At 43.7% G+C, this 53,127-nt stretch carries 33 protein-coding genes, 4 tRNA genes and 1 riboswitch; of the genes, 9 read left to right on the top strand and 28 right to left on the bottom strand.

The genetic code is table 11. The features are described from left to right. Together COW20_19190 and COW20_19185 are read left to right on the top strand one after the other, a co-directional pair. Positions 1-676: SAM-dependent methyltransferase (locus COW20_19190; GenBank protein ID PIW45761.1), on the top strand; the 676-nt coding region annotated here is incomplete at its 5' end. Positions 677-686: 10 nt separating this feature from the next. Beyond that, a complete protein-coding gene (locus COW20_19185; protein ID PIW45760.1) occupies positions 687-1,064 on the top strand; it encodes a DUF3291 domain-containing protein in 378 nt (125 codons plus the stop codon). A 354-nt stretch (positions 1,065-1,418) separates the two neighbouring features. Here COW20_19185 and COW20_19180 read toward each other — a convergent pair. The 4 genes from COW20_19180 to COW20_19165 all read right to left on the bottom strand — a co-directional run bounded on the left by COW20_19180 (position 1,419) and on the right by COW20_19165 (position 1,745). After that, a tRNA-Tyr gene (locus tag COW20_19180) sits at positions 1,419-1,502 on the bottom strand. Positions 1,503-1,507: 5 nt separating this feature from the next. Continuing rightward, positions 1,508-1,579 (bottom strand) — tRNA-Met (locus COW20_19175). Between the two features lie 2 nt (positions 1,580-1,581). Beyond that, a tRNA-Asn gene (locus COW20_19170) sits at positions 1,582-1,656 on the bottom strand. A gap of 4 nt (positions 1,657-1,660) precedes the next feature. Continuing rightward, a tRNA-Ser gene (locus tag COW20_19165) sits at positions 1,661-1,745 on the bottom strand. Between the two features lie 204 nt (positions 1,746-1,949). Between COW20_19165 and COW20_19160 the strand changes: the two genes are divergently transcribed. Further along, the gene (locus COW20_19160) at positions 1,950-2,207 is read left to right on the top strand and encodes a hypothetical protein (protein ID PIW45759.1); all 258 of its coding nucleotides are present in this window, start codon (positions 1,950-1,952) and stop codon (positions 2,205-2,207) included. Between the two features lie 87 nt (positions 2,208-2,294). Here the strand turns inward: COW20_19160 and COW20_19155 are convergent, their stop codons facing one another. The 14 genes from COW20_19155 to COW20_19090 form a co-directional block, all read right to left on the bottom strand. After that, positions 2,295-6,254 carry a hypothetical protein gene (locus COW20_19155; protein PIW45758.1) on the bottom strand — a complete coding sequence of 1,320 codons (3,960 nt, stop codon included), beginning with the start codon at positions 6,252-6,254 and terminating at the stop codon, positions 2,295-2,297. 12 nt (positions 6,255-6,266) lie between these two features. Next, positions 6,267-7,784 (bottom strand): hypothetical protein, encoded by a 1,518-nt coding sequence (locus tag COW20_19150; GenBank protein ID PIW45757.1) that lies wholly within the window; start codon positions 7,782-7,784, stop codon positions 6,267-6,269. Next, on the bottom strand, positions 7,781-9,604 hold the full coding sequence (locus COW20_19145; GenBank protein ID PIW45756.1) for a hypothetical protein: 1,824 nt from the start codon (positions 9,602-9,604) through the stop codon (positions 7,781-7,783). Before COW20_19145 ends, COW20_19150 begins: the two co-directional genes overlap by 4 nt. A gap of 150 nt (positions 9,605-9,754) precedes the next feature. Then, positions 9,755-11,194 (bottom strand): DNA phosphorothioation-associated methyltransferase, encoded by a 1,440-nt coding sequence (locus COW20_19140; GenBank protein ID PIW45755.1) that lies wholly within the window; start codon positions 11,192-11,194, stop codon positions 9,755-9,757. 4 nt (positions 11,195-11,198) lie between these two features. After that, complete coding sequence (locus COW20_19135; protein ID PIW45754.1) at positions 11,199-12,380, bottom strand: aminotransferase; 1,182 nt, start codon at positions 12,378-12,380, stop codon at positions 11,199-11,201. Then, positions 12,367-17,688, bottom strand: coding sequence for a DNA translocase FtsK (locus tag COW20_19130; protein PIW45753.1), 5,322 nt, complete (start codon positions 17,686-17,688; stop codon positions 12,367-12,369). Before COW20_19130 ends, COW20_19135 begins: the two co-directional genes overlap by 14 nt. Further along, positions 17,685-19,385: a hypothetical protein gene (locus COW20_19125; GenBank protein PIW45752.1), complete on the bottom strand. Its 1,701-nt coding sequence runs from the start codon at positions 19,383-19,385 to the stop codon at positions 17,685-17,687. Before COW20_19125 ends, COW20_19130 begins: the two co-directional genes overlap by 4 nt. Beyond that, the gene (locus tag COW20_19120) at positions 19,382-23,674 is read right to left on the bottom strand and encodes a hypothetical protein (protein ID PIW45751.1); all 4,293 of its coding nucleotides are present in this window, start codon (positions 23,672-23,674) and stop codon (positions 19,382-19,384) included. The genes COW20_19125 and COW20_19120 overlap by 4 nt, the downstream gene beginning before the upstream one ends. Then, positions 23,674-24,291: a hypothetical protein gene (locus COW20_19115; protein ID PIW45750.1), complete on the bottom strand. Its 618-nt coding sequence runs from the start codon at positions 24,289-24,291 to the stop codon at positions 23,674-23,676. Before COW20_19115 ends, COW20_19120 begins: the two co-directional genes overlap by 1 nt. A 12-nt stretch (positions 24,292-24,303) precedes the next feature. After that, positions 24,304-25,482 carry a hypothetical protein gene (locus COW20_19110; GenBank protein PIW45749.1) on the bottom strand — a complete coding sequence of 393 codons (1,179 nt, stop codon included), beginning with the start codon at positions 25,480-25,482 and terminating at the stop codon, positions 24,304-24,306. Between the two features lie 61 nt (positions 25,483-25,543). Further along, complete coding sequence (locus tag COW20_19105) at positions 25,544-26,359, bottom strand: phosphoadenosine phosphosulfate reductase (protein PIW45748.1); 816 nt, start codon at positions 26,357-26,359, stop codon at positions 25,544-25,546. Positions 26,360-26,433: 74 nt separating this feature from the next. Next, the gene (locus COW20_19100; protein PIW45747.1) at positions 26,434-29,880 is read right to left on the bottom strand and encodes a hypothetical protein; all 3,447 of its coding nucleotides are present in this window, start codon (positions 29,878-29,880) and stop codon (positions 26,434-26,436) included. Further along, complete coding sequence (locus COW20_19095) at positions 29,877-30,830, bottom strand: DUF4007 domain-containing protein (protein ID PIW45746.1); 954 nt, start codon at positions 30,828-30,830, stop codon at positions 29,877-29,879. Before COW20_19095 ends, COW20_19100 begins: the two co-directional genes overlap by 4 nt. A 271-nt stretch (positions 30,831-31,101) precedes the next feature. Continuing rightward, positions 31,102-31,749 (bottom strand): class I SAM-dependent methyltransferase, encoded by a 648-nt coding sequence (locus COW20_19090; GenBank protein ID PIW45745.1) that lies wholly within the window; start codon positions 31,747-31,749, stop codon positions 31,102-31,104. 198 nt (positions 31,750-31,947) lie between these two features. Here COW20_19090 and COW20_19085 point away from each other — a divergent pair, with 198 nt between their 5' ends. Beyond that, on the top strand, positions 31,948-32,397 hold the full coding sequence (locus tag COW20_19085) for a transcriptional regulator (GenBank protein ID PIW45744.1): 450 nt from the start codon (positions 31,948-31,950) through the stop codon (positions 32,395-32,397). A 36-nt stretch (positions 32,398-32,433) separates the two neighbouring features. Beyond that, a complete protein-coding gene (locus COW20_19080) occupies positions 32,434-33,735 on the top strand; it encodes a hypothetical protein (protein PIW45743.1) in 1,302 nt (433 codons plus the stop codon). A 37-nt stretch (positions 33,736-33,772) separates the two neighbouring features. Here the strand turns inward: COW20_19080 and COW20_19075 are convergent, their stop codons facing one another. Beyond that, positions 33,773-34,654, bottom strand: a complete 882-nt coding sequence (locus tag COW20_19075) for a formylglycine-generating enzyme family protein (GenBank protein PIW45742.1) — start codon at positions 34,652-34,654, stop codon at positions 33,773-33,775. 454 nt (positions 34,655-35,108) lie between these two features. Further along, a riboswitch (cyclic di-GMP riboswitch) is annotated at positions 35,109-35,183 on the top strand. 23 nt (positions 35,184-35,206) lie between these two features. Here COW20_19075 and COW20_19070 point away from each other — a divergent pair. The 3 genes from COW20_19070 (at position 35,207) to COW20_19060 (ending at position 38,829) form a co-directional block, all read left to right on the top strand. Continuing rightward, complete coding sequence (locus COW20_19070; GenBank protein ID PIW45741.1) at positions 35,207-36,580, top strand: peptidase S8; 1,374 nt, start codon at positions 35,207-35,209, stop codon at positions 36,578-36,580. Between the two features lie 183 nt (positions 36,581-36,763). After that, positions 36,764-37,369, top strand: a complete 606-nt coding sequence (locus tag COW20_19065) for a hypothetical protein (GenBank protein PIW45740.1) — start codon at positions 36,764-36,766, stop codon at positions 37,367-37,369. A 440-nt stretch (positions 37,370-37,809) separates the two neighbouring features. Beyond that, complete coding sequence (locus tag COW20_19060) at positions 37,810-38,829, top strand: hypothetical protein (protein ID PIW45739.1); 1,020 nt, start codon at positions 37,810-37,812, stop codon at positions 38,827-38,829. A gap of 34 nt (positions 38,830-38,863) precedes the next feature. On the opposite strand, the gene COW20_19055 is transcribed toward COW20_19060, so the two are convergent. Genes COW20_19055 through COW20_19040 form a run of 4 tightly spaced genes read right to left on the bottom strand, consistent with a single transcriptional unit; the run spans position 38,864 to position 43,529 of the window. Beyond that, complete coding sequence (locus tag COW20_19055; GenBank protein ID PIW45738.1) at positions 38,864-39,433, bottom strand: hypothetical protein; 570 nt, start codon at positions 39,431-39,433, stop codon at positions 38,864-38,866. Next, the gene (locus COW20_19050; protein PIW45737.1) at positions 39,430-39,960 is read right to left on the bottom strand and encodes a hypothetical protein; all 531 of its coding nucleotides are present in this window, start codon (positions 39,958-39,960) and stop codon (positions 39,430-39,432) included. The genes COW20_19055 and COW20_19050 overlap by 4 nt, the downstream gene beginning before the upstream one ends. Positions 39,961-39,972: 12 nt before the next feature. Further along, positions 39,973-42,510, bottom strand: a complete 2,538-nt coding sequence (locus tag COW20_19045; GenBank protein ID PIW45736.1) for a hypothetical protein — start codon at positions 42,508-42,510, stop codon at positions 39,973-39,975. A 41-nt stretch (positions 42,511-42,551) separates the two neighbouring features. Further along, the gene (locus COW20_19040) at positions 42,552-43,529 is read right to left on the bottom strand and encodes a hypothetical protein (protein PIW45735.1); all 978 of its coding nucleotides are present in this window, start codon (positions 43,527-43,529) and stop codon (positions 42,552-42,554) included. A gap of 11 nt (positions 43,530-43,540) precedes the next feature. Between COW20_19040 and COW20_19035 the strand changes: the two genes are divergently transcribed. After that, positions 43,541-46,021 carry a hypothetical protein gene (locus COW20_19035; protein ID PIW45734.1) on the top strand — a complete coding sequence of 827 codons (2,481 nt, stop codon included), beginning with the start codon at positions 43,541-43,543 and terminating at the stop codon, positions 46,019-46,021. Positions 46,022-46,049: 28 nt separating this feature from the next. Here COW20_19035 and COW20_19030 read toward each other — a convergent pair whose 3' ends face one another. From COW20_19030 to COW20_19010, 5 genes are all read right to left on the bottom strand, one after another. Then, positions 46,050-47,492 carry a hypothetical protein gene (locus COW20_19030; protein PIW45733.1) on the bottom strand — a complete coding sequence of 481 codons (1,443 nt, stop codon included), beginning with the start codon at positions 47,490-47,492 and terminating at the stop codon, positions 46,050-46,052. 119 nt (positions 47,493-47,611) lie between these two features. Continuing rightward, positions 47,612-49,309, bottom strand: a complete 1,698-nt coding sequence (locus COW20_19025) for a hypothetical protein (GenBank protein ID PIW45732.1) — start codon at positions 49,307-49,309, stop codon at positions 47,612-47,614. Then, positions 49,306-50,541, bottom strand: coding sequence for a ResB protein required for cytochrome C biosynthesis (locus tag COW20_19020; protein PIW45731.1), 1,236 nt, complete (start codon positions 50,539-50,541; stop codon positions 49,306-49,308). Before COW20_19020 ends, COW20_19025 begins: the two co-directional genes overlap by 4 nt. After that, positions 50,541-51,590: a hypothetical protein gene (locus COW20_19015; protein PIW45730.1), complete on the bottom strand. Its 1,050-nt coding sequence runs from the start codon at positions 51,588-51,590 to the stop codon at positions 50,541-50,543. Before COW20_19015 ends, COW20_19020 begins: the two co-directional genes overlap by 1 nt. Before the next feature lie 204 nt (positions 51,591-51,794). Then, the gene (locus tag COW20_19010) at positions 51,795-53,126 is read right to left on the bottom strand and encodes a hypothetical protein (GenBank protein ID PIW45729.1); all 1,332 of its coding nucleotides are present in this window, start codon (positions 53,124-53,126) and stop codon (positions 51,795-51,797) included. Position 53,127 lies beyond the last annotated feature (1 nt).

Here is a 53,127-nt window from a genome sequence, read left to right as displayed (position 1 = left end):
TGATTTTATCCAACAGGCTGTCGCCGAGGGAGTGGATATGGTGGTGAATCTGGGAGCAGGTTTAGATACTCGCCCATACCGACTGGATTTACCTGAAATTTTAACCTGGATTGAAATCGACAAAGCCCATCTCTTGGACTATAAGATCAAAAAACTGGCTGACTATTCACCCCGTTGCAAGCTTCTACATCACCCGCTCGATCTCGCCAATCTGCAAGCGAGACGCTCCTGTTTTCAAGGTTGGAACCAAAGAGCAAAAAAAATTCTGATTCTCACTGAAGGCCTGATGCCCTATCTCAGTTTTGAAGAAGCCAGCCTGTTGGCCCAAGACCTCAGAGCCATGACCCAGGTCAAACAGTGGATTGTCGAATACCATTCCCCTGAAACACTTAAATTTCGAAATCGGGGGGGCATGAAAAAAAATATGCAAAACGCCCCCTTTAAATTTATTCCCACTGACTGGTTCGGTTTTTTTAAAGCACAGGGTTGGCAAGCGACAGAAATGCGCTATTATGCAGAAGTCTGTGAAGATTACCAAAGACCCGCCCCATATCCCTGGTATTTGAAAACCTTTTTTCACATGATGCGTCCGTTCACCCCACTTGAAACCCAGAAAAAACTGAGAAGATATGCAGGTTATGGCTTGGTCATCCCCATTACAGAAATGAAAGAATAATCGCAGCACGATGTATATCACGGTTACTTCCTTAAAGTTGAAAGCTTTGTGGTTTTATTTTGAACTCTCATTGCATGGATTAAAAATTACCCAGCAGACCCAAAAACAATCGGGCTTTATTAAAATGAAAAACACAGGCTTTGGTTGGATGCATTACACGGTATCTGCCTGGCAAAGCAAAGAGGCACTTGAACGCTTCTCGCACTCAGGTGCGCACCTTGAAGCCATCAAATCGGGTCAGAAATTGGCCCAAGAGGTGAGAATTTATACCTACGAAGGTGATCAATTGCCCACTTGGAAAGAAGCCAAAAAATTGCTCGCTGAAAAGGGCCGGGTAATTCAATATCTTAAGAGAAATAAACCGCCAGTAGGTCAAACGAAGCCATAAATAATTTGATCTGAAGAAGCAAATAAAAAGTGCAAAACTCTGGATACATATCCTCAAAAATAACCCTTTATTTGCATATATCTTCTATTTATTTAAACCAATGACTCCAATCACGACAGACAATGACTTGAAATAAGAGTACTCATTCCTGCTCTGCTTTGGAATAAAAACAATCTGCGCATCAACAAGGATATTTTTTTCAATACAATTCCAGTTTGGCACTGGATTGAAAAGCCAAGGCTGCTCTATAATTCAAAACCATCCCCTTGCACAGGTTTCATTTTTCTGCAGATTGGATAAATTAATTAAAATACTTCATTTTCGACCTCATTTCTTCTCATCAATCTCATGCTATGGACATGGCTGGAATCGAACCAGCGAAGGCAATAAGCCGTCGGTTTTACAGACCGATGCATTTCCACTCTGCGTCACATGTCCCAAGATCCCGGTAGTTGGATTTGAACCAACAACCTGTCGATTATGAGCCGACCACTCTTCCCTTGAGCTATACCGGGCAAGGCTCCGAGAGTGAGAGTCGAACTCACGCACTTCCGCTTAACAGGCGGACGCTCTACCACTGAGCTACCTCGGATCAACGGATACGCTGGGACTCGAACCCAGATGCCCTTTTCAAGGCCCCCGCTTAGCAGGCGGGTGCAATTGCCTTTCTGCCACGTATCCAATACAAAAACATTCCAAAAATTGGAATTTCTCAACAGAAACTGTTTAGAATAAAATAGAGGGTAAAAAATTTAGCCCTGCCAGGGATGACGGGGGGATCCCGTGCATTCGCCTGTCAGGGCTGGGGTGAAGGTTAAATACCAGTTGCACTTGATCTCCGTGTCATCCGTTTTGTCAGGATGACCGGAGAAACTTATCTCACAGTTGCTGCCGGTATCCTGGCAATGGAAGGGCGTTGCCCATATAATTGGAGCAACTCATTTCATAATTTATACTTATCTGTATCATTTCCATTACCTTGTCAATCAAGAAAAAAATTGTTGTAAGCGAGATTCAAATGAAAATCCAGATTGGAAAATCTGGTTTAGAATCAGCTTGATATTTATCATAAGCAAAAGCTCACAAAAATTGCAAGTGGAGTTTGCCAGTTTTTTAAATTTTTTTCTAATTATTTTCAAATGAGAATCTGCTCAGAGCATCTTTAGTTGAAACGAATGCCTTTTCATTTATGTCGAATAGGGTAACCCTGAAAGTTGAATAGTTTGAAAATTAGGAAAAAATAGATTGTACTGCTCCAGGAGCCCCTTGTTGAATATAGAGCTGCAATTTATCTACTTTGTTCTGTAAAAGCATCCTTTTGACTGGATTTCGCTCTGATTGAACAGCTTGTTTTAATTGATTCAAAGAAGTTTCAATCTGGGTGCGCGTCAAGAAAACACCCCGAAAACTGGGAATACTTGTTTGCCTCAGGGTGCCATCTTGACTCAGTGGAACCTCCAAGGTGGGGGCACTTTTCGGATTTTGAATAGAAATTTGGGGTTCTTGAACGGGAGAGGGTGGGGGAGGAGACAGTGGCACTTGAATTTGAAAGTTTTTATCTTGGCCCGATGGCGTATCAATCTGAATCTTACCAGGTGCATTTGGCAAAATAGGCTCAGAAAGATCGGGTGTCTGGGCTGGCTGGCCCGACACGGTAAGTTCAATCGGGGAATTTGTTTTTTCAGATTTTACAGGTTCTTCAGAAATATCGATCCGAATCACCTCCTCTGGACGCGCTGAGGCAGATGAGGGTTCAATGCTGAAGGTGGTCTTCTTGAGTTCTTGATTCTTCCTGTTCTGAGGAACCCCAGCCAAAGTGGTGGGAGGCTCTTGTTCCAATGCCAATTTAAACACAAAGGCTTCTGCTTGCGTAATTTTTCCAGTATCTAAATCTTGATTCAACTGAGACGCGATCTTCTGACGATAACTGGCATTATCAAGAATTTCCCCATCCAGATCCGGCAAGTTGGCGTTTCTGCGCAACAAAAGTGCTTCGGTTTTGCTAATACGTCCCGCTTTTAAATCCCCGTCAATAGAGAGTGCCAGCATATTTTTCAGATCTGCCTCACTGCTTGCACGCACAATCGCTCTGCCAACCCCCTTTTGAGCTGTTCTCAGCAGGGCTTCACCATTGCCAATTACGCCCTCCTTATTCAGCGCATTGAAGAGCGTTTCCTGGGCAATTTGTTGATCACTGATCCCGTTTTGAAATTTGACTTGGTTTTGAATGGCTTCTTTTAAACCTGTCCCTTCATTGATCAAGGTTCCCACACCCACCCCGATGCTATAGGAATCCAGCACCAGAGAAAGTGATTGGCCCGCAGGAAAGAAGGAGGCCACGTCACTGACCACACCCACCAGATTATTGAAATTGGTAAAATCATCCTTGCCCGCTCGATAATCCCCAATCAAGGTGCCCAAATCCTTTGAAAGAAAACCCACATTCGCTAAAAAACCCAAAACAGGGATCCGGCTTTCTGCCTTCGCGCTTAAAGCACCCGGCCCACTGGCCGTAGAGGCTGCTTCTGCAATTTTTTCTGGCCCCAGATCAATAATTTTGGGAATGACAGCTTTTAACCCCTCGGTCAGCTTATCCAACCCCACATAGCTGTTAATATTTCCTGCCAAACTCGTAAATTTTTTCAATAACTCAGGTTTCTGACTCAGGGCGGCAATGAATTGGTCTCCTACCCCAGGCGAGATTGCGTTGAAGGTTTTTTGCAGGGAGCTTGTGAATTCACTCACCCTCTCAGCCAATTGAGCATCTTTGACAAGGCCCGTAATTGCAGATTTAAGAAACTGGGCTTCATTGCGCAGCAAATTTCCGCCCTTTTTAAGCGCTTCTGCGACAAAGGGAGAAGCCTTTGCTAAATTATGTGCCGATTCAACAATGTCTGAAGTTTTAGTAACAATTTCCAAACCTTTTAAGCCCTTTTCTGTCAAGGAAAAATTGGCGCGTAACTGGCCGTTCGCGACCGTCGGAGAGGGTTCTAATTCAATCTGGTGATTCGCAGTATTTACCGCTTTCACCTGATAATTTTTCCCATCGAGGGTGACAGAATCTCCCTCATTGAAAATCGCGGCTTTACCCTCAGGCAATTGCAGGGCATTGCTACCAGGCACCGCTTGAAAGCGAATCGGATCGCTCCCCTGATATAGTGAATTCAGATTATTGGCAATAGCCCTCAAATTGGAAAAAGTCCCCAATGCCCCCCCAATCCCATCCAGGCCCTTGATAAATTCTTCAGGTGACTTGCCTGGCCCCAAAAAATTCCGCAGTAATTTTTGCTGATCCTGTTGGTCTGAAAGCGTATTAAATCTTTCAAGAAAGCCTTTATAGGCTTGAACCAAGGTTCCCGCAGCCGCCAGTTTATCCACAGCCCCCGCATTGGCGTCCTGCAAAGTTTTTAAACTTTCAGTAATATTTTGTGGCCGGGCATCTTCCCGCTCAAGGGTGTCACCTGAAAAGAATTCCTTGTCCAGAATTTTTTGAGGGGCTTCAAGGCCCTCTTTTAAATTGCTGAATAAATCAGCACCCTTCGCCAGATAATCTTCAAATTTTGCTCCTGGTGCCTGAGCAGCTTGGTCTGCAGCGCTTTTAAAAGCCTTTTGTTTTTCAGGGGTATCCACAAGAAAACGTTTTTGATCAGGATTCTCTAGCACCTGATTGCGAACATATTCTGCAAAGACACGGGGTTCGACTCCCAGCTCAGCAGCGGCCCGCGCCAAAGTTTCCACGTAATTGTTCCGGTTCAGATCTTTACCTGATATTTTCAAATCTTTGCCTTGTGAATCTTTGCCAAAATCCAATTCAATCTGACGACCGGCCAAAAGACCCGCCGCGTCTTGAAACGGTTTGATCTGTTTTTCGAGTTCTGCACGTCGGGCCAGATCTGCGACCCCACTCTGATTGACAAGATATTGTCCCAATTGAGGGGTTGAAGGGGAGCCTGAAGCCACCAAAGAGAGGGCTTGCGCATCCTGGGTTTCAAGAAAACGAACAAAGGCTTGATTCAATTGACGTGAAAAGGAAGAAACCCCACTGCGTCCGGCAGTCTGCAAACCTTCCACCAGTTCGTTGGAGACTTGACTGAAATTTTTCAATAGTTCTGGATTCTGATTCAAGCGTTCTCTCGCCTGGGGAGAAAGTGTCTGTAAGCGATTTTTTAAATCGGTAGAAATCTCCCCACCCGCAATGATTTTATTCACAGGCTCGGAAAGAGAAGGTGTTCCTGCCGTTTGCTGAGTTGGCGCAGTGTCCGAAGGTTTAATTTGAGCAAGACGTGCATCCAGTTCCAACAATTTTTGATTGTTTTCCACTTGTTTCAGAACTGTTGCCTGCAAGCGATCAATTTCTGAGGAAGGAAGTAGCCCTTCACGCTTCGCCTCGGACACCAATTCTGGGCTGAGTTTGGCTGGCGATTGCGGGTCGCGTAAAACTTGGGTCAGGATTTGAATCAACTGACCCGTTGGGTTGACCGAGACCGTCGGAGGGCCTGATTGACCTGGAGACAGAGGCAATTCACGAGATTTTACAAAGGCCGCACCCACCTTTTCATAGCTATCCGCCAGCGTTTGATTCTCTTGCCTGATTTGCACAATGGCGGCCTGAGCTTTTGAAGGGTCTTGGGGTTTCTGATTTTGTTCTAAAACCTGGGCTTGGTTGATATTCGTTTGCTTGATTTTTTTTAACGCAAGGGTTTGCCCCAGAACAGAGATGTCTTTTTCTAATCGGGAGTATAAAGCAGACTCTTGTTTTGCCACCTTAAGCTCTAAAGCAAGTACCTCTCGATTCGAGCCAGATAAAGCAGGATCATTTAAAGCCCGCTCGAAGCCCTGAACAGTCTGATTCAAAGCTCCCTGCCTGATTTTCAGCTCGCCTGCAAGGGTCGAAATCTCACTCCCAGACAGGTTTTCGCCAGATTGCAGGGTCTGCTGCAGACGGGAAAGAAAGCTCAAATTGGCCTGCGCCTGATTCACAGCTTGATCTGTTTGCGCCACTTGATTGCGATTGAGGGAGCTGCGAGCGGCAGATGAAATCCGCAACTGATCTAAAACACGAATCTCTTTCTGCTCCACTTTGCCATCGGCCAGAATTTTCTGACGTGCTTCTGCCAAGGGCAGACGTTTTGGGGCCGGGGCAGGTGATAAAGGTGTAAAACTGGGACTTTGTGATGAGATAGAAGGCATCTGAAATTCTCCTTAGACCCTGGCCGGAATCGTTCGGCGCAAGGTTTGTAATTCCACCAGACGATCCACAGGGGTTTGTATCAATTCAAGCTGAAGTGCAGAAAGCTGCTCCTGGTCTGCCTGCCAGTAGGTCTCGATCTGGGCCAGGCGGAGGGAATCCGTCTTATCCCACGCAGATTCAAGCGCAGTCAGTGCCTCAAGTTGAGCCTGAGCACGGGTCCGCCTCAAGGCTGTTTGAATCTGAATCTTGAGTTCTAAATAGGCTTCGCTGAGTTTTAAAAGGCTGTTCAATAAAGTCTGAAGTGCATCACGTTCAGCATTTCCAGCTTGAAAGTCTGCACTTAATTGAAAAACGGCACGATCACGCTCACTCAAGGCAGGAACCTCTTGCTGTACTTGAAAATAACCCAAGCGCTTCTCAAAACCCAAGCGGCCAGCTTGTAAAGGGTAAGCAAGGGCTAAGTCTTGGCTGCCCCGTTTCAGTTCACTTAAACAACGATTTTTCATCATCAAGGCGTCACGGTGCAATTGGCGACAATGGCTTTCATGCGGAACCTGCTTGAGAGCAGTTTGAATTTCAAGCAACTGTGCCCATTGTTGATCCAAACTGCGTTGCAGACGGCAGAGAAAGCCAAGCCGAGTCTCTGCTTCGAGGTTTTGCAAAAGCGAATTTAAATGGTCTATCTCGGCCTGAATTTTCGTTTTTTGGTTTTCATCCGCTTCTTTCAACTGACTCCTCAGCGCAAAGAGACGCGTTTCAATCTGATCGGGTTCAAGCACTTCCGGCAAATCAGAAGGAGCTATTTCGCTGGAATGAGACTCTGTCGGAGCCCATGAATTTTTCTCTGCCAAGAGCACCTTCAAACTTTTGCTGATCACTTCAGCCAAAGTCAACAAGGCACTTCGTTCCAATGGCGGCAAGGGATTGGCGGCTTTCAAACGGCTCAGAATTTTTTCTTCAGCCTGAAAGACAGCCCCCAGCATGTCGGGATTTTGCAAACGCAGACATTCAATTTTTTGACTCTGTCGTTGTAAAAAAGGACGAACCAACGCCATGCCCTCTTGCTCTGAAATCGCCAATTTGCCTGTATAGGCCTGACTGAGACGGGTCTGCGTATGCAGTAAAAACGCTTGCAGCGCATGCAATCCCGATTCATGCACAGCTTGCTCCAGGCTTCTTACAATCGCATGCTCTAAATCTTTCAGTTTTTCACAGCGCAGGTTCGACTTTTGAAGTTTGACCTGGCGGGCCAAGGCCTGTAAATCTTCACGTGACTCTGCTTTTTCAAGAGCGGCCTGGGTTGGAGAGTCCAGTACACCCCCAGTTGCCAGTTCAGTCAAGGCCTCGGTTTGTGCCAGGGCCACCTCCTGTCGATTCAGTTCAGGTGGCAAAAAAAGGGCTTCCTGATCTTGATCAGCCTTGAGTTCACGCAAGCGTGCCACCGGTTTGCGATTAAAGTTTGAAGCGGCTTTTAAAGCCTCAAAATCTACGGCTGCAGGTTTTCCTTTGCTGAAGAGAAAGGGGCTCATGCCTGACCTCCCTGAAAACGAATCGTAAATACGGTCAAAGATTCCTGGTTCTCAAGCGGCAGAAGACACGCTTTGACCTGCGCTCTGACCCTGTACAAAAACCACTGTAGATCGGCATCGTTAAACAGCGCCGCATCAATGACCACCTCCCCAGACTGGGCCAGGTCGCGCTGAAATCCAGCCCACTCAACGGCCTCACCTTGATAATCAAGATGCCCCTCATGCGTCCATGTTTCACAGACACCCTCTGCAATTCCCGCTTTAAAGCCCAGAGCTTCAGAATCCTGCAAGCCATGATTCAAGGTCTGAAGACGCTGTTGTAAAGACCAAATCGCGCGAATCGCATCTAATGGGTCTTGAAAAACAGCACGCGCTTTCAATTCACAGGTATTCACCAAGGCGCCATCTCGCTCCTGGATAACCAGCCCGAGTATCTCTTGAAGTTCTTCAGGCGCCAAAGTTAGGTCTGGAGAGAGCCATTCGCATTCCAAAACAGTCAAGCGGGAAAGGGGCAAAGAAGCAACGGGTGCCTCTAAGGCAAACAAGTCGCGAAAATCCTGCAAAGAGCTGACCAAAGCTGCGCTGCAGACCTGTGCATCCCAATCCGTTTTTTCAATTTGTAAATTGCGAAAATAGGGTTTGCCATTTTTCAGTCGCAATGAAGCTCGCGGAGACAGCTCAATCAGGGCTTCAGACCATTCCTCATCAAGATTCAAAACTGAACTTGAAAGCCCCTGTTCAGAAACCCTCAGAATCAATTCTCCGCGCGCAGAGAGAGAATTTACCAGATACTCACCGGGCATGAGATCTAATTTCACTTCACGTTCCTGCAAAGGCCACAGATTCAATTGCCCCGCCAGATGCGGAGTATTGGCAGGGCTACCGGCACAGAAATGCTCTTCTTCAAGTTGACGCAGACGGGAATCAGGAAAAAAACTCAATTCCAAATTCTGATCAAAACCGATCTGATAACCTGCCGCACAACTGGGACAATAGGCCTGGTGAACCACATTTTCAAGATGCAGGCTGTTTTCTTTGGGGCCCTTGCAGCCTGGGCAGCGCAAATCCCAGCGCAAATGCAGATCACCTGCCCAAGTGGCTTTGAGGCAAAAGCGAAGGGTTTCAAGCGAATCCAAGCAGTAGAACTGGGCCAATTCAAAGGGGCGAATCCGACCCGCATAGCGTTCAGGGGCGAATAGCAAAAAGCGGGCCAGCGGCTCAGGCACAGGAGATTCAGGGGCAAGTTTCTGCCAACGCGAAACCAAAGTTTGGTATTCTTTCTGCTTGGGTTGTTGGGAATCAAAAAAGACTTCGACCCCCCGCGCTCCGTTTTCTAGAGCGCTTCCGATCTGCTCCCAGAAATGCACCATCTTTGAAAGATTCTCTTTAACAGCAGGTGCCAACAAGAGATCGGGCGCAGCGGGCAAATAGTCAATCCGACAGGTGAGGCGGGTCGCTTCGGCCTGTGCTTCAAGCAAAATTGTAAACCTGAGATATTTAAACAGCCCCTGTTGATAAACACGTTCTACGGTGAGGAAATGCGGTTCAAGCCATTCAAAGGGCAGTTCCTGATAAATCTGCTTTAATCCGGCCGCTTTGGTTTCGACCGCCATCAGACTTCCTCCCTGCTCCAGTGGCGCAAAACTGTTTTGAGTGGCCTGCAAGCCAATTTTTTGATTGAGCAGATCGGTATTCGAAACAAGCGGCCAAAGGGTTTCAGGAGAGAAATTCAAAATCAGGGACTTTTCCTGTGTTTTGGCTTGGGAACGCATACGCTCAAGGGCTTCACCTTGATCAAGAATATTCAAGCTGGCATTCACTGAAAGAAGGGCTCCACATATTTTTGCTTATTTACGCATTATAAATGAGATATTTTTGTAACACAAGCTTGATATTCAAAATGTTTGAATGAGGAGGACTCTGATGAATTCTGAAGCAAATTTCAATATCTTTACTTCATCTGTACCAATTTAAATTTTAATAAGACGATGTCCTTTAAATAGAATTTTCTTTTCTTTTAAGACTTCTTCCCATCCTTGTTTCATCCCGATTTTCAAAGGCTGTTCATATAAACCGGCTTTTACTTCTGCATGGGTTAATTTTGCAAATCTCTCTCGCAATGGATAATGTTCTGAAACAAACTCTTCTTTTCGATGAAGGATAGGTGGATTTGTATATAGAGAGTAATCTCTATAGGATTCATAATATTTACCCAAATGAACCAACAGAGATGATTCTAGCCTTGGATGGGGATCCTTATCAAAATCTGGATAATAGAGGTAAGAAACCTTGGGTTTAAACCGACTAATTTTTATGATATTTGCGTTATCAATATTTCCAATAAAGGCTCTGGCACAACCTTCTAAAACCCGCAATTCAGGAGGTAAATGTGGCAAGGCGCTGATATGTATATACAATTCTTGAGGCAACATTTTTCCTACTTTGCAATTTTTGAAAGCACCTTTAAGCACATCAAGGTTACCCACAGAGAAAAGCAAATCATCAGCAAACTCACAAGCATTTTTATAACTTGAGTAATGTGCTTTGATATCGTATTGCAGAGCTAAGGGCAAGTGGGTAAATTTTGAACGCCCTTCGAAGCGTGATAGAGCCAAATAAACAATCAGGTCTAAGGCTCTGTCTACTCGAATTTTTTCCCAGTGTTGGGGATCCGTTTTGCGTTTGAGAATCCCAAAAGCTTTTGTCATGCTGCCAATTTCAGCTACAATATCTGGCCCTTCTGGAATTTCTGTTGGCTCAGGTAAACGGCCCCGATCTGTATAAAAATCCATAATAGTTTGAAAAAGAACTTGATGTTGGGTAAAGAGAAGATCGCTGACCAGTTCACGTGGCCGAGCAGTTTGGCGACGGTAGCGTTGAGAGAGATAGTTTTCTCTTTGCGATTCATCTCTAAAAACATAAAAAATTCCGGGTGCTACAGGTACAGATTTTACCTGTAAATGCTGTTCAATAAAAGCTTTTAATTCCTGTTGCTCAAAATATTTTTGAAAGGTGCTGCGTTGGGTGAGATAGCCATCTTTATAAGGTTTGGCATCTTTGAGATTTGCACTCATGACATGCTGAGCTGAAACAATCAGCATATTTTGAGCCAAGCTCCAGGCTTGCTGAAGTGTGTGGACTCGCTCTTGGGGATTTTCGATGACATTCAGAACATAGCCAAAATTAACAATTTCTGAGGATTTTTTTTCGGCATCGGGGCAGTATTTGGGATCCCACCCCTCACATTGAAAACCCTTGCGCTTCAATCGTTGCAAATCGCCTCCACGTCCACAACCATAATCAAAGAAGGTATTCTCTTGAGTGAGAAGGCCATCTTCCAAAGCCAAACGCACAGGTTTGGAGAGTTCTCCTCGATGAATGGCTGTTTTATGACGGTGAATTTCTGGCATGATTTTAAGATATCAAGGATTTAATTTTATGATAAGCATCAATGATTAACTGTGCCGATTTTTGAACTTCTTCTTCTGTTGTGAATTTACCTAAACTGATTCTCAAAGCCCCTTCCATTTGCTCATAGGATAAGCCCATAGCTTGAAGCACAAAAGAAGGTTCTACCAAGCCTGACGTACAAGCTGAACCTGTTGAGATAGCCAAATGAGACCTTAAGTGCGAGATCATCATTTGATTTTCAATGCCAGGTATAGAGATATGCAAGTTACCTGATAAACGTTGATTTAAATCGCCATTTATTTTTAAGTTAGGTATTGAGTCTGAAAGAAGTGATTGTAACTGATTTCTCATTTTAGAAATGGCTCGCTCATCTTCAAACATTTCAAGTTGTCGGATAAAACAAGCTTCACCTAAACCAACTATTCCAGGAACATTTAATGTGCCTGGGCGAATGCCATTTTGATGACCTCCGCCATAAAAAAGGGGTTCAATTTCAATGCCGTGCTCCATTATCAGAGCCCCACAGCCTTTTGGGCCATACATTTTATGTCCTGTGAGAGCCAAAAACTGGAGTCCCCATTCATCAAATTCTAATGGTATTTTACCTGCTGCTTGAGAAGCATCACAGAAAAAAGGAATCTGATAACTATTAGCTATTTCAGCAATCGTTTTTACAGGATAAATCGTTCCCACTTCATTATTTGCTGCCATAACGGCCAAAAAATCCAACCCTTTTTGAGCATGAAAAGCTAAATCATTTATATCAACTTGGCCTTCACTATTTATTTTAAGAAAAACCAGTTCAATTAATTTTTTAGATTCTAGAAATTTACAAGTATCCAAAACTGCTTTGTGTTCGATAGGTAGGGTTGCCAGACGAAAAGGCTTTTTAGGTTGTTTGTGCTTGTGTACATACCCTTGAATTGCCAAGTTGATACTTTCTGTTGTTCCAGAAGTAAAATAGACATCTCTTGGATTGGCTCCAACTAGAGCTGCAACTTGTTTTTTTGCTGCTTTTACTGCCTTACTAGCGACAGACCCGAATTCATGATCCGCACTGCTGGCATTACCAAAATCAGCATCCATATAGGTAAGCATTTTCTCTTTAACTCGGGGGTCAAGAGGAGTCGTGGCCTGATAATCAAGGTAGATATATTTTGGATTTAACAGTTCATTGGTTAGCATAATGTTTCTTAATAATTTGTGTCAGTTCCTCAATTTGTTCGCTACTTAAAAAAGGTACTTGGGCGTATATCAGATTGGATTCATTTGCTAAACGAGCCAACAGATGTCCCTTGCCCAATAACTGTTCAGCCCCATTTTCACCTAAGGCAATTTTTGATGTACCACTACTCTCAACGCGTAGTATGAGGCGATTACCCAAATTTTCTCTTAACTGTAAAGGTAAGACATTTGCATCAGGCCGTTGAGCCGCAAAGACAAGATGAATCCCGGCAGCCCTCGCTTTTACCCCCAAACGGCTCACCGAGGTTGTCACGGCTTCTTTATATTCATCTACCATCATCCAGTCAGCAAATTCATCATGAACTAACCACACCACTGGTAACCGCTGATTTGATTCGACTTTCTGATTATAAGCATCCAAACTGGCGGCTTTTTTCTCTCGGAACAAAAGATAGCGAGAATCCATTTCCTCTACTAATTTTTCTAAAACAGTTGTAGCCGATTCACGATCGTAAATAATACCTTGATGAATATGTGGTAAGTCATCAAGGTGCATATAATCTATCCCTTTAGGATCAATTAAATAGATATGAGCTAAATCAGGCGTGTTGGTCATAGCAATATCTAAAATCAAATTTTGTAATAATACAGATTTACCACTGCCTGTTGCACCTGCAATAAGAGTATGAGGCGCATGCTGCTGTAAGCCACTAAAAGCACTACCTACATTTAAGTAAAGTAGTTCCCCATCTATTTCTTTAACCCCAACCAAAAGGCTCATATTCATATTTGAAGCCGTAGGATTGTTTAAACGAGTCAACCAACTATCAGCCATAGAAATAACCTGACGTTGAGGCCGTTCAATCGAGATAATAATCTCTCCAGGCTGTGCTGTAACGCTTAATAGATTTAGAGCATGCGTTGTTAAAAGTTGAGAACGCTTCTTATCAACAGCATCAACCGTTAATTGATCTGAACCTTTTAAGCGTACCAAAATGGCATTTGGTGTTAAACGTGAACCTAAAATCTTAACGGGCAAATCATAACTGTAAAGAGCTGTTTTAAGCCTACTTACGATATCTTCTTGTAATTGAGACTCACTGTCTCCATTGACTTGAGATAAAGAGTTTGTATTCAACCAAGTTTTTAGATACTTTGGTGGCCAAGGAAGCTCTTGTTCTTTCCCATTGCATTCTTCAGGCTCAGACAAGTCAGGAGATATAGTTCCTGATTCTTGAGTAACAGGTTCTGGCTTTTCTTCTTGGGTTGCAGGGGGATCTGTAGGGTTATTAATTACAGTGGTTATAGTTGAGGCTGCTTTTTCTCTTTGCGGATTTTGGGGCTGACGAATAGTTTCGAATGTAATAGAATCACCTAAATCCTGCCGAATAGCTTGGATTTTTTCATATGATTTCTCGGCATAAGCTTCAACCAGTTTTTTGACAGATTCACGGTTGAAAATTTCTTGAATACAATTGGATACGTTTGACACAATTAGCTGTTGGCTATTTACTGTAGACTCATGTGAGCCAAAGACAAAAACATGAGAATAGCCGCGAATCAGGATCGGAATACTCCGATTCATTAATCCATTTCGCCAAAACTCCAGTTCACCACTGAAGTCTGTCCCTTGAGGATGATGAGTGATGCCTTCAAGCAGCATGTCGCAAATTTTAGCAAGCCACATTTCTGCATCTTCACGTTTTTTTGTGGGATCTAATGCATTTTGTAATCTTAGAACCGTATCTCGAAGTTGATTTTGAGAAGATTTTTGAGAAGTACTTAAACTTACTAAATCAATATATTTTGCTTCGGAAATTAAAATATTTAACTGTGCAGCATTATTGTCTCTAACCGGATTCAGTACCATAATATCTGCAATACGTTGTTCTTTTTGACCAAACCAACTGGCATAATCATCCAGTGAAAACACACCCATGGGCGTTTTTTGTCCTATTTCAGCTTGTAATAGAACCAAACTTAAAACTATTCCCATTAATTCTTTTGCAAAAACACCACGTTTAGCAGCCCGTAAGACAAGATCACCAGATACTTTCTTTCCATCGTCTACAATCTGAGCGACTAATCTACTTTGGGCACTGTCTTCCAATTGTAAACCTAAGTCTTGCAAACGACGTTGGATTAATACGTTTAGCATTTGGGTTGGTGACGACGAAGAAATCAGTAATTTACGCTTATCGTTTCTTTTTTGTTGATACCGAATCACTTCAACATCATAATTATTCAACTGTCTGCGATCTAACAAATCATCATAATTGACAACCCACTCTCCAATTCGATGAACTTCATCAAGAATAGTATCAATTTCATCATCTTTCAATGAAATCTGTCTAACTGGAAGAGCATAATTATGATCTGATTTTTTTTGCTCCACCATGCATTCTATTGATTTTATATAGGTTAAGCCTTCTTGCGGTTGGATTGGTGAAACAAGATAATTCGTAGCTTTTTGCTCTCCTTTTTGTGAAGGTCGTCTTTTAGACCAACGAATAGGAACATGATCAAGAATATTTGGACGCTCAATTTCTCCCGAATTGCTTTGTGGAGAGACAACCCATTCTTCTTTCGCTTTATTTGAAATAACATCTTGAAGAAAGACAATATCAGCTGGCTTGCCTTGGTGTATTTGAATGTTTGGTGACTCTTGCAATATACCTATGCGAAAACGAGACATAAAATCAGAGGTATATTCACCAGAGATCAGACTCTGATCTTCTTGAGAAGTATTTTCAATTAAGTTTTTATAGAGAGCAGTTAATTTCGATGAGTTCCGATGACGAAGCATAACCTGACAAATCACATCTGTACCAGAGTATAAATCAGATAATTCCTTAATTACTTTCTGGGGAAGTTTATCATTATCACAATTAAACAAAACCAAATCCAAGCTGGCACGTTCATGAGGTAATAATTCCAGATAACGCTGTACAACATCTTTTATTTTTTTACTGGCACGTGTGGGGTCTTCATTTGTTTCCCACTTCCCATCAGGGCTTAATACAGGCCTTTCCATTAAACTGTAATCACAAAAGGAATCAGTCATATTTAAAAGCTTGGGTTCTTTTCCTTTGCCTAAATTACCCACTGTAATTTCTGGATAATAGGGTTGTTCGAGTTCTTGAAGGCGTTCTTTAAAAAAAAGTCTGGTGTCGCTAAACTTTACTGACTCAGTTAATAATTTTGTAATTAAGCTGGTAGTCTGACGAGTTTGGATAGCTAATGAAGCCAAACGAAATGGATGCCAGGGAGCAAGTATGCTCATTGAGTAACCTGCGATTTGATAGTTTCCTATTTTCAAAAGCGGTTCCCAAAGTTTCTCTCTTGCGATATCTTCCGAAGCATACTTTTGAAGCACTCGAAGCAATCCATCGTAAGATTTCATTTGTTCTATAATTTTTTCAGAATGCACACCTTCTGTCAGCCAAGAGACAAGAGCCTCTTTATAAAAATTTGAAAAATTTTGCCAAGCAAGCTTAATTTCAGTAGCTTGTTCAGAATTTAAATGTCCCTCTGCCAATAATGACTTGAGGTGAGAGGAAAATATAACACCCATATCCCATGTTTTATCATAGGCTGAAACCAACGTTCCACGTTCCTGTCTGAACTGAGCTTGTAAAGTTCCCGTATCAGTCAAAGAAATATGTTGTAAATCCCCCTTTTTACTGACAGCTTCTAGAAAAACCGGGGGACTCAAAAATGTACTTTTGGATTCAGATAAACGTTTTAAATCCCCATATAATTTACAAGCAATCGCATTGGGATTAAATTTCCAATTTAACTGAACTTCACTTTGCCTTTTACTTTTACCGACTTGATACTCCAAGGTCATTATAAATTTGATTTCATTGGCTTTCTTTGATGCCGAATAATTACTCAGTTTTTTAGCTTGTTTTTTAGATTCAACCTCAATAAATTCTGGGTATGAAAATAAATAATGAACATCCCATTGAACGGAAGCCCCCATAAGTGCCGTTAAACCTTTGTAACGTGTTGCAAAATACGTTGCAGCATCGCTATTTATAGAAAGCCATTTTGAACGACTTTTATCAAATTGAGTGCGAATACTTAAAGTTTTCTGACCTTCTGTATTTTCGATTTGGTCATATAAACGCGCTACAGCCAAAAGAAGTCCCGATATGAAGTCTTGGCATTCGATTGCTGCACCATAAATAAATTTATCCCATTGGGATTTTAAACTCGGTTTTTCTGCTAATTCTTGGCGATGATTTTCATAAAATTCACGATCTTGTTCTAAAGGCTCTTTGCTTTTTCGTTTTTTTAATGCAAGTAAGTAATTAACATCATCATCCGTTAAAACATCTGGCCAAGTTTGACTATAATAGTCCAAAGTAAGTGTTGGTAAATCTGTTTTACTGCGTTTAATCTCAAAAAGAGTCGATATACCTTGACCTTCCCATTCAAATTCAGCCAAAACTTCAGATGCTGGTGACCAACCTGGCTCAGTGTCTAAAAAATCTATAATCGCAGGATGAATATCAGACGGGATTTGATCTTTTTGCTGTTCAAATTTGTTGCGAAGTTCCTCTTCATCCAAGATCTCTCGCTTTGGATTCTGCTTTTCAAGGAAACAGCTGCGATTTTGACGGGCTTGTTGAAAACGTTTAAGCCATTCCGCTTTATGACCAAGTTTAAGCGGTGGAATACTGCGAAAAAATCCTGAGTCTTTGGGAATATGTAAAGCGGGTAGAGCCCAACCCATTGCTTCAGTCAAGGAAATACCTTCGTTCTCAATTTGTTGACGGGTGCGAAGCAGATAAGATGCAAATTGCACCAAGCTACAAGAAATTCCTTCTTGTAATCCTTGAAGCGATTTCACCCAATGCATTAATTGTTTTTCACTTAAAGGCAAACCTTCACTGGCCACTTGACACCAAAGATCTACTTCTTGTTTTATCTCAGCAGCCCCTAAAGAAGTTAAGTCTCTTAATGACTGACCTTGATCATCGTTGGTATTTGCTAAGACTATTGCCCTTTGCTCACAAGGAGCATTTCTCCAGTAGGTTGTTTTATGATCTGTCAAAATATCTTCGGGTAATTTAAATTCTTTTGCTAAATCCGAGCTTATAAGGGTTTTAGGTATTCGAATTTTAATATTTTGAGCCAATGTGGGATCATCTAAGATTTCTACACAGATTTGTGCTACTTGTTTTTCGGTTAGTCGATCTAGAAGAAAACGTGCAACACCTTCATCCCGATTTTCTTCTGTAGCAATGCTTCGACGAAGTACAGCTGTAGTAACTTTGGCAATCAACTCCAATTCGTTCATAGTTTACCTTTTCCTGTATAAGGGTTGATTACATAGGCACAGGCATCGGATAAACGTTGCAATAATCCTATGCTTAATAAACGTTCTTCTAAGCGTTCAGCATTGCTACTAAAGTCGGCTTTATCGGCTTGGTTTTTTTGAATAAATTGTTCAGCTTGTTTATCCCCAATAATCAAGCCATATTTTTGATAAAGGTGCGCCAGAAAACTCTGAAACTCCATGCGTTCGGGTACTGTAGCCAAGACCAACGTTTCTAGGAGTTCATCTGTAGGTGTATAACGCGTACGGAGACTCCCTCTTGTAGAAGCCAGTCCAATTTCTTTACAATAAATCGAATGTACTTTTTGTAAATGCTGCTTGTGGCGTTTTAGAACATCTTCTTGAAAAGTTTGCAAAATAGCTTCAGGCGTACTACCACAATCCTTATCAATTTTCCATCGAAAAGTTTCAACTAAAAAGTCTATAGCCTGTGTTTCATTTTGGTTATTTACAGCTTCTTTCCAATCACTGCTTTCTAGTTGAGTTGCAATATAAGATTTAACTGCTTGTTGGGATAAACCATTATTTTTGTAATAGCTTTGAGAAGCCAAGTCACGAATTATCGTCTTTCGAGGAGCCAAAATTTCAACAACCATCTGGCTAGATTCATAACCCAATGTAGAACAGGCACGGTTAAGAAAATAAATAACTAAATGTAGTCCTGTAATACGTGCAAGATGTGGCAAGACATCATAGTTTGGCATACTACAATTAAACAAATTTACCCAATCATCGCCCAATTCAATATACTCTTTTAAATTTGATTGAGGCAAATAGGGTGGAGATACTTTACTTGTAACTGAATGTTTGTTTTTGAACACTAAACTATCTGATTTTAGAGAGTCTTTAGTAAATGGTTGAAGGATTTGAATAAGTTGATTCCATTGATTATCTTTGCGCTCAAAAATAAGCTGGTTTAATCCCTTTCGAATCTGTTCTGCCTTACCACTCCGACATAGCATCAAATAAAGTAATTCACCGGTTCTTCCAAAAAAACGCCGATCAGATGAAGAAGATACAATGGTTATCTCTTTTTGTTTTTGATCTTTTGTTGATTCAACCTTAAGATCATCAAAAAAACAATCTTTGCCAAAAGGAAATATGTATTTAGAACTCCAGCGCTTGTTAGTATCTGTCTCTAAGGCTGTTGATCGAAAATAATCAACCAGTATTGCAAAATCTTTAAAATTATCAAAGCGAGATTTTAAATAATAAAATTCACAAATTTCCTTTGCTTTTTCAGGTTCATCTTCAAAAGCATTTTCTTGAAGACTTTCAAATTCTTTGACTTCTTGACCATTTAGGCAATATTGAACTGCTGCATGATTATGCATTTTTACCAGCCAATAATGCCATTTTTGCTCATCACTCAAGTTAGCCTGTTCTAAAGTGATCTTCAAATAAGGGTTATTGAAAAGAATATTACGAATATGCAAACGGCGATGAGCTTGATACACCAATTGGCTCATACCCGTTTCGTCTAATGGCTCAGCTAAACATTGCTTTGGCTCTTGTGCATAAAAATAGTCATATATCCCCAAAAACTCTAGCAAACTTAGCCATGGAAGCTGTTCATCATAAAGTCTATGCCCCCAAATAGTTTCGTCGACCCAAAAACTTACATCTTCTATACGGGGTGAAGGCATCATATTTGTCATGCCAACACCTCATGAGGCATAGAAATGTCTACTGGAACCATTTTTAACGCGCCATCTTCATTTAGATCAATAAATCGCAAGGTAATGGAACTTGTGCTTTTGGGAGGAGGTTGAGTAAAAATAGAATGAGGAAGTATTCCTACCAGTGAAGATATCACACGCAACTTTCTATCGTCTTGTTTTCTTCTTAAGGCTTTTAATAAACGAGACTTAAAAGCCAGAATATCTTCATAACATTCATTTGAAAAACTACCAGGCAATAAACCATGAGCCACCCGCATCAAAAATTCAAAGCGAAAAAGTTGTAGATTTAATTCTTCAAAGACAGGCTCTTCTCCTCCCTTGAAAATGATAAATAGCCTTGGACTTCCTTTTGATAAAACCAAAGCAATCATTTCTCCTTCATCTCCAGGCCGAACTGGGACAAATCCTTCCCAAATTGAGCTGACCTTGGCCTGAGAATAACAACCTGAACTACTCAAATACAGTTCATGTTGTGTTTTTGTCGGTAAACCAGTAATAACACGGTTGAGCCCTTTAACCATTTGAAATATTATTTGCTCTGAAGCAGCTTGATCTCGTTGAAGTTGATGATACAGTTCAAGATACTCACCTGCATAATGAAAAACAGTTAAATGCCAAAGCATCATTTCTTTTTCTTGGTTTTGTGGTATTACAAAAAACAAACGTTGTCGTTGGGCTTCTAAAAAAGCCAAGAATGTATCTTTATCATCGGTTTCACCCTCAATATACAATCGGCGCTGGGCTTCATATTCTTGATGGCCGCCATAGTAACTATCTTGTGTAACAAGCATTTCATAATCTTTTGCAAAATCTTCTGTTTCAGCCCCAAAGATTAATGTATTATCTATTCGATTATTGGTTTCTTTGCCCAAGCCAAAATAATTGAGAGCTATAAAAACATCTGTCTTTTCACGTTTTTGCACAGACAGATTAGCTCCGAAAAGATTGCGATAAATACTGGAGAGATAAAGTTGTCGATTCTCAATAATTTTAGGTATGTCTTTACAAGTCAGTAGACGCTCTTTTGCTTCTGGATGCCCCAATAAACTGTTGGCAAGTAGTAATAATAATTGACGAGTTGTCAAATGGCGACCATTTAGCTGGGATAACTCAAAAAGAGAAATTAAGCGTTCTTGCAAAATTTGTTTATCATTCTCGCCTAAAAAGCGTTGCCTATTTTCCCAAATAGGACAAGCCTGACGTGGATCTTTATGGGCTTTATAACAACACGTTTCACATGATGACCAACCAGAATGCTTGAGAACAGTTTCAAAAATTTGCTTATATTCATCTGCACTGCGAACCAAACGGCTCAGATTAAGCAAATGGAGTTGATACCCCTCTAACTCTTGTGTATTGCTTAAAAGTAAGTCCTCAATAACTTCCCTTACTTTCTGAACATCAGCGCTCTCACCTGTTTTTTTCCAGCTCTCAAGTAACTGCCCATCATTGGCTGCAATCAAAAATACTTCCTGAAAATTATTTCCAAGAATACTTTGAGCCATACGTTCTAATATTGAATTATCTTCTTCATCTAACTCGCTGAAATCTTTGATAATGAGAAGTTTTGAACCATTAGGTAAATCAAGTTGAAGTATTTTTTCCCCACCATCCCATAATGTTTTGTTTCCGCCTAAATTTTCCCAAATTTCTCGGCAACTAAATGTTTTCCCATCACCTGCTGTTCCTGTCAAAATAACAGATTTAGGATTTTTCTCTTTAAAATTAGCTATTAATGACTGTAAATAGCTAACCTTAAAATGCAATGATTCAATTTTATTTCGTTTTAAAGCTCTTTGAATATGCTCATCAAACATATTGTCATTACTTGGTACAGGGCCAAATTGGCGCAAAAACCGAATCCAAGCAGATTCTTTAAATGCCTGCTGTATACGTTTTTGTTCTTGTACTTCGATAGTTGGTAATTCTCCCAAAACCTTCTGTAGTGCGAATTGCATATCTAAAGCACTTTGGAATCGCTCAGAGGTCTGTAACTGCACTGCTTTGAGGAGAAATTGTCGCCAATCTTCACTGATTTCCTGACAGCCTGAAATATCTTTGGGATCTATTGGAGTGGCATTCGGTTGCGGCTTGTAATTATAAGGATGCTGTCCACAAATTACTTCATAGAGAGTGCAACCCAAAGCAAAGGTATCAGCCGATGCATTCCAGTTGATTTCAAATCGAACCGGGTCAATTAAATCTGGAGCAATATAAGAGCGTGTTCCTGTAAAGGTTTGCTGCGATTCGAGAGTATTCTCATTAGCCACATTAAAATCTATCAGAATATAACCACGATCTGATACATGAACAATATTCTCAGGTTTAATATCCCGATGCAACAAAGTCTTGCCTTGCATTTCTCCCGTCTTGAGATCGGGCTCATGAAGATAACGAAGCGCTGAAAGAATATGTTGAGCAACCACAGCGCCTTCTTGTATACGGGTCTTTAATTCACGATCTGGATCCTGCAATCGTTCTCGAAGAGATTGGCCATCTAAGAGTTCCATCGCTAAATAATAGCGACCATCGGGGAGTTGTCCGCTCCAATCCACTTTAACAATATGGGGATGGTTAAGTTCTTTCAAAATCCCAAACTCGTCAATTAAAGCGTTCACATCAACTGCACGCCGATTAATCTTTAAAGCATATGTTTTACTTTGTAAGATATGTCTGGCCCGATAAACATCTGAAAATCCTCCTGAATGACCAATTTGCTCAATAATTTGGTAATCACCAATCCGGTCATTAGATTGTGGTGGAACAGATTTATTTAGGTTCATTACAATTACCTCAGGAGCTTCAAATGCCAGCTCATAAGCGTCTAAAAATTCTTGTGCACTCCCAAAACGGCCCTCTAGATCTGTAGTATAAAGACGGGAAATCAACGAATCAATTGCCATGTTTCGTTTTTCCCAATTGAATGTGGGCAATTGTTCTTCTTTTAGCTTACCCCCAGCATGTTCAAAGGCAAGGGGGGTTGGGAAAGGCAATGATCCGCAGAGAATTTCATAAAAGATGGCCCCCAAGCTATAGAGGTCAGAAGATTGATAAAAATCATATTCTCCCATAGGCAAAGCCAGTTCCGGCGGAAGATAACGGAGTTCTTCTGGTTGAGTTATGGTTTGCCAAACAGTTTGGCCTTGGGGAGTAAAAAGATAAGAGCGATCAAAATTCATGATCTGGGGGCCAGATTTTGTCATGAGGATATTTTCAGGTCTTAAATTGCGGTGAATAATGCCCTTGTTGTGAATCGCATTTAGCCCTAAGGCAATCCCTTTCACAATTTCAAGGGTTTCTTTAAGCTCTAATTTGCGATGAGACATAACTGTATGAAGTGTGCCCTCTTCAGACCAGTCTAAAATTTCTACAAATTGATCTGACTCATGATCAATTAAACCTTTGAGTCCAATAATATTGGGATGTGAACCCAAAGTTTCTAAAGCCTCGTAATCTCTGAGTAATTTTGCCCGAATAGTATCTTGCTCTGATTTCGATACCAATGGAGGAATTTTTAATACACGCAATCGCTTGGCTGTACCTGATCGTTTTCCTTGAATCAGTTTAAAGCCCACATATTCTGAAATATGGTCATCTACAAAGAGTTCTTCTTCGATTTCATAGCCTTGAATTATTTTGGGTTGATTAGAGCGAGCACGGGCTTTGCCAATCAAAGCTTCACAAATTTCTTTTTGCAGATGGGTAATACTATTCTCTCGCACGCGTTTATCAGGGGGAGTCTTTAAAAGGCGTGGGTTTTTAATAAACTGTAGACAATATTGATCTAATTTAAAAGTTAAATCTTTACAATGTCCCGTTAAATTAAGTGTGGTTTGATCACGGGCAATAATGACCATGCACTGAATCCATATTTTGCGGAATTCAGGATTGTATTTATTGAGTAAAGAACTAATTACTCTGCATTTATTATTCAAACCCAAATGGGGATTTTTAAATTCACGGTGCCCATTGAGATACCAAAACTGGTCATCTCCGTCAATAGAATTACCCCAGTCTTTGACTTCGATTAAGTAAAGAGCATGGGGAGCAATTAATATTGCATCAAACTCCAAATACCGTCCAGCACTGCGATCTGGTATTTCTAAGTTCGGGATGAGTATATATTCCGGTCCCAAGTCACCAATTTGTTTGCCTTGTATATTACTTGAAGCTGGAACAAGGTATCTATCCAGAAAAGTGAGTACTCTCTGCTCGCCTTCGTTGACAATGGTATTTGAAGAGTGCAGGAATATTATTCTGGACATTAAGATACTTTTCTTAAATTTTCATCAAGCAATTTGATTTCTGCTAATATATTTCTAATATTATTAATTTCGCTAACGGGATCAATCGGAATCATTGCTTTAAAACTTTTATGAGCAACATCGCCTCTGTTCTGACCATAAGAATTCATTGTGCTTAACCACGTTTGGCTGATGAGAGATTTATCTAATCCAAGAGGCAATAAAATTTTCAACACATTATCTTCTTTAATTCCATTATTTTTAGAAATCAAATTAAAATACTCCGTAACAGCTTTTTCAACGCGATCATTTAAACTCGTAGCATTTTTATCGAGCTTATAATCCATAAAAGCCAATAATGCAAGTAATGTTTTAGTGCTTTTGGTATTCGATATCCAAATTTGGTTAGCTTTTCTAACTACACCCACACCTAACTCTTCAATAAAATGTTCTATCTCTGCATGAATTAGCAATCTAAAACTTCTAAACAAAAGCAATTGTCTAGAAGTATAAATTTTCAGTGGATTTGTATTACGTACATTTAAATTTTTATCCACCTTAATATTAGAAGGCATAAAACATTTTATTAATTTTATTATTCTATTTTGGAATTGAATAAAAGCTAAGGTATTTGACATAAGTTAGAAATGTTAGTCCCAAATTTTATGTAATTCTTCACCTAGTAATCCACTTAATCCTTCACGCCAAAAATCAAATCTAGTACGAACCTGTTCTAGACCTTTAACAGAGTATTCAATGGTTCTTAAAAATTTTGGTTTTTCACAAAGTTGAATAAAAAGAGCTTTAACATCATTTTTCTTATTTTCCAACTTAATTCTAATATCATTTTGAGAAAAGTAATAAACCATTATGTCAAAAACTCCCCTATTTAAAGAATTTTTGAACTCTCCATTTAAATACTTACTAAATGCACTTTTTTCTCCAAAAATTTCAAAAACAAAATCTATAGCATTATTCAATTCTTCTGCTTCTTTTTTAATATTTTCTTTATCTGATTCCCAATTATCGTTCAAATTTTTCCATGTTTTATCTAAAATATCCTTTAAGTTACCATCATAAGAGGCAATGAATTTCTTAAATGCAAAATATCTTAGTAATAACTCTATATCTCTCATTCTTTTGTCGGGTTGTTTATTTTTAAGTATTGATTGTAATTGTGTACTTTGAATAGAAAAATCATCAGCATAATACACAAAATCCCCTGGATATAAAGCTTGCCTCAACTCTTGGGAATTTAATTTCATGCTACCTGTATTTAATCTATGAAAAATTGTATATAGGTAATCTTCATTCTGCCAATTTCTAATAACTACAGTTCGAATTGTTTGATTATCAAACTGTGTTTGATAATCATATAAATCAGATTTTTTTTCAATATCAGAGTAACTTAGTCCATTTAATTCTTTTAAAATTTTTAATTTTGATAGTTTTAATTGTTCAAAGTCACTGTCATCATTTGCTGAAAATTGAATCAAACTTAAAAGCCGTTGTTTCCCATCGATAACAATAAAGGAATTTTTTTGTTCTTTTTTTTCTGCCAAAATGATAGGAGGAACAGGAATCCCTAAAATAAGAGACTCAATAAATAAACTTTTTTGATTAGCATTCCAGGCGTCTCTTCTTTGAAAATTTGGATCTATCTTTATGTTTTTTTTATTCAACTGATTAATTATTGTTTCTGCAGTCCAATCAGTACCCCATATTACAGCTTTACTAAACATTTCAGTGTTAGAAAAATTCAGGTCATCATCTTCTTCAATCCCAATTTCATCTTCATCTAATAGCATTTCATCATTAAATGAATTCACATATCACTCCAAATATGAAAGTTGTAATAAATCACACTAAAAATTGAATATCAAAATAAGATTAAATATGACAAGCTAAACAAGGAAGCTCGTCATCCTCCTCATCCAATACATCTTCTAGCGCATGAACCAAAGCCTGATTTGGCTTTTTCTTTTTCTGACGTTCCAAAGCTTTATCATGGCTTGCAATAATCTCATCTTTTCGAGCAAGAAGTTCATCCAAGGTTTCTCCATCGCTCCAAGAGTACATACGCCCGTCTGAATGTTCTTTTTCAAACTGTTTGGCTTTTTCAAATAAATCAGGGTGCCGTTCAGCCAGTTTGACCCATTCATACTTGCGCTGATAGAAGCAAAAATAGCAACCCGAACGAGAACGCCATTCATAATATTTGGGCATACCAATGCCACTGTCTTCTAATATTTGAATTACGCCTTCCTTGGTAATGCCATCATCACGAAATGGGAACACAGGAATAATATTCGGTTTTTTAGAGAGATAGCCTTCTCGGTTTTCATCGGCACGTATTCCGATATAGCTATAAACTGTATCCTCGCCAAACTTATCTTGAATAAATCGTTCGAGGGGAATAATTTTCATTTGTTTGGTACACCAACGGGCTTGGGGAGAGGGCAAATAACCATTATACACGTCTAACCAGTGCTGGAAACCGCGCTCTGCTGCCAAATAATGGATTTCAACCCCGAGTCTGGCTTTGATCTTGTTCAAATACTCATAGGTTTCAGGAAGTTCTTCTCCGGTATCGCAGAAGAAATAGGTCATGTTGGGGATTTTTTTATGCAATTGCAAATAAACAGCCAGGGCGGTGCTGTCTTTTCCACCAGATAATCCCAATACATGATGCTCAGTTTTTGTCATTGTCCCAGCCTTAGTAAAATTGATTCTAACATTTAAAATGACCTCAACAAAGGAAAATTTCTGTTAATAATGAGCTAAGATTGAAAGATATGCTCCGAAAGACCTGCAACTAAAGCTGTTTGCAAACGGTGATTATCTTTAAGCTCTGGGGATCTTAAAAGCTGTTCTACCAGTAGTGTAATTTTCTCTTCATCTTCTTTATCAATCCATACAACCTGATTAAACTCATTGCCAGAGGAGTCAGCCACAACAACCCGTTTGGCTTTTTTGCCATTAACAGGCAAATTTTTCAGTTCATGTTGAATCGCTTCCAAATTAGTAAAGCGCCGATATATCTCAGCTAATTGGGTCTCAAAAGCATCAATATCCTGATCACGCCACTCAGTGGCAGGTTTATCTGCAACCACCATAGCGACAGCCTCAAGCCAGCTTTTCTCATTTTTCTCATTATCCAAAATCGCATTTACAAAAGATGTAACTTTGCGTTCAACGGTTTTGTCTTTGAGAAAACTAGCCCTACGGGTGAGTTCTTTACGCAGAGGATCTTTGTCCTTAACCCCAAAAGCAGACTGTAAATACTGCTGGCACTGATTCAGTAATTTAGGATAGGCCATGTTCAACTCAGTGAGGGAATGGATCAAAACCTTTTGCAATGCTTTAAAGTCTTGCGCTTCATCATCGGACTTAATTGTGTGAAAACCCAATGAAGAAGGTAATGCTTCAAAGATAAGAATTTCAGGATCTTTGGTTTCTAAAAGGGCTGTTCGCAAAGCCCGACTTTGCTCACTCAGATCGTTGGTTTTGCACGTAAATGTGGGTAATTTTTGCACAAAACCAATCAAAGGTTTTACCAAGCTTAATAGTGTTCGATTGCGAGAACCTGTTCTTTGTAAAAAATCTTTGGTTTTTTCTGTTGCTAACATTTCTTCTAATAAAGCAAAGAAGTCAGCGCGTAATCCTTCAATAGCAAAAGATTTAACCGAAAAGCGCTGTGGATGCCGGAAAAGCAATTCAAAATGAGACATATGTAAAAGCGGAATAAAGACCCCATCTTGAAACAAACTGATTTCATCACTGAACTGCATGAGTATAGCGGTCAACAAAACGGGGAGAGCTGATTCTTTTACTCCATAAGGAGGGCGTTTGAGTTGTTCAAACAAACCCTGAACCGATTGCGGCTCAGATATGGCTGAGAAACAATAATCTTTCACTGCTTGCCAAACGGGTTCAATGCCACTTCCTATATTTGGATCAGTAAAACCGTAGCCAGTATCCAACTGACGATAAAGACCTGTTTGTTTCAACAGAGATTCAAACATACTGCGCTCAGGGCCATAGCCCTCTATTCCGAGATTTTCTTCTCCAGTATGTTCAAGCATAGCTGAGACCAGTTCTTTCCTGGCCTTGGATCCTTGAGCTGTTAATTCTTCTCGATTCAATAATTCATTCCAAAGTACCAAAGATTTTGGGTAGGTTTCATCGCACACTTCAGACAACACACGACTTAAATGAGAATCACCTTTAAGCGTTGATTCTTTATTTAAGTACAACAGCTGAACCAAGCCTTCCCCAGAAGAATAAATTTGATGAAGAGTTTCTTTGGCTTGTCTTTGGGCAATCGCCAAACGCTGTAATACTTCTTGCCGAGCCACGACATCGGTACGCAATTCAGGGGCTTTCTGTGAAATTTCATAAAAGGCTGCATAGTCCAGCCCTAAACTTTTAAGATGTTCTGTATTTTCTGCAACCAAATAGAGATTGGGTCGCCCATCACTTGTTTTTTCAGGAAGGGTTGCGGTTTTTTCTAAAACATAATACAAAAAGCCATCAGCTTTGCTTTGAGGGAATAGCAAGTCTTGTTCACGTGTCTTTTCTCCGATAAAAGCCCGTTGAAAATAGCGAAGTGTCCCCGTTTGGTAGCTGTGACGTTGTGCAACCAAAGGTTGGAGTTCAAAATGGGTATTTAAAACATCTTCTACATTGAGAGACAAATATTCCTGAGAAGTTTGCAAGGCCTCTTCAATGTCAAAATCTGTTCCCTGCCAAAGTCTTAATTCATCAAGTTTTTTACGATAAGTCAAAAACCCTTTCTCAATGAGGGCTTGAATCACTTTTTTCCATGATTTGTAAAGCTTGCTTTGTTGCCCAACAGGCTGATGATTCAATGCTGCAATAGTCATATCCATTCGAGCCTTGATGGTTCCCCCCAACGAAACCAAATTAAGTAAACCCACGGTTTTTAAAACCTGTTGTTCTTCTGTGCTCAATTGACGCGCATCCATAATACGGTTATGGATTTCATTCCAACGTTGCGCTTGCACGCGATTAGAGGCCGTCATATTGGCCGATTCTACAAAATAATCATAAACCTGATGCAATTGTAAAGTTGGCGGAGAAGAAGCATCCCAAGCTATAGCTTGCAAAAAAGGCTGCAAAGCATGGGGCTCGGCACTGGCCAAAAACGTAAAAATGGAGCGTTCATTTTGCGCATAACGCTGGCAGAGTTGGGGCAAGGCTAAGGCAGCTAAAGGGTGAAGCGGGTAGACTTCGCTGATTAATTCTTTTGAGATGCCCGCTATTTGTCCAAAAGCGTTGTTGATTTCTTCTGACCACTGGGCAGCCCAAGTAAGAATGTCGGGTTTATAATCTGCGTTTAAACGAATTGACTTTCCCATTAAACGAAACATTTGCTCTTGAGATTCAGAGAAGGGAACATCTTCAAAGCGACCCTGAATTTTAGACCACTCATTGGTCTGTAGACCGGTCATATTGCGAGCATATTCTGAGAATGCCTGATGCAAAAGACCAAATACAAAAAGGCCCTGGTGAGCCGGTGCAGAAGGATACTCAGTTAATTCTTGAAGTAAATACAAATCTCCGTGGTTCGCATGTTGAGCGGCGTATTCAAAGTTTTTACCCAACTCATCAATAATGAGCAAAATCCCCATTTTTGTAGACTGGGTAATTTTGGCAATAAACGACTTAATGACTTTCCCATCAAAATCTTTGCCGGATTCAATTAAATCAATATAGTCCTGAAGTTCTTCAAAGACAGAAGATTTTTTACCCCTTTTACCGTCAAAGTAATGAACCAGTCCTTCGTAAAGTCCACGCATGATCGTATGGTGAATGGGTTCTCTACGGGCAGTAACCACAGCAGGAATAAGGCCAGAATCTGATATTTGGTTAACAAGCTGTGTTTGTATCAGCAGGGCCTCTTGGGTTGTTTCAGCCAAAACTTGCAAGGCATTTTCATATATTAGACTGTCTTTGGGTGAACAGAGAGCAGTTAAAAAATGGGCAATAGAGGATTTACCTGTGCCATATACACCTGTTATCGTCCAGGCCCGAGTAGAGCCCACAGGAAAAGAATGAATAAAACGCTCGATCAAGTCTTGAGCACAGGGTGTAATAATATAACCTTTGACGCTATCAGGATTTTTCAAATCCCGTTCCAGATTAACAGAACGACTGTAGCGCCGTTCTAACTGAATCATGTCAGAAAGGAGTTGGATACTCATGCCTGCTCCTTATAATAACGATTTAATAATTTATGTCCGAGTGTTTTAGGATCACCTTGAAAACTCAATTGTAAAAGCCCTGCTGCTTCAGAATATTGCACTTGTTTAAACTTTCGAGCAACTTTTTCGATGGCCTCACATAAGCTGGCTTCATTGAGCCGAAAGACAAATCCCGGACTGCCTGGTTTAAACAATAAGCTATCTAGTTTTAATGTTTGCCCAGTACTATACATAGCAGCGAAATCAAGACAGGCAAAAACGATAATTTCTGGGGGCAATGTGGGTTTATAACCTATATTAAACTGATAATGATGAGAACGATGAGATTGCATTAAACCCAATTGAATAAAAGGTGAATCAATGGATTCTTCTCTAACACCTTTTTTATTTGAAGCTCCTTCTGCATACATTCGCAAAAAACAATTGGCATCTTTCTTGAGAGAGGCTTCAACAGCATTAGCCCGAGGGAAATAAAGGGTGCGAAAATCGCTCAGTTCTTTTAAAAATTCGTCGCTGTTGAATTCAATATGAGAAAAAGCATTGAAAGCAAAATACCAAGTTGCAGCAATAGACACAGGTTTGACTAAATACCAGTGTAAAAGCCAGAGTGAGCCCAGGTTTTCTAGGTAAGGATCCCATCCATTATCGTCCAATAGATTTAAGCCAAAATCTGAAGGTAAGTATTCTGTACCTTTACTTTCTGATTCACCCGCTTCTTCAATTAACTTAAATGCCTGTGTCCAATAGCGAATCGCATTAACCATGTTCTTGCCAACGCCCAAGGTGACAGGAGCATCTTGTTGGAGAAAAATAGCTGGATCTTGTTTGGTGCGATCATAACCTTTTTTTAGCCAACCAAAGCGTGGGTGAAAAGTTTCATGTCTTGCAAAGACGGGTAAAGCCTGACGGAGAAAGTCTTCGGATTGTTTATTTAAGACGGCATCACTCACTGAAGTTACCTAAAATTGAAAAGATTGTTGTATTGTATGGTCTTGTATGAATTGTGAGTACATCATAACATAGCATAGAATCGGTTAACGACTAAACATAATCTAAAACTTCTAACACGGAAAACCTAATATTCTTTGAATGTGATTTCAAAATTTCTTAAACAGAAAATCTTTCAAAATTTGTTTCCAGACATTAAAATAATCTTATTTTTTTAAGATTTCAGAATTGATGCTTCGTAGAACTTTTATTCACAACACAAGTTATGGATATTTATAGCCGCCGGGCAAAGATCAAATTGTCCTTTAGCTCTGCTTCCTGCCCTTGAGGCCCTTGGGCCAGACGTGTCTCCACACTGAGCTTCAACAGTTGCCATTGCGATTCAGGCAAGTCCAGATTTTGCCAATCCTCTTCAGCCTTTGGAAATTCATGTTTTGGCTCTGTATGAGCAGCCCAAGGGGGTGCCGAGGCGTGGGTAACGATCAACAGATGCCCCCCTTTGACAATCCGTGAAGCTGCTGTCTTTAAAATTTGTATTCTGGGAAAATCAAAGGGCGATTGAAAATAGGTCGCACTGACCAACTCAAACTGACCCGCTGGAAATTCTTGGGTCAAATCGCAGTTTAGAAAAGCAATCCGTTCTGACAGACCTGCTTCCTGCGCCAAACGCTGGGCCGTTTGCACGGCATGTTCCGAAATATCCACGGCGGTAACCTGCCACCCTTTTTCAGCCAACCAAAGACTGTCATCCCCTGTGCTACAGCCCAGTTCCAGCACCCGTTGGGGTTCTAAACCTGAAACCCAGTCCTGCAAAAACCTACCGGCTTTACCACGGCTGCGGGACACACTTTCAAGATAGCGTTTTTCCCAAAACGCTTTGGGTTCCTGAGCTGAAGAGGCGTGTCGGTGAGAGGAAGTCATATAGGCTCCTTTTTGGTATTCAGATAGAAAGTTAGCTTCCGATAGCGATCTTGCCAAGAACTATCATGTAACTTTTTATGTTACATGATAGCAAATCATAAAAACGCCTGCAAGCTCTCCCCCAGTAATTGAGGGCATCTGGCACAGCATGTTATTCTGTAAGAAGATTTCAACTGAATTGGGCATATTAAACTGGCGATGAAAACCGATCAAAGGCTTTGGCGAACCCTGCATGTTTTGATTCACATGAGCCACCATCCAGCCCCGCTTACCTCCCAAACGCTCGCCAAAATGCTCAATACCAATGCCGTTGTCGTACGACGTACCTTGGCCTGCCTGCGTGAAAAACAACTGATTCAAGCCGAAAAAGGACATGGGGGCGGATGGATTCTGATCAAACCTTTGCATCAAATCAGCCTGCGTGAGATCTATGATGCCCTGGGAGAGCCCACCATACTCCACTTCACCCCAGAAAGCAACCTGCCCGGCTGTCTTGTTGAAAAGGCTGTCAATCAGGCCCTGGATAAAGTTCTTCAGGAAGCTCACAATCTGGTTCTAGAGCGATTTGAGTCACTTACTTTGGCCCATATCGAACAGGATTTTCAAACTTTGTTGCAAAGCACTGCGGCTGGGGTCATTGCGGGATGACCGCACGAGAATTTTCGCTCACGCAAAGGAGCAAAAATGAAACCCTGCCCTGAATGCAATGCTCCCCTCTACGATCACCCAGATTTTACCCAGTGGTGCCCAGCCTGCGACTGGAATCTACAACCTGATGCAGAGCAAAATTCAGCACAGAATATATTTGAGTTATATTATTTGAAACTCAGCGAAAGACTCGGTTTGGAGCTTTTTCAAGCTCTAAAAACTCAAAATCTGGCAAATACAATGCATTTGAAAAAACTCTCCACAGGTGTCAAATTGTTTTCAATCGGGGTAATAATTGCCTATCTCAGCCTAATTTTTACAGGAATTTACTTGTTGTGGCATTTCAGGGGACAGGTTGTGGGCAGCCTGTTTGGACTGATGTTTCTGGGTTTTGCTTTTTTAGCCACCCCAAAGCGCCAAGCCCCCCCTTATGCAGGCCAAACAGTATTGGACGCAAACACCCTGCCTGCATTTTTTTCACTGCTCAAGCTCTGCGCAAATGTTTTAAATACCCCCCAACCGGACGGGGTAATATTTACACCTGAATTCAATGCAAGTGTCACTGTCTATCAAAAAAAACGCTATCTCTCGATCGGTTTGCCGCTGTGGAACGTTTTAAATTCAGAGGAAAAACTCGCTCTTTTGGGACATGAAATTGGGCATTTGGCGCACAATGACCCCATGCAACAGCGCTTGCCAGAGTTTGCCATGAACGTCCTCTTTCAAACCGGTGATGCCCTTTGCCCACATAGCCTAGCTCCCCATTACGAAGGCAAGCTTTTCTACGAGGACAGAATAGCGCTCAACTTTACTGAAATTTTGCTCATTCCCTTCAATTGGTTACTCGCCTTGATTGCCCACGGTTTTTGGGGACTGGGACACCTGCTTTTACGCTGGCTCTGGGCAGACAGTCAGCGTGCGGAATACAGAACCGATCTGAACAGTCTGCGCTTGGCTTCCCTAAGAGCTTGTCTGACTGGGTTTGAAAAATTCTCACTGGAGCCAGAAATCTATGCGGTAGCCAGACAGCGAATCCGCAAAAAACAAACTGAAAATCCTGGTTCACTCTTTGAAGAAACCCTGACCCATTGGCAAAAAATGCCCTTTTCTGAACATGAACGAAGAAGACGTATTCTTGAAAAAGAAAAACACCGAGTAGATTCAACGCATCCAACCACAGCACTCAGAATGGAAATGCTTAAATTTCAGGCAGAATATATTCAGCGCCATGACTTACCTGAGATCAACTGGAAGGCGATTGAAAATGAATTGGAACCTCATCTCGCGCAACAAGCCCTTGCTTTGCTCGAAGCAGAACGTTCTGCACTTTACAGATAAAACCCAGATCTTAATTTTACGAAGGCCAGGTTAAGATTTAGGGTAAAGACCGGGCCAAACGGAAACCCAAATTGCGATCGCTTCCTCCGGGATCGCCATATTGGCGGCTGGCAGAACGGCAGCGATCAGCATAGGTCCCCCAATGTCCTCCGCGTTGGATGCGATAATCTCCTTTTTCTGGGCCCATCGGTTGGGTTTGAGCACCTTCAGTATAGGGCGCGTAACGATCCTGAACCCATTCGCTGATATTGCCGTGCATATCATACAAGCCCCAGGCATTGGGTTTGAGTTGCCCCACTGGGTGCGACATCTCTTTGGCATTGGGAATATACCACGCCATTTCGGCCAAACAGCTTTCATCCTCTCCACAGGCATAGGCCGTCGTGCTGCCTGCACGGGACGCGTATTCCCATTCGGCTTCCGTAGGCAAGCGGTATCCGCCTTGGGTTTTGGCATTCAACTGAGTCAAAAAGCTTTGAATATCATTCCAACTGACACTCTCTACAGGCAGGTTATCCCCTTTTGAAAAGGAGGGGTTCGTTCCCATCACGGCCTGCCATTGGGCCTGGGTGAGTTCTGTATTTTGCAGCTGAAACCCCTGCGATAAAGTCACCTGATGAACGGGGCCGTCTTTGCTGTCCCCCATGGCAAAACTCCCCGCAGGCACCGAGACAAATTTAAAGCCCAATTGCGCTTCAAGTTTTTCGCTGGATTCAACTGGCTCTGCTGCGGAAGGAGAAGCAGAAGGAAGCGAAGAGGGCCTAGATACGGGTTCTTGAGAGGCCCTCACAGCGGGAGAAGCCGAAGCGTTTACGGGCACAGATGAAGATGGGTTGGCCGCCGTTTGACAGGCAAGTAGACTCAAACTGAGTAAAGCTCCCAGACCCACCCTTAAGGAAAATTGCTTTTTTTGCGACATACCCCTGCCCCTCTACCTTCTGTGCTATTCGCTTTGCGAAAGAAAGCCTTATAAGTTTAGCGTATTTTTTTTCCTCACAAAAATATTCTTGTACATCAACAGCTTGCACTTATTTATTTTACGCAAACCAATGCAAATTTACTTATATTTCACGTGTAAATAATTATAAAAAATTTTAAATCTATTCATTTTTAGGCAAATAAAAAGACAAATCAAAACTCACCCACAGCCCACCCACATCTAAAATTCAGAGCCTCAAAAAATCTTTACCCCCATAAAACTAAATTTTAAAAGGATTTCAGCTGTGATCTAACTGACAGAAACACCGTTATCCGCCGCACAGAAATAGGGTATCCAAACTCCTATTTTCTTTTCATTTCTTTGATTATCATAAACCATGCTGAGAGACAATCCTGCCGCTCGGCAAACTCCTTGATTGAACCCTCGGGTTCAAAAAGGAAAAAGGCAAACCCGTCGCGAGGCGGGGACGCAAAGCCACGGAACTCATGCAGTCAGCCGGGTTGCCCATTTTAAAATAATAAGGAGTCTCTCATGACTAAAACTTTTCGTGCCGTTCATCTTTTCTGTGCTGCCACTTTGCTGTTGATGACAGGTTGCCAAGGCTTTCATACAGCCCAAACGCCCAGTCAAATTGCCACGCCACAAAACAAAACGGTCGGTTCGGCGATGGTAAATCCAGACTCAGAAACAGATCTTCAAATGTCATCTCTGATGCCCTCAGATTTTGGCATCAAAGATCAAGTTCCCCTTGAAGCTGGGGCTAAAATTCCAGGGCGCTTTATCGTGAAATTCAAAGCCGATGTCAGTGAAGCAGAAGCGGAAGAGATACGAGATGAAGTCAATGCCGTACATCTGGGCTATATTCAGCGCAGCCAGAATCTGGAAGTGCTGGAAAGTGAAAACCTGTCGGAATCCGACCAAACCTATGCAGAGCTTAAAAACAACCCCAATATTGAATTGGTAGAACAAGATGCCTTGGTCGCCATCACGCAGATTCCGGCTCCCACAGCAAGCTACCCCATCAACGACTTTTTATTCAAATACCAATATGGTCAGATCAAAACCCAAGCCCAACAAGGATGGGCTCTGGCAAAAGATGGCAAAGGCCTGGGGGAAAATACCATTATCGCAGTGGCGGATACAGGGGTAGATGGTTCTCATCCTGATTTAAAAGACAAGATTGTGCAGGGCTACAGCGCTTTCGCCAGCTTGCCCTACAATGGCGACACCCACGGTCATGGCTCGCACTGCGCAGGTATCGCCGCCGCCAGCACCAACAATAATATCGGCATTGCAGGGTATGCCCCCAACGCCAAAATCATGCCCATACGGATATTAGACAATTCAGGCTATGGCACCTTGGCAGGCGTTTCTGCAGGGATTACCTATGCAGCAGATCATGGCGCGACCGTCCTCAGTATGAGTTTTGCAGGCCCAGTCTATTCTCAGGTGATTGAAAACGCGATTAACTATGCGTTATCAAAAAATACAATAGCCGTGGCAGGCATGGCCAATACGGGAAGCAATGCCGTGATGTATCCTGCGGCTTATGCTGGCGTGATCGCTGTCGGGGCCACCGATTCCTCGGATAAACGCACCAGTTTCTCAACCTACGGCAACCATATCCATGTTATGGCTCCAGGAGTGAATATTATGTCAACGATTCCTGGTACAAACTATATTCAATGGAATGGGACCTCCATGGCAACACCAGCCGTTTCCGGCCTGGTAGCGCTGATCAAAAGTGTCTTGCAAGATCTCACCCCTGTACAGGTGAAGTACCTGATCAAACTGGGAGCTGACGATATGGAAGCCCCAGGCTTCGATATCTATACGGGCTACGGCCGTATGAATGTCTACAAAACGCTCTACTATGCCTTTTTAAAACTGAGTCTGATGAAATAGTTTCCGTTGATTCAAAGAAGTCGCCTGAAGCGGCTTCTTTTTTTTTGATGTGTTATTTTTTGGCATATCTATTTGAGAAACAGAACGGCCCAGCCCCCTCTTTTTTTTGTCTGCTTTATTCAACTGCTCATTTTTGCTATGCTTGAGGAAGAGCTAAGAACTTAAGCGTGGGCGTTCAAAGCCATGAAAAATTCTGGCAGACATAAAAATAAGCAAGAGCGAACCATCACGTTCAAACTCAGCAAAGCGGAATATGCTGAGTACCTGAAAGTGAAACCGTTCATCAAGGAAAGTGACAAAGAGCTGTTTCTGCAAGCCTTGAAATCGAATCAAAGCCCACTCCCCCTGGAACAAAACCTCGAAAATGAAGCTCCTCCCCCACTAGAAACCCGCTCCAACTCAAATGATCCCCGCATTCGCTCGGCACTTGAACGAGGTGAAATTTTTTATCTTGAGAACAAATTGGAGTTTGTCCTCTTGGGAATTGAATTGGATCCTGAACAGCTTCCAGAATGGCAACCCGTGCGCCTGAATCTTCTCAAAGACTTCAAGACCGCTGAAAAAGCACTTGATTACTATTGTAAAAACAGCAGTAAAATCGCGAAAACCCAACAAATTGTTTTATTGCGCAAAGCAGAAGCCCAAGAATTGGGTTTTGAAACCCAAAGTCGGCACTGGTATACACCCGCCCATATCATCTTTGAAATTTATCCCCGCATCATGAATGCCTTCGGCGATTTTGAATACTATGATGAACTGCTTAGCCGTTTCTATCTCAAAACGGTTTGATTGCTCAGGGAACAATCCTGACCAGGGTGCCAGCTGTGCCCCAAGGATACACTTCTTCAATATCCAGATTAGTGAAACACAGCCTGCAGTCCAGCTCTTGCGTCGATCTATCCAGACATTTTGATCCAAAGGAACGCCTTGAATCCCCACCTCAGAACCAATGCCAGACAGGGCAGAAATTTTCCCTGACGACTTGGCCTCGCGATATTTCCGCCAGGGGTCGGCGGTAGGATAATCTAACCAGAGAAAATACTTCCATTCAAGATGCGGATATTTTTTTGAATCTGTAATACCCCTTCAGGGCTTGCGCCATCTCCTTCGCGCAAATTATCCTGTGACCCGCGACAAGCCCAACTTAAAAAATTAATACACTGACTTGGAATTATTGCCTTTTCAGAGGATAATTAAGAAATCCCGGCCGAAAGTGAATTCACCCGATAATGCGAAAATCCCCCTCTCGCCTGTGGCTTGCAGGACTGGCCCTTTTAACTGCCTGTATCAGCCATTTGCCTGTGTCTCAAAATACAAGTTTAGTGCAAATCAATGCCCGTTCCCGGGCTCCTGAAGCCATTGAAAAAAGTGTAGACCCCGCACGCATGATGGGCCATCTGGCCATTTTATCTGGAAAATCGCCCTTCGCAACGGCGGGATTGATCCCTGAAAGAGGATCTGCACAGGGCCGGGATCTGACCCGTGCCTATCTCAGCAAAGCCCTAGAAAATCTGGGCTATCAACCTGAACTGCACAATTACCGACCCAATGGCACCAATGTCATGGCGCGCCTGATGGCCGATACCCCCAGTGATGAGTATATCGTGCTCGGCGCACATTTGGATTCTGTTCGCAATGCAGGTGCAGATGATAATGCGAGCGGTACCGTGGCCGTCCTTGAAGCAGCCACAATTCTGCGCAATTTAGCAGGGCGCAAAGTCAATTTTATTTTCGCGTGGTTCGATGAAGAGGAAATTGGTCTGGTGGGGAGTCGCTATTTGGCCCGGGATCTCAAAAAACAGGGATTAAAAATCACCAGCATGCACAATATCGACATGCTGGCCTGGGATGGAGACAAGGACAAAACCGTCGAAATAGCCCAACCCGATGGTTTTCTTTGGGATTATTACAATATGGTCAATAAAACCCATGGTCTCAATCTGCCTTTTGATCGCACCAATACAGGCCAAACAGACCATGAGTCCTTTCACCGTGAAGGGTTTAATGTGATTTGTATTTCCGAACAGTACACCAACGGGGATATGACGCCCTATTACCACAAACGCGGTGATACTTACGAAACTGTCAATGCTGACTATTTAGCAGGCAGTACGCGTCTGGTGGTCGCCGTGCTTGCGGATTTAAGCCGAAAAATACCGCCTCCGGCCAATATCCAAGTTATACCGAATGATCGTTTCCCTTCACGGCCGCGTGAATTTCACGCCAGTTACGACGAACACTTGGAATAACATCGTTTCCTAAGGGTGAGCTGGCTTAGAAACTTTAGGTTTCAGGCTGAAACAAAGGCCCTCTTCCTGCTGGGGGCTTTGCCAACGCCTGTTCAAGATTTTTAATCGCGGCTTCGGCAGTCTGTTTGTTTTCGGCAACAGCCAGAAGTTCATGGCTCAGTACAGGTGCAAGGTCCTTGAAATACGCCAGACTCTCTAGCAAGAGGCCCGGCCAAAGCTCGTCTTCTTCCGTTTGAATAAAGGACTGCTTCAGGTAAACACCATCCTGCGCATTAAAAAGCAAAACCGGGCCAGGCAAAATCCGGTTCAAAATCCCCAAAACATAGGCCAATTTCTGTTCCCTTGCTGTGGAAACAGAAATTCCCAGGGGTTGAACCAAATCCAAGATCTGAAAACTCTCTGGTGCTTCCTGGCCCAAGGCCTGCAAAACCGAATTGACACAATACAGGCGGGCCGGACGTTCCGCCATTTCAGCGGCCATGACAATTAAGAGATGTTCAAAGGCAGATTCAGAGCTGACAGCCCTGTAAAGCGCAGAGATTCCTGCTGAATGTAAAAAAGTTTCAAGAAACTGAATCTGGCTTGCTTCGCTGAGAGAAATCATAGCGACTCCTTTGCACTTCTCAAAAATTCCGGCAAGGGATGATCCAGAAGCAAGTCATCCAAAACTTCAGAAAAACGGTGTACATATTCGGTAATAGCAGTCAGCAGATCGGCAACCCTCTCGGCGTCAATTTCACGTTTTAATAGCGATAAACAATAACGAAAGTAAACCCCTTCACGGGGCATATAGCCGATACATCCAAAAAGTAACCCTTGACTGAATTTCTGACAAAGCAAAGCGACTTCCCCTCGTTTTTCTGAGGGAATCTGAATCTGGATGGGCAGATGAAATTCGAGGGTATAGCTGTCATGCAACCCGACAGAACCATTCAGGCGCTCCAAACCTAAATCCACAATATCTTCCAGCCAACTCAGGCGCAAACCCAAGGGTCTGTCTTTCTCATCCGATTCGAGCAGCACCATCATTTGCTCTAATTCAGCTTCTGGGTGAGGAGGAATCAGCTGAGCAGGAATCGCCAGCATCTCCAGCAATTCCAAGAGTTGATCAAATACAGGGGTCTTTATCATATTGATTGCCTTTTACGAAGGGTTCAAGGATTTTAACAGGGTTTCAACGGCTTGACCTTTTTCATCATCAGTGCCCACTGCCTTTTTGGTTAAGTCATCCAAGTTCAACCCCAATGACTGAACAATGGATTGGGCTTCCATTTTCTTATTGGGATCAGTACTGCCCAAATTTTTGAGTATTCTTTTAGCCGCAAAATCGGGGTCTTTGCGACAGCGTAAAACTGTCAAATCCTTATCCAAGGTCATTAATTCCTGCTTACTGGGATAGGCCTGTTTAAAATCGTTTTTCTGAGTCGCCAGATTAGAGGTGGCTGTATCAAGCGCAGTCTTGGCACTGCTTTCTTCTTGTCTGGCGGACATTAATTCCCGAACGGTAGATGTGCTTTCGATTCTCAGCTGGCGAATTTCAGTTTCAAGTTGAGTTTTGGATTTGCCGCCTGAAACAGAAGAACCTGTGAGCGTGGGAGCATTTAAAATCCCGCCGGATTGAGGGCCAGCGTCTAAGGCTAATAATTGAGAATTTAAATCATTAATCTGGCTTGTCAATTCCCGATCTTTCGTTTTGAGGGCTTCGACTTTCTGCGTGCAGGTATCAAGCTTTTGCTGCAATGCTGGCATCCCAGATTCAAGAGTGACAATCGCTTCCATTTTTGAGATTTGGGTGTCCATGTCTGAAACCGCTTGGGTCAGCTTGCCCTTTTTTGTCGTTAAATCTGCAAAATCTGGATCGGTGGGTGAGCTTAAAACCAATTGACGATTTACATCATCCAGGGAGTTCGACAAGTCGGTGCGAACCGCTTTCAGCTCAGTGATACGGCTGGAAGAAGGAGCTCCCCCCTGATCCGGCAAACTACTGGTTAATTTCGCTTTTACCGCGAGATGGGCCTGCTGCAATTGGGTGTTTTGTTCAAAGCGATCGTAGGACTTTTTCATCTTATAACAGCCCAAGGCAATTCCCCCGACCAAGGCAGCTCCAGCCAAGGCCCAACCCACAGGTGTTGCAGCCAAAGCAGCGGCCCCCGCAAAAACAGCGACGGTGGCGGCAATCCCTGCCGCAACTTTCAAGCTTGCAATACACACACTGAGAATCTTAGCGCCCAATCCCTGTCGTTTTTGAACCTGCTTGGCAGCCGCATTCATATCCAAGCTCTGCATTTTGGCAGCTTCAATCTTGTTCGGGTCATTGCTGGCCGCTCTCAGCTCACCTGCTGTCTGGTCTAATTCCTTGGCCCTTTCAAGCAAACCCGCTTTTTTACCCGGATCAGTCGTTTTTGCTGCCTTGGTTTTCAAATCATTTGACTTTTTCTCTAAAGAACCCGCAGCCTCGAGAAAACTTTCTTTGCTGGGATAACGCAAAGCCTTCATGGCATTTTTAACGCCACTGGCCTTCACTGCGGCATGAATATTCACGCCCATCTCCACGGTAGCCCCTACCGTGGCCGCTATACCGGTGACAGATGCGGCCTGGGCCAAATGGGTAACAGCGGTTTTATCTGCGACCTCAATAATTTTTGAAGAGATCGCCGTCGCCTTTTCAATCACCCCGCCACTGGCTTTGCCAAGTTCCAAAGCGGCTTCTCGCCGAGCCACCTTGCCTTGGGTATTCAACACCTTGGCTTGATTGACCCTTTCCAGCGAAGTACGATGCAAGTCTGTGCTGAGACCGCCCAGCATCGCTCTTTGATCGGGGCTTAATGCTTGACCGTTCGCCATCGATTTAAAGGCATCTTTCAATTTTGAAGTATCAGCACCTGGGCTGAAAGCACTGATCTGGGTAACAAGTCCATCTATTTTAGAGGCATCAGCAACTTTGGTATTGCCTGGCCCAGGTTTTTGCAGTGCAGCCAAGCCTCTTCCCCCCAGCAGGTCTCCAATTTGGGCATGCAAACCCATGGCCTGATAGGCCTGTTCTTTCAATTCACCCGACTCCTTGATCATGCCGCTGGCTTCTGAGAGGTCTTGAATGGCATGGTAGCCATCGGATAAGCCCTTTACAAAGGCCAGACCTGCGGTGCCAATCCCAACCGTACTCGAAATCTCATCTGGGGTTTGTACCTGGGCATCTTCGCCAGTGGGTACTTCACCTCTGCCATGCAAGGCATCGGTCGTCTTTTGCAGATCTCCCTGTTTTGATCCCACCTTCAAAACATCTTCATGGCCTTTGATCGCCAAATCTGCAGTATGTCCAATCGAATCATTGACGGCTTCGGCAACTTCCATCCCTTTGGTGTCAGTGGCTTTTGACGAATCTCCTGCGAAAAATTTATACAGCGAACTCGATTTAAGCCAGGCTTTGACACCACTTGCATTTTGATCAATCTGAAAACCGCCCAGTTCTTGGGCCTTTTCTATTTTGGCCTTGATTAAATCTGCCCCTTTAATTTTAGGGCCCGCATCAGAGCCTCTCTGCTGAATATATTTCGTGACTTCTGCAGAAGGTGCCTTGCTTAAAGAAACCGCACCTGAAGTCTGGGGTGTCGTTGTCGTGGGTGCAGGTGCACGTTTTATCATTTGGGTTTGAACGGTATAGGTATTGCGATTGACTTGCATGCTTTATTTTCCTATCGTTCCTGCTGAAAATTTTACAAAATTCATGTTGACCACCTGGAGGCAAGCTCATCGATTCCATCCTGAAGTTTTTCAATTTCTGATACCAATTTGGCATAGACCCCCTCCACTTCAGGCGCTGGATATCCTTTTTGATCCAGGCCCTCAATCTCATCTGCCAATTGATCTGTGGTGTCTAAGAGGCTTTCAAGATTTTCTTCCATAATTTGAAAATCGTCACGGTTTTCAATTTCGCCCAAAGACAAAACCTGTTGCTGCGCAATTTCAAATTCGGATTCTATCCTTTGCAAAATCACTTTGATTTGTTCTGAAATTTGAAGCAGCAAAGCAAAACGTTTTTCCAAAACCTCCAATGGTTGAAGCCGGGTTTGCAAATCTTGTACCTCAAGTTCTTCTTCAAGAATCTGCATCTGTTTCTGTGCGCTTAAGAGAATTTCTTTGATTTCCTGATAGAATTTCAGAATTTCCTTTTGCCCTTTGCTATCAGCCCTGGGACGCAAGGCAGGAAAAAGTGAAACCCGGCTCACTTGCTGGACGATAAAAGCCTCAAGCTGATCGTAGAGTGCATCGTAGTCGAGCTCCGCTTCAGACTCTGAGGCAGCCACAAAATGCGGGGGTCTTGAAGAAGGGGGCTGGCTTGAGGACTTGGAAAGGGCAGATTTTTGGGTAATAATCTCAAGCAAGCCCAAGGCATCTGGATGGTCAGGGGAGATCCGCAAAGTTTCTCTCAGATACTCTATCGCGGACTCAAAATCCTCAATGATAAACAGAATATACGCCAGGGCCAAATAGGGTTCAGGTTGCGTGCGCTTGAATTTAATCGATGCACTGAGGGCATCTACTGCCTGGCTGAGGGTCGCTGTCTGCTTGAATTTCTCAAGATGCGCCTGATGCAGCAATTCCATGCCTTTTTTCAAGAAAAGCTCTGCTTGTTTTTCGCGGGGGTCATTTCGCGTTTTACCCTGCGTTTCAAGTTGACGCACAAGCGAATTCAGCTGCATACTGCCCTGCCATGTTAGAAAGTATCTATTATCATACTGCCATTACGCTTAAAATAAAATACGCATTTCTAATCTTCAAAATGAATGCCTCATATTTCGAGCCCCACCATCAAAAATTGAAGTTTTTTTTCCAATGTTTTTTATCGCACCCCATTCTCCAAATCCTGATAAACTTCAGAAATCTTCGTGACTCCATCATTCAATTTATCCAAGGCAACTACATAATGGCTTCAGTCATTCAAAAACTTTTGCTCAGCGGCCTCTTCACACTTCTGTCTCAGTCAGCAGTACAGGCCCATGCTTCTGCCTGTCTGGATTCACAGACTGGGTTTTCAGCACAGCTGCATCTGGAACCGGCAAAAATCCAACAGGAATTGGAATTGTCTGGAAAAATTGACGGAAATTTCTCTGAAAGACAATTGAAGCAGGCCCTAAAATTAGGCCTTCATACACGTTTCCCCAACCTACGCTACCGGCATTTTCGCTTTGATCCCCATTCTCAGGTATATATCTTAGGGCTTCGCTTGGAATGGGGCTGGTTTCACGACGCTTTTGAGCTCGAAATTAAACAGGTTCAAGCGAATCAGTTCAGGATTCGTCCCCAATATCTCTGGATACCCTGGACCTGGTTCCTTGGCAGTGCCAGCAAAGCTTTAGACAAACGGCCCGTTAAAATAGAACTTTCACGTGCAAAGGCAGATATCTTCGTAACCCTGCCCCCCCAACGTTTGGATATAAAGCTCGGTCATGAATCTCTGCGCACGCCTGAATTGAATTTCAATTTTTTGATAGGCTCTGATGGAAAATTGACCAGCCATATTGCGCCACAGCTGATGCCCTCCCCGACAGACCGAGCCAAACTCAGATTCCAGATCACTTCCTGTATCACAAACGACAAGGTCTTTCATGGCCCCTTAAATGCCAAATTATTTCTGAACATACGCCCGTCCGATTTAGCCTCGATCCGCTTAGGGGCAGAACGCCTCAGTGATCGCTATCATTTTTCAGGAAACCTGATGCTCAATCTCAAGACCCAGATCTGGGGAAAATGGGAGCCCTTTGCTCTTCTTTCTGAAGGGCAATTCCAGCTCAACTTGACCGAGACCGAAGTCGAGGCGCGAAAATATTCAAAAATCGTCTCCGTCCCTTTTGATGGGCGTTATGCATTTCCCTATGATTTGAAGCTTACCCCCAGATTGTCCCCGCCCCCAGCTTGGCACCCCCAGACACAGCCCCACCCATTGCGCTGGTATATCAATGGGCCGGCATGGTTCCAAGAGATGAAAACCGCATTACTAGGCGCACGAAAAAGCATTTCCCAGCTGATTTTTGTCTTTTACCCCGGCCAAACCACGCAAACGCTGTCTGAAATCTATCTGCTCAAAGCGATGGGACTGAAACAAACCTCCCAAGGCCTGAAACCCGATGGTATCAGCCCCCTTGGCATTCGTGTGGATTTGATTCACAACCATGACCTGACGGCTCGGGGTGCCAAAACGGTTTCAGATTTTATTGAAGGGGTCAAAACCAAACTCCTCAGACAGATCAAACTGAGCCCAAACTTAACGAATAAATTTGAAATCTACCAACAACGCCTGCAACGGAATTTTCAGATTTCAGCCTTGAGCGAAGGCGTCATGCACAGTGACCACCGCAAACTTTTGGTCATCGACGGCCAAACCGCGTATACAGGCGGCCTGAATCTGGCTGATTTCTATCTTCAGCCCGACAGTTTTCACGATTTAATGCTGAAAATTGAAGGCCCGGCTGTAAAGGTCTTGCAAGAACGCTTTGCTCAACAGTGGGAAGCCTTGAACCCTGGCAAGCAATGGCCTGGACGTCTGCTCCCACAGACCCCCACTGCGCCTTTAAAAGGGCCTCTCTGCCGCTTACAGGTGCTCGATTCAGATGCGCAAAACTACCAAATCGAAGCCGCTCTCATATACCTTATTGATTCTGCCCACAAGAAGCTGCGACTGGAACAAGCCTATCTTTACCATGCTCCGATCGAAAACGCGCTCAAACGGGCGCTGCGTCGGGGGGTTCAACTGGAGATCATTGTCTCTGAACACAGTGATGAAAGCGTTTTTGAAATTCTCAACCCCGACAGTGTCAGAGCCTTGATTCTGGCCGGAAACCCTGGACAAGTCAAAGCTTGGCTCTATCAGGGCCGAGGGGGAAAATACGATTATATGGCGCATACCAAGTTTATCGCCGCCGACAGCCAGCGCGCCATCGTCGGTTCGGCCAATTTGGTGCCGCGTTCGCTGCACAGTCCGTTTCTCTGGAAAAACCAAAGTATTCTGTATAACCAGGAACTTTCCCTGTATCTGGACCACAAAGCAACAGTCACAGCGCTTGAACAAGATCTTTTTGAAGCAGATAAACGTCTCAGTCGTCCGGTTCAGGTCAAAGCCCTCGAAGCCTTGCTAAAAAAGCGGGGGGGATGGCTTCACCTTCTGGCAGAAAAAATAAAAGGATTGCTTTCCTAAAGTACAGAAACCGTAAGGACAGCCCCACTTACTGCCGATAGCCCACCCAAGCGTTGGTCTCCACAGGCAAGACGGCCTGGGCCTGCAAGTTTTGAAAGTAACTGCGTGGGGGTTCAAAGGCAGAGTCTTCGCCAAATTCCTGAGTGCAGATCTGCGGTCCCGAGGCCCAGAAACCCGAATGCATTGAAAGTTTCCAACCCCTTGGGGTTTGACAAACAAAGCGCATCACTTTTTCACAGCGCTGGGCCTGCCAACGCTCTGATTTTTGGCTGAGCTGGGCACAGGCCTGTTCAGGCGAAGCGCTTTCCCAGCTGAAATGCCGTGCCGCCAGAAGCTCAGGCGTCAGGCGATCGATTTTGAGATAGCGCGCGTCACAGCGCAAAAATTGGGGAATCGAAGCCACCGTGAGGGGATTGGCCTTTTTAAAGGTTTTATCATCGTAAAAGCCCCAAGCAGCCGTCCCCATCAGCTGCCCTTTGACAGTACAGTCGGCAGAAAAGCCCTTGGTGGGTGTATTGCTGGAAAGTTCTTTTTGATCCCAAATCAGCTGGCCATCAAAACGCAGCTCACCAAAATCAGCCACAATCACGCGCTTACCCCGTGCAATGATTTGAGCCGGCGTTTCTTGTTGCCAACCAGCTTTACGCTCAGCGGCCCGGTAGAGCAAATTGTGAAAGGTATTCAGGATCGGTTCTTCTACCGACTTTTGATTCTTGACATGGTTTTCAAGCTCTAATATCAGCAATTGATCGGGGTGCTGATCCGACCAGGTTTTGACTTCGGTTAAGATCTGCTGGTAGTCACGTGCGCCAAACGGGTTGAGCAAGCAATCATAGGCCCCTGCCCCATGGCAGACCCGCACCTTTGAAGAGAGTAAACGGCGGTGCAAATCCAACTCTAGCACCCGAACCCCGGCATCGAGCTGCTGAGAAAGAGTCCAGGACTGGTTTTTAAAAATTCCCTTGGAATTATAGGCATTGTGCGCCCCCAGCCACTGCTGCTGAGAGAGCGGCAAATGCTGGGCCAAAGCCAACTCAGTCTGACAATCCAAGCCACAGGAGGGAGCAACCCCAGACGCCTGGACGGAGACACTTTCCAATTCAACTTGCGCTGACAGCGCTTTGACCTGGGCCAGCGCCTGGGCTAAATTCGCAGGACGATCCTGGTTTGAAGCTTGATCTTCAAGCGGAAGAATCTCCAAGGGCGACAAATCCAGTGAACGCAATTCGGCTTGGTTTTCAGCCGCCAGTTCATCCGCTGGGGATTGAAGCAGAGCAGCCTTTTCTGAGTCAGTCTGCAAGGGTTTTTCACTGGAGGGAGGGCGGGTTTGCGCAGGCACTCTGCCAACCCCCAGAGAAGAAACCACCAAAGGGGCAGAAGGGTGCTGACAAGAGGCACTGAAAACCATAGCAAAGAGGAAAAAAAGTCTGAGTCGCTTCATTTTTACCACGAAATATATGTCTGCCTTCATTATAAGCGGGCGGCATCAATTTACCAAACCGCTTCAGGCCAGGTCTCGGAATGCTAGAGAATATGCCCAATCAAAAGCCCCTGAATACAAATAGCATTCAGGGGCTCATGAAAAATCGATTAAACAGTGGGATGACTGGCTTCTTTTTTCTTGTCTGCGATGGCTTTAAAACTGCGCCAGCTTTCTTCAGGCAAAGAGCCCAGAAAAATCACCAGCAAGTTCAAAAGCACAAAACCGGTTAAACCAATAAACGCCTTGTCTGTAAACCCATAGGAATGCAGCCCTACGCCCAGCATATTCACGCCAAACCAAGACCAGGCCGTGACAATATTGCCACCCACAGCCAAGAGCGCAATTCCGCGCTTGCGTACCAGGCCTCCCCAGCGGGCATGCAGAATAATTGCGTTCCAGAGTACGATAATTACAGCGCCATTTTCTTTGGGATCCCAGCCCCAGAAACGCCCCCAGCTCTGATCGGCCCAAATGCCGCCCAGTACCGTGCCGACAAAACTGAACAGGGTCGCAAAGGCAACAGTGCCATAGATCATGCTTGAGATTTTGTTGTAGAGTTCCTTGTCTAATTTTTTACTCAGAACCCCCATCAGAATCAGAATCAGGCCCATAAAACCAGCAAGAAAACTAGCCGCATAGCCCATGGTCACGGTGGTCACATGGGTTGCAAGCCAGAAATTGGTATCCAAAACGGCGCGCATCATTTCCATGGTATCGCCATCACTGCCCAGATTTTGCGCCACCAAGAGTGCGCAGAACCCCGTGATCGCAGCCATAATCGTGCCAAAACCATTTTTCATGAACCACTCAATGCCAATGCCCATGATCACGGCAATCCAGCCGACAAAGATCGCAGAGGAATAAAGATTGGTGACCGGTGGGCGACCGGTTAAATACATGCGTGTAAACAGGGCCAGGGTAAAGACCAAGAGCCCAATCAAAAGCACACCAAATGCCGATTTCCGCAGACTTTCTCCCCAAAACATCCAGCCAAACAGGCTGAGAAGAAAGGCCAAAACCAGATAAATCATGGCCTGTAAAAAGGGCTGAGTCAGGTTAAATCGCTGCTCAAGTGAAAGTTTCGGAAAAAGATTGGGATGGGTCTGGTGCAGAGCTTGAAGATATTCCCGCGTTCCGGCATTAAACCCAGCAACATCCTTGTCACGGTAGGCTTTTAAGGTTTTATACCAAGCATTGGCAGGGGTACTCAGATTCAAATCTTTTTTCTCGCTACCCAAAGGCAACCACTGATCCGAATGGGGATCCACAGGGGGAAGCATCAGCGGCACTTCAGAGCTCATGATTTGGCGATAAACTTCCAATTGATTAAACAATTCAATGGTTTTCACATCGACCAAATCGCGGCTGCTTTCTGGCTTTTGAAACGAGGTTTGCACCTGCTGAATCAGAGCCTGATAACGGGGCAAGAGTTCCCCCAAGGAATAGCGAAAACCATCGCGGGGTTTCAACTGCATCAGAGAAAGCACATCATCGTGCTCAATCCGGAAGACCGGCTCTTTGGCAATACTGGGTGAACCACTCATCATTTCCAAAAGCCAGTGAATCGCAGGTTGTTTGTGGCCTTCAAAATCTGTATAGCTCTGCTTGTGGGTAATCACAAGCAGGTTATTGCGCGCAAAGGAATCCAGGGGTTGCACACGGCCCTTGTACAGCACGGGAAACTGACTGAAGCTGTTCAGATCGTAGCTGGAATGCGTATAGGGCTTTGATACCAAGGCGCTTCCGAAAGCCAAAAGGCAAATCAGGCTCAGAATCAAAGGCAGGTAACGTTGTAAAACTTTCATACAGCACTCCTTTTCTGACGGCGCTTGAGCGAGCGCATCAGCGAAAATCCAAACTGCCAGAGCAATCCCAGCGTCACCAAAACGCAGGAAATATACGGAATCAGCCAACTGGGGTTTTGCACTACCTGAAGCACCGTACCCGACTCATCGGGTTTATACGAGGCCTGGTAATAGGTTTCACCCCGATAGCGCAGGGGATGGTTCATCCAGATTCGCACTTCGCGATCGACCTGTTGTTCGGGGTCGAGAATTCTAACCGTACTTTCAAAGTTTTTGGGAATTTCAGTACCGGGATAGCGATCAAACCTGAAATCTTTCAAAAACAGGGTATAGGGCTTATACGAACGGGCAAAGCGCAGGGAAAGAGCATAAGTTTTTCCGTTCACATCCACCTTGTGTGGGCTTTTGAGCCAGGTCGAGGTGGTATAAGCCCCCAAGACCTGGGTCGTACCCGGCTTATACAAGGTGATCAGGGCCGAGGGCATATCAATGCCGCCTTGGGCTGATTGCGTGCCACTGACTTCGGGCATGCCCTTGGCTGTAAAGCCTCCGCCCTTGGGATCACGATCCAGGGCGGAATTTTTAAAGAAACGATCGACCTGGATATCAAAGGGCAATTGGGAATCCTGGATCAAACGCCCTGAACGCAGCTTGCTTTCAGGCACCACCGTGACCAGATCCGTTTTGGCATCGCTGCCATCGATGACGGCCAACTCGGGATGACGGATATCTTCACTGTAATTGGAAGAACTTCCTTCATCAATGCTCATATTGCTCTCTGCAGCCATTAAACCCGTCAGGCCTTCACCCGCCAGCAAAAGAATCAGGCCGCTGTGAATAATAAACAGACCGATTTTATCTTTTTTAAGTGTAAAACGCTGAATATGCGCTACCAACAGATTGATCAAGAGAAGCGAACCGAGCGTCCAACCGCCCGGAAAGAGCATCGCACCCGGCACGACCCGATCACGGGGAAAAAGCAATTGAAAGGGTATCCACACGATCCAGGAGCGAAAATAGCTCTTTACAACCGTCCATACCCCTTGGTCAATTTGTGCCAAGGTGCCAAAAAAGATCAACAGAATACTCAAGACCAACAAAAGCACAGTCAATTGCAAAGAGCCAAAATAGTTTAAAATTTGCTGTGCAGGAGAAACTGACTTTTTTACTTTGCCAGTGGCTTTTTTTTGTTCCGGAGTTTCAGAGGAAAGATCAGCGGAAAGGGTTTCCATCAGGTCTGACTTCCTTTCGCATGAAATTGAATCGATTGAACAAATTTGAGAAAATCCTGTTCCTGGGCATGGGCCAATTGGCTCGGAGCGACCATCTTGATAAACCAGGTCTGTCCCCCCTGTTCAACCAAGGCCACCAACATGCCTTGGCCTTCCATCCCCGTATACAGGGCCATAAAATAACCCTTGTGGCCATCAATTTGAATATCTTTGACCAGATTTTGCAACCCTGCCTGATCGGTGGGTGCCATTTCCAACTGGCGACGCCAGCGGTTGGTATTGCTCAGCAATCCCCCTCCATCACCGGCCAAGCTGACGATTGAAATATCGCCCGTTTGTTCACCAGATTTGACTTCAAAAGAAGCAATCCGCATCGATGAAGCAGGTTTTTCTTTCCAGGCAGAGGGCAGGGAATAGCTCAATTTGGTATCGGTGGCCTGGGGGGTTATCGGAGGCAGTGAACCCGCCCCCATCCCTGAAGCATCGGGGGGAGGCGCATCGGGCGCTGCCGGGGGCCGATTGCCCCCAGGCTTGAATTGAACAGATCCGAGAAAGTCCTCGAAAGCGCCTTTTTGCTTTTCAACCACTTGGCGCGTTCCCGCCAGTTTAAAAAACCAGGTCACGCCGTCTTTTTCAAGCAAGGCCACACGCATTGCTTTATCAGGCTTATCTGTTGGAGAAGCAAGCTCAAGCGTCAGCGCTTGCTCAGAACCCATTTTAAAGGGTTGAAAACTTTTTTGAATGGCGGCGTCATCAGCAAGAGGTTCTAAGCCCACCTGGCCCCGCCAGCGGTTTAAATTGCCTTTCAAGTCACCGGCCATGCCGGGCAGGGTAACCACCGAGACATCGCCACCGCCTTCGGTTTGAAAAGAGGCGGCACGCATGCCAGAACTGGCTTGCGTTTTCCAGGTAGCAGGCATTTTAAACAGAAAGGGTGCACTTTGTGAGGCTGCTGGCACCGCCATTTTTTGAGGCGGTTCGCTCACCTTGGCCACTCGGTATTGTTTGATTTTTTCAGGCGCACAACTGAATAGGCTCAATACACACATGAAAAATCCTATTCCCAAGCGCCGGTAGCTGCGTAGAGAGGCGGATGCGCCTCTGGATGAATTCATTAAGCGTTTGTACATGCAAAAATACTTTCAGCAAGGGTATCAACCCAACCATATGTGGGATCATTGCTACCTGTATTTTAAAAGCAAAACCAACGGATTAGGCAAACTAGATTGAACTTTTGCAAAAAAAATTTAAATTCAGGGAATCTTGAAGTTAAGATCCCAAGCATGGTCTTGGCTCCCATGGGTGCGCATGCGACCGATTTTATGCCCTGCCTGCCAGGCTTCAAGCGAAAAGCGGTAGACATGGCCAGCCGGTGTGGAGGGCAAAGCAGATGAAAAACCGAGTTTTTCCGTGCTGCCACTGGCTAAAATTCGCAAGGCAGAGGCAGCAGGAGAGGTACAGCTCAGCTCCTGAATTTGATAATCATAGCGCACCCCCGGCCCCAGACTTTCCCAGGCAAAAGAAAGCTTTCCCCCTGGGCTCAAGGCGATTCCACAGGGGTTTTCCCACCCTGAGAGGGGGTGGTTATTATCCTGGGGTAAAGTCAGATGAATTAGCCTTACCAAATTCATGCGCAGTTGCGGTGCAGACTGCCCCGGTTTGATCTCAAAGACTGTCCAGGCGCGATAATCCCCCGGATATTGGATCGGATTGTCTGGATTGGTATCGTAACTGAGATTCAGACCATATTTTCCGGCAGGCAGGCCCTGAATTTCAAATTTTCCAGCCTGGTAATCTACGGCGGGCTTCAGGCGTTGTCCTGTGGCTTCATCCCGGATCCAAAAACGGGGGGCCAGAGTGGGAATTTGCGCGGAGCCCGCATAGCGCACGCTGCCCAGAACACGATTTTCGGGTACGGCAGGTGGCGTTGGCATCCATCGCAAACCCGCCCAGGTCAAACCCGTTACAAGGCCCAAGCCCAAAACCAGCAGCACGGTTTTTTTCCAGCCTGCACGCTCAGATTTATCTGGCCCAGGACGAAAAAAAGTACGATTGTGCAAGGCCTCAAGAGCATCTTGAGCAGTCTGAAAGCGCTGTTTCCAATCGGGCTGGGTCATGCATTCCAACCAGGCCGCCAAACCTTCAGAAACGGTCACATACGCACGAAAATTTAAGCTGAGATTTTCTTTTTCAATCAAACCGGGTTCAAGCCCCGTTAAGGCGAAAATCAAAGTGGCGCCCAGCGCAAAGAGGTCAGAACCCGGAACGGCCTGTCCATCCAATTGTTCTGGGGGCATATAACCAAAAGTTCCCACAATGGTAGACCCCCTGCTTTCATTCATCAAATGGTCATTGACCGCTCCAAAATCCACCAGGGAGGCTTCCCCCTCAGGGGAGAGAATCACGTTTTCGGGCTTGATATCTCGGTGTATTACAGGCGGGGAAAAGCCATGCAGGTAGGTCAGCAGTTCGAGCAGATCTTCAGCGATTTTGACAATTTCAGCTTCTTGAAAGCGCTGGCCCGCATCTACTCGGGCTTTCAAAGTCTGACCGGGCATATACCCCTGCACCAGACAGGTCAACATT

The organism is bacterium (Candidatus Blackallbacteria) CG13_big_fil_rev_8_21_14_2_50_49_14 (assembly GCA_002783405.1).
Lineage (GTDB): Bacteria > Cyanobacteriota > Sericytochromatia > UBA7694 > UBA7694.
The sequence above is the reverse complement of the archived record's forward strand: the minus strand, read 5'-3'. Positions and strand labels throughout refer to the sequence as shown.

Bases quoted from the DNA above. Each gene is read 5' to 3' on its own strand.
- COW20_19135 (PIW45754.1), bottom strand. From the start codon at position 12,380: ATGCTAACCAATGAACTGTTAAATCCAAAATATATCTACCTTGATTAT.
- COW20_19185 (PIW45760.1), top strand. From the start codon at position 687: ATGTATATCACGGTTACTTCCTTAAAGTTGAAAGCTTTGTGGTTTTAT.
- COW20_19120 (PIW45751.1), bottom strand. From the start codon at position 23,674: ATGTCCAGAATAATATTCCTGCACTCTTCAAATACCATTGTCAACGAA.
- COW20_19090 (PIW45745.1), bottom strand. From the start codon at position 31,749: ATGACTTCCTCTCACCGACACGCCTCTTCAGCTCAGGAACCCAAAGCG.
- COW20_19075 (PIW45742.1), bottom strand. From the start codon at position 34,654: ATGTCGCAAAAAAAGCAATTTTCCTTAAGGGTGGGTCTGGGAGCTTTA.
- COW20_19150 (PIW45757.1), bottom strand. From the start codon at position 7,784: ATGAGCCCCTTTCTCTTCAGCAAAGGAAAACCTGCAGCCGTAGATTTT.
- COW20_19130 (PIW45753.1), bottom strand. From the start codon at position 17,688: ATGAACGAATTGGAGTTGATTGCCAAAGTTACTACAGCTGTACTTCGT.
- COW20_19140 (PIW45755.1), bottom strand. From the start codon at position 11,194: ATGCCAGAAATTCACCGTCATAAAACAGCCATTCATCGAGGAGAACTC.
- COW20_19015 (PIW45730.1), bottom strand. From the start codon at position 51,590: ATGTGTGTATTGAGCCTATTCAGTTGTGCGCCTGAAAAAATCAAACAA.
- COW20_19040 (PIW45735.1), bottom strand. From the start codon at position 43,529: ATGCAGCTGAATTCGCTTGTGCGTCAACTTGAAACGCAGGGTAAAACG.
- COW20_19105 (PIW45748.1), bottom strand. From the start codon at position 26,359: ATGACAAAAACTGAGCATCATGTATTGGGATTATCTGGTGGAAAAGAC.
- COW20_19050 (PIW45737.1), bottom strand. From the start codon at position 39,960: ATGATAAAGACCCCTGTATTTGATCAACTCTTGGAATTGCTGGAGATG.
- COW20_19010 (PIW45729.1), bottom strand. From the start codon at position 53,126: ATGTTGACCTGTCTGGTGCAGGGGTATATGCCCGGTCAGACTTTGAAA.
- COW20_19035 (PIW45734.1), top strand. From the start codon at position 43,541: ATGTTAGAAAGTATCTATTATCATACTGCCATTACGCTTAAAATAAAA.
- COW20_19085 (PIW45744.1), top strand. From the start codon at position 31,948: ATGAAAACCGATCAAAGGCTTTGGCGAACCCTGCATGTTTTGATTCAC.
- COW20_19060 (PIW45739.1), top strand. From the start codon at position 37,810: ATGCGAAAATCCCCCTCTCGCCTGTGGCTTGCAGGACTGGCCCTTTTA.
- COW20_19100 (PIW45747.1), bottom strand. From the start codon at position 29,880: ATGAGTATCCAACTCCTTTCTGACATGATTCAGTTAGAACGGCGCTAC.
- COW20_19080 (PIW45743.1), top strand. From the start codon at position 32,434: ATGAAACCCTGCCCTGAATGCAATGCTCCCCTCTACGATCACCCAGAT.
- COW20_19125 (PIW45752.1), bottom strand. From the start codon at position 19,385: ATGACAAATATGATGCCTTCACCCCGTATAGAAGATGTAAGTTTTTGG.
- COW20_19025 (PIW45732.1), bottom strand. From the start codon at position 49,309: ATGAAAGTTTTACAACGTTACCTGCCTTTGATTCTGAGCCTGATTTGC.
- COW20_19030 (PIW45733.1), bottom strand. From the start codon at position 47,492: ATGAAGGCAGACATATATTTCGTGGTAAAAATGAAGCGACTCAGACTT.
- COW20_19045 (PIW45736.1), bottom strand. From the start codon at position 42,510: ATGCAAGTCAATCGCAATACCTATACCGTTCAAACCCAAATGATAAAA.
- COW20_19065 (PIW45740.1), top strand. From the start codon at position 36,764: ATGAAAAATTCTGGCAGACATAAAAATAAGCAAGAGCGAACCATCACG.
- COW20_19070 (PIW45741.1), top strand. From the start codon at position 35,207: ATGACTAAAACTTTTCGTGCCGTTCATCTTTTCTGTGCTGCCACTTTG.
- COW20_19115 (PIW45750.1), bottom strand. From the start codon at position 24,291: ATGTCAAATACCTTAGCTTTTATTCAATTCCAAAATAGAATAATAAAA.
- COW20_19055 (PIW45738.1), bottom strand. From the start codon at position 39,433: ATGATTTCTCTCAGCGAAGCAAGCCAGATTCAGTTTCTTGAAACTTTT.
- COW20_19020 (PIW45731.1), bottom strand. From the start codon at position 50,541: ATGGAAACCCTTTCCGCTGATCTTTCCTCTGAAACTCCGGAACAAAAA.
- COW20_19155 (PIW45758.1), bottom strand. From the start codon at position 6,254: ATGCCTTCTATCTCATCACAAAGTCCCAGTTTTACACCTTTATCACCT.